Raw genomic sequence first — 57,671 nt, forward strand, 5'->3', positions numbered from 1 at the left:
GATTGGAAATATTGAAGTTGAAGTTTTCTTTTGCTTCATAAGAATAATCGTCATCGCTCACTAAATAAGGATAAGTTGGGGATGTTGTTTTCGATTTTAGGGAGATAGCTTCTTCTTGATTACCTGCAACCCTGCATTCACTACAAAGATTCATGTAGAGAAATGTTCCAATAATGACGACAGTAAGTATCCCCAATAAATAGGTGGTCTTTTTTGTCATTGGTAAATGATTTTTAGTGATTAGTACAGCAAAGTATTAAAAAAATGCTAAAAAAAATGGTTTAACTAAAAGAATCTGAGAGGATTAGGCTCTGAAAAAGGGTGAGATCATCAAATTTTAGAAAACAGAAGATGTACAAAAAAATACCAATCATACACTTTTTAAGACCAGTGATAATATAGCAGTTAAAACGTAATAGAAATATTCGGAACTTAGATAAATATTAGGTAAGAAACCCTATTTCTCCCGACAAAGTTCCGGCACTGAAATGGGGTTTAATTTAAGTTTGAGTTAGTTAAGTTGGTTTTAAAGACCGCCAATTCTAAGTTCATCGGGAATGGCGGCCTTTTCTTTTTTACAAGTCAAATTTTATACCTTGGGCTAAAGGCAATTCAGTAGTGTAGTTGATGGTATTGGTTTGTCTACGCATATAAACTTTCCAAGCGTCTGAACCACTTTCGCGACCACCGCCTGTTTCTTTTTCTCCTCCAAAAGCACCTCCAATTTCAGCACCTGATGTTCCAATATTTACATTGGCAATACCACAGTCACTACCCCAAGCAGATAGAAAACGCTCAGCCTCACGGAGGTTGTTGGTCATAATTGCTGAGGACAGCCCTTGGACCACACCATTTTGAATGGCAATGGCATTTTCTACGTCTCCTGAATATTTTAACAAGTACAGTACTGGGGCAAAAGTCTCATGCTGTACAATTTCGAAATCGTTCTGGGCTTCAGCGATGGCGGGTTTAACATAGCAACCACTTTCATAACCTTCACCAGCTAGAACACCTCCTTCTACAATGATTTTCCCTCCTTCGGCAACTACCTTTTCCAATGCTTTTTTATACATGGAGACAGCATCTGTATCAATTAAGGGACCAACATGATTGTTTTCATCTAAAGGGTTTCCAATTCGCAACTGTTTGTAAGCAGCTACTACGGCATCTTTGACTTTATCATAGATGGAATCATGAATAATTAGCCTTCTTGTTGAGGTGCAACGTTGTCCTGCTGTTCCTACTGCACCAAAAACAGCACCAATAACAGTCATTTTAATATCTGCATTTGGAGTTACAATAATGGCATTGTTACCACCCAGTTCCAACAAAGATTTTCCTAACCGTGCTGCCACTGCTTGGGCAACAATTTTTCCCATACGAATAGAACCAGTGGCAGAAACCAAAGGAATTCTATTGTCTTGGGTCATCATTTCACCTACCTTATAATCCCCGTTTATTAGACAGGAAATACCTTCTGGCAAACCATTTGCCTTAAATACTTCAGCAGCTATATTTTGACAGGCAATACCACACATAGGGGTTTTTTCAGATGGCTTCCAAACACATACGTCACCACAAATCCAAGCCAGAGCCGTGTTCCAAGCCCATACAGCAACTGGAAAATTAAAAGCGGAAATAATACCTACTACCCCTAAAGAATGATACTGTTCGTACATTCTGTGTCCAGGACGTTCTGAATGCATAGTCAATCCGTGCAATTGTCTTGAAAGACCGACCGCAAAATCACAGATATCTATCATTTCTTGGACCTCGCCTAATCCTTCTTGGTAAGACTTCCCCATTTCATAGGAAACCAGTTTCCCCAATGGTTCTTTAAGTTCGCGTAATTTTTCACCAAACTGTCTTACAATTTCTCCTCTTTGAGGTGCAGGCATCAATCGCCATTCTTTAAAGGAGGAAGTAGCAGTTTCCATCACTTTTTCATAATCTGATGGGGATGTAGTTTTTACCTTCCCGATAAGCGCTCCATCCACAGGAGAATAGGAAGAGATAATATCGCCCGAGCCAAAGTTTTTTGACCCAGTAGATGTACCTTCATTTATTTCAGTTAACCCAAGTTGTTTTAGGGCTTCATTTATTCCAAAAGCAGTTGCAATTTTTGACATTTATAACTTTTTAAGCGTGTATTGTTATATTTTTCAAAACTACGAATAATCCTGATGTGGTCAAGCGAAGATTTTTTAAAGGAAATGATGAAGTAATAGTAGTACAATTCCCAATAGTGCAGGAAGCGCTTGTATCGTAAAAATTTTCTTAGAAACCGAATAGGCTCCGTAGATTCCAGCAACTGCGACACAACCAAGAAAAAACAAAGCAACATAAACTTGCCATGATGAATCCTGTATGAGAAGAGACCACACAAGCCCGGCTGCTAAAAAACCATTATAGAGCCCTTGATTTGCAGCCATTGATTTGGTGGGCTCAAACAAATCTTGAGGAAAATTGCGAAATACTTTTCTTGCTTTGGTAGTCCATGCGAACATTTCTAACCATAAAAAGTAAAAATGTAAAACGGCTACAATTGTGATAATAAATTTTGCGGTCAGGAGCATAATCAGTCTTTTGCTATAAATCGTTCGTCAACGGGCATAATGGTTCCACAATTATTGCAGGTACGCAAGTCTTCGGAACTATAAAAATGCTTAAAATGACTTAAAAAATCTTTTTCAATATCATGTAATGTAAAATAAGCTTCGTACAACTTGTTGTTGCAGTTATCACAAAACCACAGTAAGCCATCATCCACATTCATGTCCGCTCTTTTCCGTTCTACAACTAAACCAATAGAGCCTTCATGTCGAACAGGGGAGTGAGGTACTTTAGCAGGGTGCAAATACATGTCACCAGGACCCAGTGTCAAGGTTTTTTTTTGTCCTTCTTCTTGAATATGAACTTCTATATTTCCTTCCAGTTGATAAAAAAGCTCTTCGGTCTCGTTATAGTGATAATCTTTACGAGCATTGGGTCCAGCAACAATCATTACAATATAATCGCCTGCATCTTTATATAAATTTCTGTTCCCCACCGGGGGTTTTAGAGAGTCCCGATTTTCTTCTATCCACTTGTTCAGATTAAAAGGTGCCTGAATAGCCATTGCCAAAGATTTTACGAAAGGTATAAAAAACCTTTATTGGAACATAGGGTTTAACAAAAAAGACCCGAGCTATGCTCAGGTCTTTACCATATACAATATCTAAAACTTAATAAAATACATTATCAATCCACTTTCATGAATATCTGGGTAAAATAAGGTCTACCATCTTTATCCAATGTAACGCTCAATGTAGTATGGGTATATTCTCCCTCAATAGCTTCTTTATGAGAGGAACTTTCTAGCCAACCATTAAAAACCAATTGGGCCGTTGTATAGTATCTTGCAACATTTTCCCCTACATCTACAGCTCCTATTTCCAGTGCAATCTTTGAAGCTCTAGATTGAAAATTGTCATGACTCAGTTTGTTTTGAGTTATCATGTAATTATTATGGTCTTCCGCATGCGCATAAGATGCACTGCTGGTTTGTAGTTTACTTACTCCTATTGATGCTCTGTAATCGTTAATCAGGTCAAGAACCTCTGTTTCCATTTCCGATGGATTGATGGAAACTTTTTCGTTTTCAAGAAAAGCTTCTTCAAACTTTTCTTCCTCAGCAGAAGATGTTTTGCTGCACATACTAAGTATCACTACGGATACTACAACCAACAAAGTGTAATATAATTTTTTCATTTCCGGGGGCAATTGCTGAGATGTGTTCTACGCATCTCATGTGTTCTTAGGGCTAAACTAGAAGGGAGGAGCTCTGGAGCCATAAAATCTCCATGTGATTGCTAATTAATCCGATGACTTGTAGAATTTACCAGAATATGAGGGTTTTAGGCATATTCAACATTTCCATTTATCGGAAAAAAGATACCTTTTATATGATGAAGCTATATTAGGAAGTAAACATTGTTATCGTGAAAAGAGTGTAAGAATCAATTTTCAGTTTCATTTGATTCCATTTCTTTATCCTGTAATACAAAAGAGAAAACAAAAGCACCAATTTCTTTTACAGGTTCGTAAAAGATAGATTCCTTTTTTGTGTCTTCATTTACAAAGTTTAAAGAAGAAGTAAGTCGTTCAAAGAAGACCAGCAGTGCACCAATGATTATGGCAACTTTTAAGGCTCCAAAAACACCTCCAGCAATTTTGTTCAAAAGGCCAAGCATGGCAAAGTCAGCTATCTTGGTCAAGAACTTCCCTGCAAAATGAACCAGTAGGACAATTGCAAAAAAGGTAATTAGAAATGCCGTAATTTTTAAGTATCGTTCATTCCAATTCATGTTTTCCGCAAGGTAGTCCCCAGCGATGTAAGAAAAATGTATGGCTCCATAAATGCCAGCGATTAAAGCTACTAGAGATGCTATTTCAACAAAAAGTCCATTTTTAAGGCCTTTGTAAAGACCCCAAACCAAAAGTATCCCTATAACAATATCCAAAAAGCTCATAAATGGTTTTTAACAAATATAGGATATTGATTTGTACCTTTGAAGTTCCTAAAAGAGCAGATGTCAAGAGACGAAAAACTTAAAGAAAGATGGGAGTTGCTGGTGGAAAAATTGTCCAATCAATTTGCGGATGGAGACCCTTTGGAAATTGATGGTATGATTTATTTGGTAGGGGTCCAGGAACTGGGAAATTTTCACAGAAGCTTTAAAAAAGATGAAAAAGTCAATTTAATGCATATTGCTATTTGTAGGTTATTAGAACCATATGGTTACTATGATTTTGATTTTTTTGACGATGATGGTTGGCCACATTATAAGATTAAGGAAGAGTTGCCACCATTAAAGGCTGGAGAACAATCGGTTTTAATGAAAGAAGCTTTGGTAAATTACTTTATTGAAAAACAATACATAAATTAAAATGGAACTTCAAAAACCATATTACGCAGTAATTTTTACTAGTACTAGAACAGAGGGTGATAATGGATATGGACAGATGGCGGTTGAAATGGAAAAGCTGGCAAGGCAGCAACCTGGTTTTTTGGATGTTGAAAGCGCAAGGGACGGGCTTGGAATTACGGTTAGTTACTGGGAAAGCTTGGAAGCCATTGCCAATTGGAAAGCAAATATGGACCATAGTGTTGCGCAGAGAAAAGGAATTAAGGAGTGGTACTCCTGGTACAAGGTTAGAATTTGTTTGGTAGAACGCGAGTATGATTTTGATCGTAAAAACAAAAAGTAGCACAGTGTAGCATGCATTTTTGCATCTTTGTACAACATTAAAAACAACATGTTACTAAGGTTTTTGGTACAGGCTCAAGCTTGATTTTTTAGAACAGGAAAATGAGTATGCCAAGCAGATTTAATGTAAACTTAATTATGTCATTGATGTAAACGTTTACATTTTTATGTAATTTTGATGTTTGCCCTTAATTAATTGCTAAACATATGAAAGAGAATATTCAATTTTCAAACTTAGACAGGAAAGACACTATTCAAAAAGTTTCAGAAGAAACGTTTGATTTGGTTGTTATTGGGGGTGGAATCACCGGAGGAGGAATTGCTTTGGATGCAGCCTCTAGGGGAATGAAGGTCGTATTGTTAGAAAAGGGAGATTTTGCTTCAGGCACAAGTAGCAAATCAACCAAATTAATTCATGGAGGTCTTAGATATCTAAAACAGTTTGATTTTTGGTTAGTTAAAGAAGTAGGTTCAGAAAGAGCTATAGTGCATAAGTTAGCACCGCATCTAGTACTTCCAGAAAAAATGTTGTTACCGTTAATTGAAGGCGGTTCTTATGGCAAATGGTTGACTTCCATCGGGCTAAAAGTATATGATATTCTTGCCCAGGTTACGGGAGATGATAAAAGACAGATGTTGGAGAAAAAAGAAGCGTTGAAACTTGAACCTCTTTTGCCTAAAAAAATATTGAATGGAGCTGGATATTATGCAGAATACAGAACTGATGATGCTAGATTAACCATTGAAAATATAAAAACCAGTTTGCAATATGGAGCCGAGGCATTAAACTATGCCAAGGTCATAGATTTTATTTATGAAGAAGAAAAAGTTGCTGGGGTCAAAGTAAAAGACGAGGCTTCTGGGGATGAGTTCAGCATAAAATCAAAATATGTAATTAGTGCTGCTGGCCCTTGGGTTGATGAATTGCGCAGCATGAACAATTCTAAAAAAGGAAAACGCCTTCACTTGACCAAAGGAGTGCATTTAGTATTCCCAAGAGAAAAACTTCCAGTTAAACAATCTGTATATTTTGATGTTCCTGATGGGCGAATGATGTTTGCCATACCAAGAGGAAAAATTACCTATGTTGGAACTACGGACACCAATTTCAATCTAGATAAGGATAATATTAAGACCGACTTGGCAGATGCGATTTATTTAATTTCAGCGGTCAATAATATGTTCCCGAATATTAATTTGGAGATGGATGATATCATTTCTTCATGGGCTGGGCTGCGACCATTGATTCATGAAGAAGGAAAATCAGCATCAGAGCTTTCTAGAAAAGATGAAATCTTTACTTCAGATACAGGGTTGTTCAGTATAGCTGGGGGCAAGTTGACAGGATATCGTAAAATGGCGGAACGTGTTGTCAACAGAATTGCCAAGGAAATGGAGGAAAAATACGAAACTAATATTCCGGAATGTACCACTGATAAAATTCCACTTTGTGGTAGCGAGTTCAAAAAGTACAAGCACGTTAAAAAGTATATTGAAGAAGTTTTTGACCGTATTAAAGAAGACGGTTTTACGGAGTATGATGCGTGGTATTTGGTTACCAATTATGGTAAGCAAACGGATACTATTTTAGATAACTATGCAGCGCTTAGAAACAAAGATGTTTATGTTAGAATGATTCGTGCCGAAGTGCAATTTGCAATAGCTCATGAAATGGTTTTGAACCCGTTGGACTTCTTCATTAGGAGAACGGGGAGGTTATATTTTGATATTGACAGTATCCGAAACTATATGGAGCCCATCCAAGAAGAATTTAAAAAGGCATTTGGTTACACCACCGATCAACTTCAATCTTTTAAAGAGAAAATGGAGGAAGAACTGGAATCGCACTCCAATTTTTCATTGGAGCGCGTTTAATATTATAACCCCACCATTTCTTGTGCCCAACCAATGATTATGTTGATGGTGCCCTCATCCCATTTACCTTCTTTACCTTCAAAAGAGTTTTTTGGGTTTTCGTGTATGGTATTCCAATGGTCCAAACCTGGATACTCATGTAACAAATGATCTTGATGTCCATTTCTTTCCAAGACTTCAATAATCATTTTGTTGTCAAAAGAAGACATGATCCAATCATGAGTTCCCCTTAAAATCCTAACGGGGACTTTTACCTTCTCCCATTGTCCCGCTAAATCAATGTCTTGTAACTGTTGATAATATTGAACAGGCCTCCCATACATGTGGGCGGCGGAGTGGTAGTTATATTCTGCAAGTGCCGGATATTCGTTGACCACTTCTTGATACGTTTTCTTTTGAATCAACATTCCATAATAAAGAGGAATATAGTATTTGTTCATTTTTTCAACGATTTGAGATTCTGTATTGCCATTAAATTGAAGGATACGTCGTTCAATTTCCAACATATGCTCATACCATGTTTTAAAGAATGTGCCATCTGAGATTACTCCTGCCAATTCAAATTCATTGGCGAGCAATGGCGCCAAAGCACTTCCCATACTGGAACCATAAACAACAATTTTTGATGTATCCACATAAGGTTTAGCTTTCAAACTTTTAATGGCGGCTCTATAACCTTCCAAGTCGGTAATAAAGTCGGACTGGCCGCAATCTCCTTCGCTATCTCCAACACCGGGCTTCTCTATCCGCATAACCACCATACCTGATTTTTCAACTAGATCTTTAATGGTTTGTACCCAATTTCCTTTTCTACCGGGATATGTTTCAATACTAGAACAGCTTAATCCACCAATTAAAACTATTGCAGGCTGTTTGCCATTCTTTCTAGGCTTTGTAATAATTGTTCGTTGCGTAATTCCGTAGGTACTTGTTATCTCCTCATAAAAGGTGTCTAATCCACCATGTTTTTCTTTTTCAACAGGATTAAACTGAACCATAGCTATTACTGTATCTGCATTTCTTAACGCCTTTACCTTTGTAGGTTTATCAGCTCTAAGGCCATAAGAAACATCACTCCACACCTCCTCATCTTTTATTAAAACATCACCTACTTCTATAATAATATCATTAGGTAAAAAACCTGCTTTTGCAAGAGGACTGTTGCTATTGACCTCAACAATCTTAGCGCCAGGAAGACCGGCTTTTGGACTACTAATCTTTGCTTCCCAAGAACTTCTTCTACTAAGTGATTGGGATTTTAAACTTGGTATTGAAATAAGAACTATAAGACTAAAGAGCAACAATCTGTTTTTAAATTTCATCAACTTGGATTTAAGTTTTCTTTAAAATTAGATTGCCTATTTTTAGCTTAGGGACAATTTATACATATGCACCTGTTTTTTATGTCAACAATGGCCATACAATGATTTAATATTCATGCAATCCACAAATAGCTTTTACCTCTTTAATTCAAGAATAGCAACTCATGTTGTTTTTTGGGTTTTGTATTATCTTTTATTTGGATTAATATGGGTTGGGGAGAAAGGTTACCTGGCTTCCTTTTATTTAGAGTTTGTCTTGCTACCAATTCGGATTCTAGCGGTCTACATCACTATTTATTTTTTACTGCCCCGTTTTTTACTCAAAAGAAAATTTAAAGAATTTTTGATTGGATACGGAGTGACAATGTTGCTGGGAGGAATAATGCAACGGGTTTTCATTCACTTGTTTTACGAAGAACTGTTGTTGAATGATTCAAGTACTGGTCTGTTTAATATTATGATGTTGGTAAGGGCAATCATTTTGATCAATACAACGGCCCTGTTGGTACTTGGAATCAAGTTGTTTCAACTTTGGTCTATTGAGCATGATAAAAACAGAGGTCTAGAAAGTGAAATCTTAGAAATAAGATCTAACCGCAAAACACATCGAGTTCCCTTAAAGAACATTCTTTTTGTAGAAGGTTTAGGGAACTATGTTACTTATCATCTGGAAGATAAATCAAAAATTACAAGCTATGGTAGTATAAAAGGTACGCTCCAGCAGTTACCAGATAACTTTAGACGTGTGCACAAATCCTATATAGTGAACAAAGAGTATATAAAATCCTATGACGCCATGAGCATTGATATTCAAGACAACTCTATTCCCAGGGGAAAAAGCATTTCAGATGAGGTACTGTTAAATTGAAGCTAATCCAATTTTTCTGTCAATTTCCTGAAAACCTTTTTCGGATTTTTCTCTTGATATAGAATCTGATATACCGCATTTATGATTGGTGCTTTAGACTTCTTTTCACGCTTTTCATTCAATAAATAAGCACTTTTGGTCGCGTAATAACCTTCGGCAACCATATTCATTTCCATCATGGCACTTTTTACGGTATAGCCCTTGCCCACCATATTCCCAAACATACGGTTACGGCTAAAAGTGGAGTAGCCGGTTACCAGTAAATCTCCCAAATAAGCAGAATTATTTATGTTACGCTTCATCTTATACACTCCATCTATAAAGCTTTTCATTTCGCGAATGGCATTGCTCATCAATACACTTTGAAAATTATCACCATATCCCAAACCATGTGCAATACCTGCGGCAATGGCATAGATGTTTTTTAGCATGGCGGCGTATTCGGTGCCAATAATATCATCTGAAATTTTTGTTCTTATATAGTGACTTTTCAATTCTTCGGCCACCAATTCTGCCTTGGACGCATCGGCACAAGCAATGGTAAGGTAAGATAGGCGTTCCAAAGCTACTTCTTCGGCATGGCAAGGTCCCGTAATGACTCCAATATTTTTAAATGGAATTTGATATTGCTCATGAAAATGTTCGCCTACAATCAATCCGCTCTCAGGAACAATTCCCTTAATGGCAGAGAAAATTATTTTGTTGGTTAGCGGGATAGTCAATTTTTTAAGCTCACTTTCCAAAAATGCAGAAGGAATAGCAAAAATGAGAACATCGGAAGACTCAACAATAGTATTAATGGCATTGCTTAGTTGAAGCTTTGAAACGTCAAACTGAACAGAACTGAGATAGTTTGGATTGTTGCCCTCGTTTTTTAAGTGCTCAATGGCAGATTCACTACGCATGTACCAAGCAACGTTGTCCAAGTTTTCAGAAAGCATCTTTACAATTGCTGTTCCCCAACTGCCACCACCCAATACACCAAATCTAAGTTTGTTACCCATTAATAAAATTTAGAAGGCAAATCTAAACAATCTAATATTTAGAATATTAAACATTGATTATCAGCATTATATGGTTTTTGGCATGGTGCTTGGTTTATAAGTGTTGAACCATAAAACCAAAATTATGAAGATTGGAAAACTACTATTCGGAATTTTATTTATAGCACTTTTAGCCAGCTCTTGTTACACAGAAGTTGTATTTGAGGATGACTTCATTGAAGAATCACCTTTTAATACTGCTTTGATATTGGAGTCGTTCGATTTATGGTATGCAGATATTAATGCAACTCGAGGTAATGGAGAGGTGCCTTTTTTACAGCGTGCGTTTACCATTTCTTTTGAACGTGGAATTCTGTATGCCAACAACAACATTGTAGGAATAGGTAAAACAGGAAATGGATTAGGTATTGATGTTGGATCTTATGGAACATTAAATGGGGTTGTAGAAGTAGATCATGATATAGATGGTCTTTGGTTGCTAGATGTTTATGCGGTGAACAATAATACATTGGAACTTTATGATTCCCGTTCTGACACCTCCTATATTTTAAAGGGATATCAACAATCTAATTTTGATTATGACTTGGTCTTCTATGACAATATCAATTATTTTTTACAAGAGTACGAGGCTTGGGAAAAGACTTTTACCAGCGAAATAGGTGCAATAAATGAGTTTGATGATGAAAACTATCTTCAGTTTTTATCAGGAAATAATGGAGCATTTTTTAGATCTTCCGTAGATGGTATAGGAACACCCATTGTTAATTTGGTGTGGGATTATGAAGGGGATTATGAAGTGTTTGATGTAGCCAATGATGCCACACTTAAAACTTTAACACTGGATTATGACTTCTTGGGCAATGATTATTTTGAGCTATACGTTATTGATGATAGTACTATTGAATTGTATCATGTATCCAGTGGAACAGTATACGAATTTACGGGAAGAGGGTACAAACAATATTTGAAGTCGAGCAGTAACACTGGTAAAAAACGTTTAAAAGTTAAAAATTCCATAATGAACGTTACTCGACAAAGAAAAATGTAAGGAACAATAGTAGTGTTCGACTACGTATACAAGTTTTTTGGTTGGTTATTTAGTTAAGAATCGCCTCAAGCATCCAGCTTGGGGCGGTTCTTTTTTTAGTTGGATAGTATACAGAACACTTAATCGAATTAATACCAAGTTCCATCTACTTTTAGCTCTTTATAAGGTCTTTTCAGAGCGGTTTATCTCATAGATATTTTGTAATTTACTGGTTATGAACACCAAAGAGCAAAAATTGGAAATGGCCAATAAGGCACATGAAGAGATTCCAGGCAATCCGTCCACAGCAACCAGTAGCAGTCAAAAATTAAATGATAGATCCAATGGAAAGAAGCTCAGAGTGCTTTCAGAAGAGGATTGGGAGTTTTGGAGACATAACGGATACATCGTCATTAAAAATGCGGTTCCAATAGAACAGGCCAAAGCAACTGCAGATTTTTTATGGGAGTTTGATGAAAAAGACCCAAATGATTCTGGTACTTGGTACGTTCCACCAAGAGCAGAAATGAAAATGAAGGAACTGACAGGAACAGGAATGGTAGAAGTCTACAATCACCAACATTTATGGAGCAACAGACAGATGCCAAAAGTATATGACGCTTTTGTAGATGTTTGGGGGACAGAGAAATTATGGGTAACCATAGATAGGGCAAATTTGAATTTTCCATTGCAACCAGGTGTGGAGAAAAAAGGATTTATTCACTGGGATTATGATCCAGAGACCAAACCTCAAAATGTTCAAGGTGTGCTAGCTTTGGCAGACCAAACGGATGAAAACATGGGAGGTTTTCAATGTATACCATGGCTCTATCGCAACTATGATACTTGGAAGCTGACCCAACCCGAAGATAGAGATCGTTTTCAACCCAATTTGGATGGTTTGGAAGATAAAATTGTAAAGGTTAAAATGGAAGCAGGGGATTTACTGATTTTTAACAGCACCGAGCCTCATGGCATTAGACCCAATAAATCTGGCAACAAAGTTCGTATTGCGCAATATATATCGATGATGCCAGCTGAGGAAGACAATGAGGAGCTAAGACAATGGCGAATTAATTCATGGAAACACAAAATCGCCCCAGAAGGATATGCATTTCCAGGGGATCCAAGGAATTGGGAAAGAGACAAATACGAAACTGCAAAATTAAGCTCCCTTGGAGAGAAACTATTGGGACTAAAGAACTGGTAAGATTATCAAATCCTTAAAAATAGGCTCGCTTATGGCCTACTAGGGGAATAGTGGTACTTTTGCCCGCTTAAATCATAAGATGAAAAAATATCTTAACCTTTTCGATTTTTCCCAGAAAGTAAATTATAGAACTGAAATTTTATCGGGTTTAACCGTAGCATTGGCATTGGTTCCAGAGGCTATAGCCTTTGCGTTGATTCCAGGTTTTTCACCATTGACTGGACTATATGCTGCCTTTGTATTGACATTGGTTACTTCAATTTTAGGAGGTCGTCCAGGAATGATTTCAGGCGCTACAGGTGCGGTAGCCGTTATTTTTGTTGGATTGATCTTAGAACTAAAACGAACTTTTCCGGGTATTGAACCCACAACGATATTAAACTATGTTTTTGCAACGGTCATCATTGCAGGAGTAATTCAAATTTTGGCAGGTGTGCTTCGCCTAGGAAAGTTTATCCGTCTTGTTCCACATCCTGTAATGTTCGGATTTGTAAACGGACTGGCAATCATCATTTTCATGGCACAGTTCCCCAATTTTTATCAAAAAGGAACTGAAGAACTGTTGTCTGGGGCTTCTTTGTACACCATGTTGGGATTAACTCTTTTGACCATGCTCATTATTTGGGGCTTTCCAAAATTGACAAAAGCTATTCCTTCATCTCTTTTGGCCATTGTGGTGGTTTCAGCACTAGTTATTGGTTTTGGTATTGATACCCTTACTGTTGCTGATACCATGAAAGAAGGAACAAGTATTAAAGGTGGTTTTCCTCCCATATCCATCCCTAAAATTCCTTTTACTTTGGACACCTTTTTAATTATTGTTCCCTATGCAGGAATTGTAGCTGGAGTAGGGCTGATTGAAAGTCTGTTGACACTTAACATCATTGATGAAATAACCGAAACACGTGGTAGCGGAAATAAAGAATGTGTGGCCCAAGGGACTGCAAACATTTTATCAGGATTCTTATCAGGGATGGGTGGTTGTGCAATGATTGGGCAGAGTTTAATTAATACATCATCAGGAGCAAGAGCAAGACTCTCGGGCATTACAGCAGCAGTTATGTTGTTGGTGTTCATCATGTTTGGCAGTAGCTTAATTGAGCAATTACCAATGGCTGCATTGGTAGGCTTGATGTTTATGGTTGCAATAGGAACTTTTGAATGGGCCAGTTTTAAAACGTTTAGAAAAATGCCGAATTCTGATGTGATTGTAATGGTTTTTGTAACCCTGATTACCGCCATTACCCATAACCTAGCCGTTGCTGTTTTATTGGGTGTTATAATCTCTGCACTTGCGTATTCATGGGAAAATGCCAAACGGATACGCGCAAGAAAACATATTGATGAAAACGGCGTAAAACACTATGAAATTTATGGCCCTCTTTTCTTTGGATCCACTACTTTGTTTGCTGAAAAGTTTGATATTCAAGATGATCCAAGTGAGGTCATTATTGATTTTAAAGAAAGTCGTGTCGCCGATATGTCTGGTATTGAAGCCTTGAACAAGATTACCGAGCGATATGCTAAAGCGGGTAAAAAAGTGCATTTAAGGCATTTAAGCAAAGACTGTATCCTCCTACTGAAAAACGCTCAAGATATTATTGAAGTTAACGTTCTTGAAGATCCAACATACAAAGTTGTCGCGGATAAAATTTAATCTTAAAAGAAGACGGGTAGTATATTGTATAAGTTTACTCTCTAAGCTTACCGTTAAAAACGCTTACTTTGGGATTGATAGGATTGCCAGAAGCCCTTCGCATCATTGTGATTTGACCAGCATGATAGATACAATCCGATAACATCCCGTTGATCATGTTCCAATACGGAAATGGAGTCTGTTTTTCTCCACGCTGAAAAATAACTTTAAAACTTTCAAAATCAGCTGCGTTTTTACCAGCCATGGCTTGGCTCGCCGCCTGAAGGTTTTTTAAAGTTCCTCCACGTAAATCCTCATAAGTAAGTGCAGAAAGGTCCATAGGTCTAACATTGGGTTTGGACTCTGGGGCATTCATGATCATTTCAGACATACCATAAATATGCTGGAGTGTTTCAAAAATTGTTCTGCCCTCCTCAGAAGTTTTATAGTCCAAGTCTTTTTTCTCCAATCCCTCAGTTGCCCAATAATAACGAAAACCAAGACCATCAATCATTCTGGCGACCACATTTCCGGGGCCATAATCTTCAGGATACTCAGGAATTTCGTGATAAGGAAGTTCTTTTTGTTGTGCTTGCATATGTAACGACAAGATAAGAATAGGAAGTAATAAATATTTTTTCATAAACTAAAATTATTCAATGCACCCCTTATAAAAAGTATTAAAAGGGTAAACTACTACGTTAAAAAGTTTTTTTTGAAGAGCGATGTCTTGATGCAATATTTTTTTAGCAGCCTCCAAACTATCTGCTTTCAAAATTAGCATTCCAGTATCGCTATACCTGGAACCTAATATGATTTTCTTTTCTTTTCTCAGTTTTGATAAAAACTCGGAATGTTCTTTAAAATAAGTTTGTTCGCCTGGTTGCTTCTCTGTGTCCCAACTTTCACCCACATTATAAAGGGCAATAAAATGAGCCTCAACATGTTCGTCTTCTTGTGAAAACATAAGAAAAGGAATGCATGTAACAATTAGGAATATCAATAAGGATTTCATTTTCATCATTGTCTTAGAAGAAAAGTAAAGATAACTATTATTGATTTCGTAGACTCCAAATTTCGTACAGAGGGTCACCCTTACTACTAAACCCCGAATGATGCCAATCCCCATCTTTCACTTCAAAATCAAATTGAAGACTTGCCCCAACACGGGCGTTATCCCGTGAGAAAAATTCAATGTTCTCTGTATACTTGCCATCAATGGTAGTATAGGTACCACCACCTGTTGCCATAAATTGTTTGGTTTCGGTATTATAAGCTATCCACTGAAATTTGGTTCCCGAAAGGATTTTCATGGTTTTTCGTGGTTGATCCACATTACGGGTTTGAAATTCTCCATTACGTTTACGACCTGACATTAGCCAAGCTCCTGCCAAACCACCAGGGCTATTGTCATCAATTCGAGTCCAAACTGTATCCATCCCTTTTATTTTCAATATCTGTTCAGAAAGTTCAATCTCAAAAGAGACCTGGGAACCAACACGGCTCGGAGTTTCAGAATCGAATTCCACAGTTTCGGTAACGGTATTGCCATTTATAGACCAAGCACCTCCGTTGGTACTTATAAAAGCTCCGGAATCCATATTAAACCATGTGGATACTTGGTGTCCTTCAGAAAAGATAACTACGTTTTTAAGCTGTTGGCCATCCGCGGTAGACTTTGTATTTTCCCAGGCACCCAGTAAGGTTTGTGCTTTTACGGATAAACAAAGAATGCAAGTCAATATTGTCAAAATATATTTTTTCATCTGTTTTGTTTTTAATTGAAGTCTTCTGAATAGACTTTTTCTCCTTCCAAATTGTTTAAGCGCACAAAATCGACAGCGCCTTTTCCTGTAAATGTAAATATCAGCCCCATAATTTTGCCTCTTTCTCCTTTAAAATCTGTATCCAAAGCAAGTTCATCATTTAAATAGTACTTGAGGCGTTGGTTAGAACTGACCAACCGTATAGTTTGCCATTCGGACATATTTGTACCTAAGGCAGAAAAATCGTTTTCCATTCCTGATAATATTGTATCACCCACCTTTACATTTAAGTTACTAACACAACCCTTATCCGTTATGCCCAACCAAGAAGCATCCTTTTCATCTATGATTTTCACTTCCATATATGGGCAAACAATCCCCTGTATATCATCAAACCTGACTTTTGTCTCTAAAACAAAGCTATCTGACCTTAAACCAGAGAACTCTCTGATATTAAAATATGATACAATGAGATTTTTATTGGGGTCTATATGGGATTGCTTAAAGGCTTCGTTTTTTACCCTCATACTTCCTTCATCAACTAATTTTGATTGATTGGGATAAAAGGGAATGTTGTCCAATCTATTGGATTTAGCAGTGGCAAACCAACCATCTGTTTGAATATTGACCCGAATTTTTCTTATAATCGTATCATTAGCAATAAGATGAGCCCAATGAAAACCGGGATAATAATAGATCTCGGAAAAATTCTTTTTGGCAGGGTCAATTGCTTTTTTATGGGTTGGATTCCAAGAACGTTGGATGAAGAAACTATCAGCTTCTACTCCCTGTAGGTCGTAGGAAAAAATGACAGAATTGGGGACATTATGGGTCACTGTTTTATTGGCGGAAAACTTTACACTATCTGGGATTTGTATCGGCTTATTATCGGTGGAAATAATTTGAAACGCTATAATTGTTACAACCAACCCAAAAGCTAAAAAAAGCAAAAGTTTTATAGCCAGGGATGAGGTTTTTTTAGGGGTTTTATTCCTTGGTCCAAAAACTTTGTTTTGTTCTTGTAGAAAAGAGTTCCAATCATCATAGTCAATTAGCGAAGCCAGTGCATTTAGGGTACTTGGGTGTGGCATTTGATTAAACTCATTCTTCCATAGCCGTTTCATTGTAGAAAGGCTGATTCTTGTGCCAGAACGTTCCTCCATCAACTCCATTAAATATTCCAAATCCCGCTGTCGGAGTCTTTTTCCAGAGGAGAATTGCTCTGGAAAAAACCGCTGCTCAATTTTTTTGATGCAATCTGAAATTGAATTTCTCTCTATAGCTTGCATAAAGAGGTTTTTGAAATGGACGAAAAATAAGCCATAAATAAACGGTTTTTGATTGCGTAACTAATGTAAAGAAGGCTCAATATTGTATAAAAATAAACCTTTCAATTTTTAGCTATGACATGTCTGAATTCCATTCAAATTAAAATTTACTTGACTATAGCCTTACTAATCTCTGGTAAATTCCTGTTTGCCCAAAGTATTCCGTTGACTCCTCAAAATTGGCAAGTTGTGGATAATGAAAATAACCAAGAATTAGATTTACAAGTGACCGAATACAAAGGCAAGTCGGCAATTCATTTGGGAAGGCATGAAATTGTGAGGCTAAAGACCAATACATATGAAAACTTTGTACTTGAAATGGATATTGCCGGAAAAGCAATGCCAGGTATTGGTTTTAGAGCTAAAGATTTATGGGATTACGAATTTTTGTACTTCCGTGTTTTTTCAGGAGGTAAAGATGATGCGATTCAGTATATCCCAGTCTTTCATGGATCACATCCTTGGCAATTGTACAATGAGCCTACTTATGAAACATCTGCAGAATTTAAATCACAACAGTGGTTCCATATTAAAGTTGAAGTGTTTGGAGAAAACATGCGTGTTTTTGTTGGAGAAAAAGAACAACCCAATATGCAAGTTGAACTACTACAGAAAGAGTGTGATAGTGGCGATATTTTTTTGAAGACCAGTTTTGCGGAAGCTTATTTCAGCAATCTAAAAATACAGCCGCTTGAAAAACCTTTTACAATCGAGCAGCCGAGAACTGAATTTGGATATATTACTGAATGGGAAATTTCAGAACAACTTCAAGGCAACATCCGTTCTCAAAGACAATATTTTAAATGGATTGAAAATGCTGAAAAAAACCATAAATGGCAAAGTATTGAAGCTGATAAAACTGGGATTATAAACATGGCTCAATACTATGAGCATCCAAAAGAATCAGCTTTTGCGAAAACAACTATTCATTCTGATGTTCCCAAAACAGTGACCCTTGCATATGATTATACCCAGGTATTGCTTATTTCCCTAAATAATAAGATTATTTTCTACGGTCGCGAGTTAGATATGGATAATTTTATGAGGGTAACAGATAGAGAACAAACTATAGAGCTATCATTGAATAAAGGAGAAAACAAACTGGTTTTTTGGATTCGCTCTGATGACGAATGGCAAAATGAGGTAGGTAACCCTCCATATTTGGGCCGAAAACAAGCAATGAATTGGGGATTTATGGCAAGACTGTTACAGGAATAGTAATATATTAAATTAGATTAAAAGAAAGCTCTAACATTCCTTCTTCCTCCAAGGCATTCCATTTTGATATCAGTTCCTCAAAACTGTTATTGATTTTCTCCAAACGCTCTTGGGTTAGGATTTCGGGAAATGCCAGACCATCTTCCTTTAACATCCCTTTTAATTGATCAATAAAATCAGAACCTATGTTTTTTTGAAAATGATCAATCAACAATAAATTTGCAATATGCTCAGTTTGCAATGACTCCACAGGCAGGTTTTTGGAAATCAATGCCTGCGGGCGTTGTTCCACGGGTAGTGAAAAATCTTGGATATTATATCCCTTTGCAAGTAATCCGTAAAACGCATTGGTAAAGCCCAACTCAGTTTCTATCGCAAAATGTGCAAGGTCATGTAACTCAAAATCCACTTGTAATTTGTCCCAGGTTCTGGTTCCATCTGACCTAATACAAGTAAGTGTGCTTTGCTTATCCCTATATTTTTTAAATTGAATAATCATGATTTGATAAAATTATAGGCATAAAAAAGTGCTGTCATTACCAATTAAAAGGAATAACAGCACTTTTCTATGTTATCTCTGTAGTTAAAGTGTGCGCAGATACTCAGCAAGATCCCTTGCTTCAGCCTCGGTAAGGTTTTGATTGAGCATAATTGCATTGTTGTATTCCTTTAACAGTGCTTTTGCAATAGGGTCTTCTCGTAACATCTCATCAGGATTCAATATCATATTCATGACCCATTCTGGACTTCTACGTTCATAAACTCCCTCCATTGCCGGACCTATCATACGCTGGTCTACCATATGGCATGCCACGCATATGGCGTTGAATTTAGCCTCGCCACGAGCAGCCATTTCTGTATCTATATCATCTGGAAACTCAAGATTTTTAATCGGCCCCACTCCTTTGTTGTCCAAATCTACGGGCACACTTTCATTAGCTTGTGCTTTTTTGTCCTCAGATTTGGTACGGCTTACTTCAAAACCATCCTTTTTTTCTTCTTTTTTTCCGCCGCAGCTTGCTATAAAGGCACCTAATGCCAATAAAAGGAGTATTTTTTTCATCTTATTAATTTCAGTTGTAATTTGTTGTATTTGCAGCTACTAAGATAGTTAATTAGGGTATAACATTTTTCTCATTTTTGTTAATCCCTGCCTTGGATTAAGTATGGATCCAATTTTAGTTTGGTGTAAAAAACTCCAAAGCCCTTTTTTCAGTATATGTGATATTGTTTTTACCCCAAAACCCAACATGGCCACCGTATTTAGGAACTTCTAGGGAGAGGTTCGGATTTTTTTCTGCTTCTGAATAAGGATAGCATTCAGCGCCTAAAAAAGAATCATCTTTAGCATTGATAATTAAACTTGGAACCGTAATATTTGATAAAGCTTGAAGCGAACTACATTTTCTGTAGTAATCCATAGCATCTTTAAAACCATGTGCTCTACTGGTGTAAATGTCATCAAAATCCATAAGTGTTTTAACGGCCTTTATATCAGAATCTGGAATAAGTTCAGGAAACAAATATTGCTTCTGTTTAAGTTTGGATAAAAGGTGTTTTTTAAATCGTTTGGCATACAATATATTCTTCGGAGTCAACAATTGTTCACAGGACTTATACAAATTACAGGGGACAGAAACGGCAACGGCGGCTTTAATTTCCTTTGGAACAAGGTTTCCTTCTCCTAAATATTTGAGCAGTAAATTTCCGCCCAAACTGAAACCTTTTAGATAGATTTCTGAATAATTTCTGGTTCTTATAATATGATTTAAAACTTCATTTAGATCTTCGGTTGCGCCAGAGTGATAAGACTTGTATAATATATTGGGCTCACCACTACACCCGCGATAGTTGATTGCACAAGCATCAAATCCATTTTTATTAAAGAGTTTAGCGCTGCCGGTAATATAAGGTCGTTGCGCATCTCCCTCTAGACCATGAAGTAAAATAACTAGTTTTTGGGCAGGCACCTGTGAAAAACTCCAGTCCAGATCTAAAAAATCCCCATCTGAGAGTTTGATTCTTTCTCTCTTTTGAACAACCCCAGACACTTTTCTAATTAACCCAGCATAAATGGTAGCAAAATGTCCATTTCTAAAAAAGAAAGGAGGTTTGTAAGAGGAAGAAATTAGAGGCATTAGTATAAGATATTGTGCTGTGGTTTTATTTTTTCAGGTAAGCTTTGCTCATCAAGCATATCCCTTAAATCAATTTCTATGGTCCTGCACAAAGCCGTCATGGGGACATCGTTAATACGACCCTCAAATGGGTCTTCACTATTGCTTCCAACCTTATCCATGGTAATAAACATCCATGAGATTAAAACTGAAAAGAAAATCATTAAGACGATATACCACCAGTTATGGCCAACTTGCAATTCTAACAATTGGGTTTCAAAAACATTAAGAAGTCCAAAAGGAAGTAGTAAGATAAAAATCCAAGTGAATAAAGTGCTGAAATGCGCATATTGTCTTGGGAAAGGTGTGTTTTTTATACGTTCACATTTTCCTTGAAGATTGTACATCTCCTCTAAATTACTATGAAAGACTTGCTTATCAAATTCTGTTATTTTTCCTTCTTGCAATAATTTTTTCAAGTGCAAACCTTGTTTTTTTATGAGATGGGTTGCAACATTCTTTCTGTTTTCTAAACCGTCTACCTCTTCGGGTGACAAAAACATGTCCATTCCATTGCAAACAGGATTCCGCTCGCCATGCCTATCAAATAAGCGTTCAACCGCCCTGTTTTCCTTAATAGAAAAACTTGTTGGTTGCCTCAATTGAATTCGCAGTGCATTAATCCATGCGATATGTCTATAAATCAATGCGATTTGCGCATTTCTATCATCTTCAACAAAACTCAATACATTATTGCCCCATGTCCGTGAATAATTAACAATGCCTCCCCATATTTTTCGTCCTTCCCAAAAACGATCATAGCTTTGGCTGTTTTTAAAACCAATATAAAAAGCAACTGCAATACCGATAACCGACAGCGGTTGAAAAGGAATATCTATATGTTTCCAATCTAGGGAATGGTATAGAAAAAAAATAATCCCGGCATAGAGGGTAAAAAAGATGAGGTTTTTCCAGGCATATCTTAAAATGATACCCCAACTAATATTTCTTTTAATGTACATGGTAGTTGATTAAGTACTAAAAATACTTAAATCTTTCATATTTGTCTTTAGCTTAAAATTTGAAAGTAAAGTTTGTCGTATTTTTAAGATATGGGGCTACGTGTAAAAAAATGCGAACATCTATTGGCTATTTCTAAAGTAAAAAAAGCCACTGAATACAAATGTGAAGAATGTGTAAAAACAGGTGATACATGGGTGCATTTGCGCACCTGCCAAGAATGCGGAACAACTTTGTGTTGTGACAGCTCACCAAACAAACATGCAAGCAAACATGCCAGTTCTCATAACCACCCTGTAATCAGCTCTGCCGAACCCAACGAAAATTGGATGTGGTGTTACGTTCATGAATCAATCGCTAAATATTAAAAAATGAAAGATCCCCGTTTTCCAGAACTTACCCAAAGACAAATAACGATTCTAAAGGCCTATGGAGAAGTCGAGAATCACCCATCAGAGACAAAGATATTCACCCTTGGAGATTTACAGTATGATTTTTTTGTGGTTTTAGATGGTCAGGTTTCTATTGAAGACCCTTATAATGATAACGCGGTTATCGTAACACATCAAAAGAATGAATTTACTGGGGATAGTGGGATGCTTTCTAACCGTGGAGCACAATTTCATGCTATTACCAAAGAAGACACGAGTGTACTTCGGATTGCTCCAAAAAAGCTGAAAGAAGCTATAGCAAGACATAGTGATATTAGCGATGTATTGTTAAATGCATTTTTGCTTCGCCAAGAAACCGTGCTTACCGAGTTTACCGGTGGAATAAAGCTTGTAGGTTCCGGAAACTCAAAAGAAACGTATGCTATCAGAGATTTTATGGATAAAAATCATATCTGGTATAACTTTTTGGATGTTGATGTATCAGAATCTGCCCTTGAACTTTTAGAGAACTTTAATCTTTCTAAAGAAGATTTACCTTTTCTGATTAATAGCGAGGCTAAGGTGTGTCCAAATCCCTCACTGGAACAATTGGCGCGTTACTCGGGAGTCTTGATGGATTTTGAGGATAAGGTTTTTGACCTTTTGGTAATAGGTGCTGGACCGGCAGGGTTGGCAGGAAGTGTTTATGCCGCTTCAGAAGGGTTAAGTGTGGTCACAATTGATAGTAAAGCGCCAGGTGGGCAAGCAGGTAAGAGCTCAAAAATTGAAAATTATTTGGGGTTTCCTACAGGGATTTCTGGGAATGATTTGGCCAATAGGGCCTATGTACAGGCTCAGAAATTTGGATGCAATATTTCCATTCCTCATAAAGCAGAAAAGATAGAGCATACAGGTAGTCATTTTATTCTTCATGCAACCAATGATAAAACCATAAAGACCAAAGCCATTATGGCGGCAACGGGAGCAAATTACCGCAGTTTGCCAATTGATAATATTGAAAAATATGAAGGCAGCGGCGTATATTATTCTGCGACTGGAATGAACGCGTCAGCCTGTAAAAATGAATTGGTTGGGGTAGTTGGAGGAGGAAATTCTGCTGGTCAGGCCGCACTGTTTTTAGCAAACCATGCCAGGGAAGTACATGTAGTATTACGAGGGGATAATCTAGGTGCAAAAATGAGTGATTATTTGGTGCAACGAATCGAGGCTGCAGAAAATATATTTGTACATCTAGATACCCAGGTAACCGAGTTAACAGGTCAATATCATCTAGAGTCTTTGGTATTGGAAAATAAAGCAGGTGAAAAAACATCAAAGAACATTACTAACCTTTTCACTTTTATTGGTGCCAGACCTTGTACAGAATGGTTACAAGGATTGGTTGCCACTGATGAAAAAGGATTTATATGCACGGGTCCTGGAATAAAACAGGAAGAATTACACAAGTGTTCTATTTATACTGGCAGAGAACCTCAATCTTTGGAAACCAGTATTCCTGGATTTTTCGCTGTGGGCGATGTAAGAAAAGGTTCTGTAAAACGCGTTGCATCCGCAGTAGGCGAAGGGTCAATGTGCGTGAGCCAAGTTCATCAATTTTTGGCAGATTTAAAGAATACAACAGCTATAGAAGCTTAGTTTTTACTATTCCTTAGGATACGTTTCCAATAGTTTTGCTTGCTCCTCAATAGCTTCTTTAAATTCTGATTTTAAAGTTTCTACAAGTTCAGAAACAGGCATTACATTTTCAATGGTGGTTACCCCTTGGCCGGCAGACCAAATGGTTTTCCAAGCTTTAGCTTCGGTATCCAATTCTTTGCCAAAATCAATTTTACGGTCCTTTTTAAGATCCTCTTGTGTAATTCCTGCGGCTTGAAGACTTGGCGCTAAAAAGTTGGCATGCACCCCAGAAATAGCAGCAGTATAAACAACATCGCTTGCTCCTGCATCAATAATCATTTTTCGGTAATCATCTGGAGCTTTGCTTTCTTCCGAGTTTATAAAACGCGTTCCCATATAAGCTAAATCGGCACCCATTTGCATGGCGGAAGCTATATCCCTTCCAGTGCTTATACAACCCGATAATAGTATGATTTTCTTGAAGATTTTTTTTACTTCGGCAATTAAACTCATGGGATTGATGCTTCCAGCATGTCCTCCTGCTCCCGCAGCAACAAGAATAAGTCCATCAACACCAGCTTCTGAAGCCTTTTCAGCATGTCTTTTTTTAATGATATCATGAAAAACCAAACCACCATAACTATGAATCGCATCTACAACTTGGCTTACAGCTCCCAATGAAGTAATGACCAGCGGAACTTGATGTTTTACACAAAGCATGACATCAGCTTGTAATCTGGGGTTTGTAGGATGCACAATAAGATTGACTCCAAATGGAGCTGGCTTTTTACCAGTTTCTTCCTCAAACTGTTGTAACTCAGATTTTATTTGGATGAGCCATTCTTCAAAACCTTCACTAGTACGTTGATTAAGAGCGGGAAAAGTACCCACAATTCCATTTTTACAGCATTCTATAACTAGCTTGGGGCCAGAAATAAGAAACATTGGAGCCGCAACGGCAGGTAACGAAAGGTCTTTGATGAATTCAGCTTTTTGGCTCATGGGTTTTGTGTTAAAGTATCTTTAAAAATAAGATTATTTATAGTCTCTGATTGGAATCAGTTTTCAAAACTATGGTAATTTTACAATTATTATGCATGCATAACAAAAATAACTGACTATGTTTTTTAAAGAATTTGAAATACGCTGGAGCGACCTAGACGCGAATAGGCACTTGGCCAACTCGGCATACATCAATTTTATGAGCCATACTAGAATGGCATATCTTGGACAACTTGGATTTAATCAAAAATCCATGGCGCAACATAGTATTGGTCCAGTAGTGTTTTTTGAACACATGTACTACTTTAAGGAAGTCTTTCCAGGAAAACCGGTAAAAGTTTCACTTGGTTTTAAGGGGATGAGTGAGGATGGAATGTTCTTTGAATTTCAACATGATTTTTACGATGCCAATGGGAAAAACTTTGCCAGTTGTGAAATGATGGGTGCATGGATGGATTTAAAAGAACGTAGTTTGACAGCTTTACCTCAAGTTTTTTTGGATGCTTTTAATAAAATGGATAAAGCGGATGATTTTAAGACGTTAACCAAAGCAGATACCCGCAAGTTTTTCAAGGTTCCTAAGGATTTGGTTTAGGTTTTTTACTAGCTAGATAAACGCCTAATAGAACTAGAACTGTTGCCATTATTTTAACCAGGGTAAGTTGGTCCTTGCCCGAAAACAGCGCAAATAAAATTCCAAATAAGGGCTGGACATAGACAAAAGCCCCTACTGTTGAAGCTTTTAATTCTGTAAGTGCAAATACATTAAAAAGGTAGGTCATAAATGTGGTGCCAATAATCACAAAGGCAATTGAACCATAAGCCCAAAGGGGAATGGTAGACCATTCTATTTCCAAGAATTCTGGCAGAGTTATTGGGAAATTAATGATTACAGCGATAGTGAATAACCACTTCATCAAAGTAAATGGATGGTATTTTTCAATTAATTTTTTAATAACAATTAAGTAGGCTCCATAGGACGTTGCATTTATAATAAAAAGAAAGTTCCCAAAGGGAATATTAGGCGCATCTTGTCTTATCTCTGTCCCAAAAAGGATTAAAGCAATAGCTCCAATAAAACCTAAAAGTATACCGAGACCCTTGTTCAAGGTAATTTTTTCACTCAGAAAAAAAGCGGATAAGATTACGACAATAATAGGAGTAATGGTTACTAAAACTGCGCTATTTATAGGTGTTGAAAGTTGTAGACCTTTGAAAAAAGCCAACATGTTGATGACCATTCCAAGAATAGCACAGACTAAAATTCGCCCCCAATCCTTTTTCTCAATTTTCTCTTTTGGCCCAAAAAAGGAGATACACCAGAACAAGATGGCCGCACCAACAACTCGTAGCATTATGAACCCAAAAGGCCCCACATAATTAGGCATAACCCCCTTGGCTATCGTATGATTAATGCCATAAATTGTTGTAGCGCCTATGGCCGCTATAATAGCTAGCGTTCTTTTACTCATTAATGTAATGCTTCTTTAGCAGCATGTACTACTTTTTTTGAATTCCCAATAAAGATTTGTCCGTCAACAATAACCACAGGTCTTTTTAGGAAAGTATAATGCTCTAGAATCAGGCTTTTATAATCATCTTCATTGAGTTGCTTTTCATGCAATCCTTTTTGACGATACAACATGGCTCTTTTACTAAATAAAGACTCATAACTCCCAGACATGTTCTTCATTTCTTCAAGTTGTTCGGCAGTCATGGGTTCCGTTTTTATTTCCTGCAATGAGACACCATCCAGAGGTTCTAATTCTTTTATAATACGTTGACAGGTAGAACAACTACACAAATGATATATTTTTTTCATACTAAAAAGTCTAAGGGCTTAAAGAATTCAAAATTCGTTTATTTCGCTTTAAGAAAGTGCAAAATCAACAGCTTTTTGAGCATGTATTTTTGTAGTGTCAAATGTAGGAGTGGCTACCTCATTGTCTGGAATCAGCATAGGTAGTTCCGTACAGCCCAAAATTATACCTTCAGCACCCTGAGCTTCCAGTTTTTTGATTATGTCCAAACAAATTTCTTTGGATTCAGACTTAAAAACACCTTTAACAAGCTCATCATAAATGATGGAGTGAAGAATGTCCATGTCTTCATTATTTGGAACCAAAATTTCCAAGTCATATTCCTCTCTAAGTATTTTGGTGTAAAAATCTTTCTCCATAGTGAACTTGGTCCCCAATAAAGCTACTTTCTTTATCCCCGTTTTCACGATTGCTTCACCCGTTGCATTGGCAATATGTAAAAAAGGCACACTTATAGCACCGGTAATGGCGTCACTTACCAGATGTATGGTATTGGTACAAAGTATTATCAAGTCTGATCCAGCTTTCTCCAATGTTTCTGAATGTAAGGCCATAATGTTTCCAATTTGGTCCCAGTTACCAGAGAAAGAGTAACGTTCAATTTCATCAAAGTCCACTGATGAGAGCAAACTTTTAGCAGAGTGTGATCCACCCAATTTTTCACGGACCATCTCATTTATATGTTGGTAATATATTTTAGAGGACTCCCAACTCATTCCTCCTATTAGACCTATAGTTTTCATTGTTTTGTTTTTTGATGATTTTACTTTGTTTTGGACATGCCTTCCGCTCCTTCTATTACAAAGGAAGTTAGGAAACTTACTATTATCTGTGCAAAAGGGGTATGAGACTTTTTTGCTCCTGCTACTTCGGTTAAACAGGTACAATCCAAATAATTTTCCATATTATTCAAATTCAAATTTCGCTAATTATCGATTTGTTAATTAAAAAAACTATAAATCAGTTTTAAGGGTTTCAATATAGGCTTTGATTATTTGCTCATTTCTTCTATAATAGGTCCATTTTCCATGCCTTGTTGGAATTACCAAATCAGCATTTTGCATGGAGTTCAAATAGGTTGAAATTGTGGATTGTGACAAGCCAGTTTTATCTTGTATAAATCCCACACAGACCCCATCGTCAAAATGGTCAATGTCTTGATGTGGGGGGAAATTTAATTCAGGTTTTTTTAGCCACTTTAGAATATTAACCCTAGTTTTATTTGATAATACTTTGCTTATCGCTACAATATCCATACAACAAATTTACTATAAATATTTACATATCTAAATAAATAGATATGTTTTAACAAAACTTTGATTTCTTCTCGCACACGAAATGGAAAAACTACTGGATATCACACTGAAAAACCGAAAAATTCTTCAAAATCACCTAAAGAATACACCTAAAGAAGACTTGTTTAAAATTCCAAAAGGGTTCAATAATAATATTTGGTGGAATATTGCCCATGTGGTTGTAACTCCACAACTACTGATTTATAATTTAAGTGGGCTGGACTTCACGGTTGAAGAAGAACTGATCAATAAATATCGTAAAGGAACTTTTCCTGATGGTGAGCCTTCTGGTGAAGAAATAGAAAAGATTTCGGAATACCTTTTTAGTACCCTTGAAAAAATTAAAGAGGACTATGAGGAGGGTAAGTTTAAAAACTATAAGGAGTACATGACCACGCCAAAAGTTGCTTTATGTAATGTAGAAGATGCCCTTTCTTTTAATGTGTTTCATGAGGGCCTGCATCTGGGAGCAATTCTTGCATTGAAAAGGGCCTTGGCTTTGGAACGCTAAGGTTTTACAATACGCTTCAGATATTTATTTACCTCTTGGTAGGGTAAAGCAAGGATTTTTGGCCCATCCGCATAAGAAGCTACCTCGTATTGGTTATAGATTAACTGAATACCATCTTCGGTATATCCAATGTTTTCTGCCAAATGAAAAATATCACGTTCAAACATAAATCCAGTTATGTTTATATTATCAATTTGTGGGATATCTTCCTGAATTCTGAATTTGGTCTCAGCAAATTTTTGAAAACCTTCCATATCCTCAAAAAGCTCCCAATTTTCAAGTTCAATGCCTTTTCTTTTGTCAAAATTCAAGAAAGTTATGGAGCCATAACCATGTGCCCCACCTGTAAACGTGTATGCATTAAAGATCAATGTCAGGATATTTTCATCTTCATAAACAATTTCACTATTAACTTCAGCTTCCCAACCTACGGTCTCATCAGGAAATTTGGTTTTTAATTCTTTAAAACTATTCGTGAAAGAAGCAATGGCATCATCTATTTTGTCAATCTCCCGTTCTTCATCAAAAGAGAGTAAGGTAATGAGTTCCTCCTCCAAAGCGCTGTTAATTGCTCTGGCAATAGCCGTTTCATCTAAAGCTCTTGGGATATTGATTTCAATTTTTGGACATTCTTTGCAACTATTGCCAGTGAGTTGAAGTGGCTCAAAAGTAAGGTTGCCTTCATTTTTGCAACAAATGGTGAGCAGCAGAATTAGGAGTAGGCTTATAGATTTTTTCATAAAGTGAGGTTTTAGGGTCTCCAAAAATAACACATCATTGATTACTCCAAAAGATAACAATACATTTGTATGCAGATTAAGACAAAATGAGCAAAAAAGACTTAAAATTCAACAGTAAAACTATTCATGGTGGCCAGCATCCAGACAAAGCTTATGGTGCGGTAATGCCTCCAATCTATCAAACTTCAACCTACGCCCAGACCACGCCGGGGGGGCATCAAGGATTTGAATATTCACGAAGTGCCAACCCTACCAGAACCGCCTTGGAAAATGCTTTGGCAAGTATTGAAAACGGTACTTATGGGCTTGCATTTGCAAGTGGACTTTCAGCAATAGATGCAGTAATAAAATTATTGAACCCTGGGGACGAGGTAGTTTCCACCAATGATTTATATGGAGGAAGTTACCGTTTGTTCAAACAAATTTTTGAAAAATATGGTATCACATTCCATTTTATAGGAATGCAAAGTATTGATACCATTGAAGAACATATAAACGATAACACCAAATTGATTTGGATTGAAACACCGACCAATCCAATGATGAATGTGATTGATATTAAAGCGGTATCCGGTCTAGCAAAAAAGCATGATCTGTTATTGGCAGTGGATAATACATTTGCGACACCCTACCTGCAGCGCCCAATAGATTTAGGAGCAGATATTGTAATGCACTCCGCCACCAAGTATTTGGGGGGACACAGTGACGTTGTCGTTGGAGCTTTGATTGTAAAGGATAAAGAGCTGGCTGACAAACTTTATTTTATTCAAAATGCCAGTGGTGCAGTTTGTGGACCAATGGATAGCTTTTTAACACTTAGAGGCATAAAGACACTTCATGTTCGCATGCAAAGGCATTGTGAAAACGGAAAAGCAATTGCTGAATATTTAGTAAACCACCCAAAAATTGAAAAAGTATACTGGCCAGGGTTTGAAACACATCCCAATCATGATGTTGCCAAAAGCCAGATGGATGACTTTGGAGGAATGATTTCTTTTGTTCCTGTTGGCAGCAATTATGCGGAAGCTATTAAAATTGTTGAAAAATTGGAGATTTTCACACTGGCTGAATCACTGGGCGGTGTAGAGAGTTTGGCTGGACACCCTGCTAGTATGACCCATGCAAGTATTCCAAAAGAAGAACGCGAAAAGAGCGGTGTTGTAGACTCCTTAATTAGGCTAAGTGTTGGAATCGAAGATGCAGATGATTTAATAGCAGACTTGGAACAAGCCATAGGATAAGTATTTTTTGCAAAATTTTTAAAAAAAGCCTATTTGAATTATGTAAATAGTATAATTTTGCCGTCAAATTCCTAATTCATTAAAAACAACGCATAGTAATCCGTTTTATGGAAGCAAAAATTAAAGCATTTATGGATGAGGTGAAGACCAGAAATGGCCACGAACCAGAATTCATCCAAGCGGTACAGGAGGTAGCAGAGACTGTTATCCCGTATATTGTAAAGCATGATATCTATCATGGAAAAAATATCCTTTTAAGAATGGTGGAGCCAGAGCGATTGATTTCTTTTCGTGTGGCTTGGGTAGATGATGACGGGGAGATTCATGTAAACCGAGGATATCGGGTTCAGATGAATTCTGCCATAGGACCTTACAAAGGGGGACTTAGGTTTCACCGAACAGTAAATGCCAGTGTTCTAAAATTTTTGGCATTTGAACAAGTTTTTAAAAATAGCTTGACAACCTTGCCTATGGGTGGAGGTAAAGGAGGTTCAGATTTTGATCCTAAAGGGAAATCTGATGATGAAGTAATGCGTTTTTGCCATGCTTTCATGTTAGAGCTGAACAGACATATTGGTCCAAACACAGATGTTCCAGCAGGGGATATAGGTGTTGGTTCTCGTGAGATCGGATTCCTTTTTGGAATGTATAAAAGGATACGAAACGAGTTTACCGGTGTATTAACGGGTAAAGGTCGTTCTTGGGGAGGGTCATTGATCCGTCCGGAAGCTACAGGATACGGGACCGTTTATTTTGCGGATAGCATGTTAAAAATAAAAGGAGAATCCTTTAAAGGTAAAAAGGTTGTGATTTCTGGTTCTGGAAACGTGGCACAATATGCTGCGGAAAAGGTTCTGCAACTAGGTGGAAAGGTATTGACATTATCAGATTCGGGTGGCTACATATACGACAAGGATGGTATAGATGCTGAAAAACTGACTTTTATAATGGATTTGAAAAACAACCGAAGAGGAAGAATTTCAGAGTATGCTGATAAATATTCATCTGCTGAATTCCATAAAGGAAAAACACCTTGGGAAGTTTCTTGTGATGTGGCACTGCCTTGTGCAACACAGAATGAGTTGAATGGAGATGATGCAGAAACATTAATTAAAAATGGCTGTATTGCAGTTGCGGAAGGCGCTAACATGCCTTCTACACCAGAAGCCATTCATGCTTTTCACGAAGCAAAAATATTATTTGCACCAGGCAAAGCCTCTAATGCTGGAGGTGTTGCCACTTCTGGTTTGGAGATGTCGCAAAACTCACTCCGTATTAGTTGGACACGTGAAGAAGTAGATGACAGACTAAAAGGGATTATGGAAGATATTCATGATTCTTGTATTGAATACGGAAAAGAGGCCGACGGATATTGCAACTACGTAAAAGGAGCCAATATTGCTGGTTTTGTAAAAGTAGCCGACGCTATGTTAGCTCAGGGAGTTATTTAGGTAACTAACTCAGAATTAGAATATAAGTGGGCGGTTGAATTACAATCGTCCACTTTTTTATTTTCAACCGAAAACAAACAATCAAGCTCACTTAGAGTCCACTAGTAACCAACAAAAAATGCAAGTAAACACTAAGGCAATAATTCTTTCTTCCTTAAAATATGGAGATACTAGCCTTATCGTTAAAGCATTTACAGAATCTGATGGGTTAAAATCGTACTTGTTAAAGGGTGTTTTGACTTCCAAAAAAGGGAAATTAAAAGCAGCATATTTTCTTCCGTTAATGCAATTAGAACTTGTGGCCACTCACAGAAACAAGGGGAGTCTAGAGAGTATTAGAGAAGTAAAGGTGAGTGTTCCCTACAAGAGTTTGCATACAGATATTATAAAAAATAGTATGGTACTTTTTTTGGCTGAAATGTTGAGCAATAGCATTCAGGAACAAGAACAGAATAAAGGGCTCTTCAACTATTTGGAATATGCTTTATATTGGTTGGATACACATAGTTCCATTTCCAATTTCCACCTCTTGTTTTTACTCAATCTCACAAAATATTTAGGGTTTTACCCAGATACCTCATTTCAAAATGGAAATTATTTCGATTTGGTAGAAGGAAGTTTTTGCGCAACCCCTAGTCTTAACCCAATTATACAAGGTGAAAATTTAACGAGCTTCAAACGTGTCTTGGGCATAAATTTTGATGCACTTCAGACAATACAAATGAACAAACCCCAAAGGCAAGAGCTTTTAAAAATGGTTATTATGTATTTTGAATTACATTTGCAGGGATTCAGAAAGCCCAAGTCCTTAGCGGTTTTAAATGCAGTTTTCGAGTAATATGCGTAGCACAGGTTTCGCCCTCCTTTTTCTATTTATTTCCTTTACTGTTTTCAGCCAAGAGATTACGGTTTTGGATGCGGATACGGGAAATCCTGTCGCCAACATCGCGATTTACAACAGAGATAAATCGAAAACAGCGGTCTCAGATTTTAATGGAAAAAGTGATTTAAGCATTTTCTCAAGAAATGAACGAATTACTTTTAGGCACATTAGTTACGAGGAATACAACACAACTAAAGCTCAGATAAGCAAAAAGGGAAATCGGGTTTACTTAAGTTTAAAGTTAGAGGAATTACAAGAAGTGGTCATGTCTGTTTCTAAATGGGAGCAGCAAAAAAAAGATATTCCTCAAAAAATAGAATCCATTGATGCGCGAACTATTTCATTTACCAACCCGCAAACTTCTGCAGATGTATTGCAGAATAGTGGAAAGGTCTTTGTGCAGAAGAGTCAATTAGGGGGAGGCAGCCCTATGATCAGGGGTTTTGCAACCAATAGGCTATTGTTGTCTGTAGATGGCGTGCGTATGAACAATGCCATTTTTAGAGGAGGAAATGTTCAAAATGTAATTTCCGTAGACCCTTTCACGATTAAGAACACAGAGGTCATTTTTGGACCGGGCTCTGTTATTTATGGCAGCGATGCCATTGGAGGCGTAATGAATTTTTTTACCAAGAAACCTAGATTGTCTTTCACTGATAGTCTTACTTTTTCTGGGAATGTAAATTATAGGTTTGCTTCTGCAAATAATGAAAACACTGCTCATGTAGATTTTAATCTAGGGCAACAAAAATGGGCATCTTATACGAGTTTTACATATAATAAGTTCGATGATTTGGTTATGGGAGGGCATGGCCCAGATGAATACTTGCGGAACAGTTTTGTGGTCAGAGAAAATGGAACGGATGTTTTAGTGGAGAATGACGACCCTAGAAAGCAGGTCACATCAGGATATGACCAAATCAATTTCCTTCAGAAGTTTACCTACAAACCCAACAATACTTGGAACTATGATTTAGGGCTATACTATTCCGAAACTTCGGACTATTCAAGATATGATAGATTGATTCGCCCAAATAGTGCTGGAGATGGGCTTCGTTCTGCCGAATGGTTTTATGGCCCACAAAAATGGTTCATGGGAAACTTTCAATTGACCAAAAAAGGAAAGAACAAGTTTTATGATGGGGTTAAGTTGACCACGGCCTATCAGTATTTTGAAGAAAGTAGAAACGACAGGGATTTCCAAGAAGTTGACCGTTTTACCACAAAAGAAAAAGTTGATGCAATATCAATGAACCTTGATTTTGAGAATAAAAAAATAGGGGATTTACGATTGTACTATGGAGCAGAGTACATTTTTAACAAAGTCCATTCGGAAGGAAGTCAGGAAAACATTGAAACAAGTGTGGTTTCTGAAGCGGCTTCTCGCTATCCAGACGGTTCCACTTGGCAAACATTTGCGGGTTATATTAATGGAGAGTATAAACTAAAGCCAAATTTCACATTGCTGTCCGGAGCACGTTATAGTCAGGTCTGGGTAGATGCACAATTTGACACAACGTTTTTTCCTTTCCCTTTTGAGGAAGCTGACTTAATAACAGGTGCCTTTACTGGGAGTGTTGGATTTAGTTGGTTCCCAAAAGCAGATTTACAAATTACTTTAAATGGCTCTACAGGGTTTAGAGCTCCCAACATTGACGATATTGGAAAAGTGTTTGATTCCGAGCCTGGCTCCGTAGTTGTGCCAAATCCAGATTTAGAACCAGAATACGCCTATAATGCGGAAATGGGAGTAAGAAAGAACTTTAAAGATAAATTGGTTTTAAAAGGAGCAGCATTTTATAGTTACTTGGTAGATGCTTTGGTAAGAAGAGATTTTGAGTTTAATGGAGAAACAGAAATTTTATACAACGGCGAATTAAGTAATGTGCAAGCAATCCAAAATGCAGCAAAAGCTTATGTATATGGTTTTGAATTTGGGCTTGAAGCCTTTTTAAATGAAAACTGGTCGCTCACCTCAAATTTAACCTTCACCGAAGGAATAGAGGAGGACGATAGTGGAACAGACTCACCCGCTAGACATGTTGCACCGACTTTTGGTGATTTTCACTTGGTCTGGCAAAATCAAAAATTAAAGGCAGATGTGTTTCTAAATTACAATGGCGAAATCAGCTATGATGATTTAGCTTTATCGGAAAGAAGCAAAGAATTTATATATGCTATTGATGAAAACGGAAACCCTTTTTCACCCTCTTGGTATACATTGAACTTTAGGTCACAATATCAAATTTCCAACGCTTTGAAAACAACTGTGAGTCTGGAAAATATAACTAACCAACGCTATAGGACCTATTCTTCAGGGATTGTTGCTCCTGGCGCTAATCTTATTCTAGGATTGGGCTATACTTTTTAAAACAAAAAAGGCTTGGAATAGTCCAAGCCCTTTTATGATAAGCTAAAAGGATATTAATGATCTAATTTTTCCTTTGTATCCTCAGCTACTTTTTTAAGATCATCTGCAGTTTCTTTGGCGGCATCTTTTACGTCCTCTCCCATTTCCTTGGCTTTGTCCATAGTTTCTTCACCTGCCTTTTTAATGCTGTCCAAGGCTTTTTCGCCGGACTCTTTCATTTCATCACCCGCTTCTTTTACAGCGTCTACAGCATCGTTTGCTGTATCTTTTAAGTTATCACCTGCCTCTTCAAGAGACTCGGCAGCTTCTTCTGTGGCCTCCTTGGCCTTGTCTGCAGCCTCTTTACATGATATCATTGTTGACATCGATAAAGACAGTGCAACGATTGCAATCAATACTTTTTTCATTATAAATATGGTTTAGTGTTAATTCGGTTAAGGTATGGATTTTGACGGGAATGGGGTATTATGGGATATCATATTTAGGTTAAGCACATTAAGGAAATTTAAATACCCCATTTGGAAGGCAATAATTCCATCTAAATTTTTAATTTTGCAAACTTGGAATTCTAGAAGAAGGAGCGATAAATATGAAGTTTGCGGAATATAAAGGATTGGATTTGCCTAAAGTGTCAGAAGAGCTTTTGGACTTTTGGAAAGACAACCAAATTTTTGAAAAAAGTGTTTCCACGAGAGAGGGGAAAGAAAGCTACGTGTTTTATGAGGGACCACCTTCTGCAAACGGGATGCCTGGAATTCATCACGTGATGGCACGCACCATTAAAGATATCTTTCCTAGATATAAAACGATGAAGGGATATCAGGTAAAGCGTAAAGCTGGATGGGATACCCACGGATTGCCCATTGAGATTGGTGTTGAGAAGGAACTGGGAATTACCAAAGAAGATATTGGCAAAAAGATTTCGGTTGAAGAATATAATGCAGCCTGCAAAAAAGCGGTCATGCGTTATACGGATGTCTGGAACGAAATGACTGAAAAAATTGGTTATTGGGTAGATATGGATGATCCATATATCACCTACAAATCAAAATATATGGAGTCTGTTTGGTGGTTGCTAAAACAGATTTATGATAAGGGCCTTATATACAAAGGATATACTATTCAACCCTATTCTCCAAAGGCAGGAACGGGATTGAGTTCTCATGAGCTGAATCAACCGGGCACGTATCAAGATGTTACGGACACAACCGTTACAGCTCAGTTTAAAGCTAAAAAGGATTCGCTTCCAGACGCTTTAAAGAATATAGATGGTGACATTTACTTTCTTGCGTGGACGACGACTCCTTGGACCTTACCGTCTAACACGGCATTGACCGTAGGGGCAAAGATTGAATATATTTTGGTAAAAACATATAACCAATACACGTTTGAACCCACTCAAGTAATATTGGCAAAAGCATTAGTGGGCAAACAGTTTTCGGGCAAGTTTTTTGCAGCGGAAAATGAAGAGGAGTTTACCACATTTAAAGAAGGCGATAAAAAAATTCCTTATCAAATAGGACAAAGCTTTACAGGGAAAGATTTAGTTGGAATTAGATATGAGCAATTAATAGATTATGCTCAACCCTATCAAAATCCAGAAAATGCCTATAGGGTCATAGCCGGCGATTTTGTCACCACAGAAGATGGTACAGGAATAGTACATACAGCACCCACCTTTGGTGCGGATGATGCTATGGTGGCAAAACAAGCAAAACCCGAAGTTCCACCAATGTTGGTGCTGGACGAAAACAACAATCCAGTTCCCTTGGTTGATTTACAAGGAAGGTTTAGACCAGAACTTAAGGAGTTTGCTGGCAAGTATGTGAAGAACGAATATTATGCAGATGATGAAGTTCCAGAAAAATCTGTGGATGTTGAAATTGCCATCAAACTAAAAGAAGAGAACAAAGCCTTTAAGGTAGAAAAGTACGTGCACAGTTACCCTAACTGCTGGCGTACGGACAAGCCTGTTTTATACTATCCACTGGATTCGTGGTTCATTAAGGTTACGGATGTTAAAGACCGTATGTTTGAGCTTAACCAGACCATTAACTGGAAACCGAAGGCTACAGGAGAGGGCCGTTTTGGAAACTGGTTGGCCAATGCCAACGATTGGAACCTTTCCCGTTCCCGTTATTGGGGAATTCCACTTCCTATCTGGCGCACCGAGGATGGAAAGGAAGAAATGATGATTGGGTCCGTGGAAGAATTAAAAGTGGAAATGACCAAGGCCGTTGAAGCCGGTATTCTGGAAAAAGACCTTTTTGAAGATTTTGTTGTAGGAGACAATAGTGAATCCAACTATGATAAAATCGATTTACATAAAAATATTGTAGATCAGATTACCTTGGTTTCCCCATCGGGAAAACCTATGAAAAGGGAGTCTGATTTGATCGATGTTTGGTTTGATAGTGGTTCTATGCCTTATGCACAATGGCACTACCCTTTTGAAAATAAGAACTTAATTGATGATGGTGTGGCTTTTCCTGCAAACTTCATTGCAGAAGGTGTAGATCAGACAAGAGGTTGGTTTTATACCCTGCATGCCATTGCCACTATGGTTTTTGATACCGTATCCTATAAAAATGTGGTTTCAAACGGTCTGGTATTGGACAAGGAAGGAAAGAAAATGTCCAAACGGTTGGGGAATGCCGTCGATCCATTTAAAGTGCTGCCAGAACATGGCGCAGATGCCACACGATGGTATATGATTTCCAACGCTAACCCGTGGGATAATTTAAAGTTTGATTTGGATGGTATTGTTGAAGTGAAACGCAAATTTTTCGGCACACTTTATAATACCTATTCTTTCATGGCATTATATGCCAATATTGATGAATTTGATTATTCAGAAGCAGACACTGCGTTAAATGAGCGGCCAGAAATAGACCAATGGATTTTATCTGAACTGCATTCACTTATTCAAAAAGTGGATGAAGCTTATGGAGATTATGAGGCTACCAAGGCAGCACGAATGATTTCCGATTATGTTCAGGAAAATTTGAGCAATTGGTATGTAAGATTAAGCAGAAGGCGGTTTTGGAAGGGAGATTATCAACAAGATAAAATCTCAGCTTATCAAACCCTGTATACATGTCTGTCCACAGTTGCTAAACTATCTGCTCCTATAGCGCCCTTCTTTATGGATCGGTTGTATATAGATTTAAATGCCACTACCCAAAAAGATGGTTTTGAAAGTGTTCATTTGGCAGAGTTTCCTGTTTCTGATGAGCGTATGATCAACAAGAAACTGGAGCGTAAAATGCAATTGGCACAAAAAGTTTCATCCTTGGTATTATCAATTCGTCAAAAGGAAAAAATTAAAGTACGTCAGCCACTTCAAAAAATAATGATTCCTATTTTAGATGATCAACAGAAAGAAGATATTGAAGCGGTTTCAGATTTGATAAAATCTGAAGTAAACGTAAAAGAAATTGAATTGCTTGATGATGCCTCTGGAATTTTAGTGAAACAAATCAAACCTAATTTTAAGGTTTTAGGCCCAAGATTTGGGAGAGATATGAAGGCCATAGCCTTCGCTGTTAATCTATTGGGACAAGAGGATATCCAAAAAATTGAACAAGAAGGCGAATTAATGCTTGCATTGGAAAATAAAAGTATTATTTTACAGTTATCTGATGTGGACATCAGCTCACAAGATATTGAGGGTTGGTTGGTGGCAAGCTCTGGTTCTTTAACGGTTGCTCTGGATGTGACCATAGATGAGAACTTAAGAAAAGAGGGCATTGCGCGGGAGTTGGTCAATCGTATTCAAAACCTTAGAAAAGAATCTGGATTTGAGGTGACCGATAGAATAGATATTAAAATATTGAAAGACGGTTTTGTGGAAAATGCGGTTTCCAGTAATGAAGATTATATTAAAACCGAAACCTTGACTGCAGAACTGAATTTTGAAGAAAAATTAGATGAAGGTATAGCTATTGCCTTTGATGAAGTAAATACAAAATTGTTTATCCAAAAACATTAGAACATGGCACAAGATTTAAAAGTAAGATACTCGGATAAAGATCTAAAAGAATTTAGAACGTTAATTGAAGAAAAAATAGATAAGGCCAATAAGCATTTGGAGTTGCTTAAAAGCTCATATATGAACGATGGCAATAACGGTACGGATGACACCTCACCAACATTCAAAGCTTTTGAGGAGGGCTCCGCTACTATGAGCAAAGAGGCCAATACGCAATTGGCAATCCGCCAGGAAAAGTTCATTAGAGATTTAAAGAACGCTTTGTTAAGAATAGAGAACAAGACCTATGGGATTTGCCGTGTAACGGGAAAACTTATTAATAAGGAACGACTAAAATTGGTTCCGCACGCTACGCTGAGCATTGAGGCAAAAAACATGCAGAAATAATAAAAACGCCGCAAGGCGTTTTTTGTTTATGAGAACTTTGTTCTTTGTTTTCAGCTTTTTTTCTTTATTGAACCTGCATGGTCAAAAATTGGTGCAGAAGGCGTTTGTAAATTCCAGAACAGCGTCCATTCAAATAAATTCCCAATACTGTTACCAAATTTACCTTGGCACGGCCAAGACAGATGAAGTTAGCGTTGAGGCTGATATTGAAGGTGAATATTCCAAAGATTTATTGATTACAATAGAAGAAAAAGGAACAACAGTTTTGATAAGCGCCGGGTTTCAGCCAAATTTTATCAATCCAAACGACAAACTTAGCGCTCACAAAGTTATTTCCATTAAACTCAATATAATCCTTCCAGAAAATAAAAACGTTTTCGTTTACGGCACTAATAGCAATGTATCTGTAGAAGGCAAGTTTGAAAATTTACAAGTGAAATTATCTGATGGAAGATGTGTTCTTGACAATGTGATTGAAAAGGTAGAGGTAACCACTCAAAAAGGGGATATTTTGCTTATAACCGCCAGCGGAAATATAATTGCTGAAAGCGCTTATGGAAAAGTTGAAAAAGAGCCTATTCCAAAAGGCTATAACCAATACATTTTGAAGAGCGTTGAAGGGAACATCAATCTAAGGAAAATGAAATAATATCCATACTTTTGCGCAACCTGTTTTAAAGACATGAATTTAAAGAAGTCCCTCATAATCATCATATTAATACTGGTAGTTGACCAGATAAGTAAAATCTACGTTAAGACTAATTTTGTCCTAGGAGAATCCTCTGCGGTATTTGACTGGTTCAAAATACTTTTTATAGAAAATGAGGGTGCAGCTTGGGGTACCAAGCTTAGTGATCTTCTTCCTATATCAGAATCTGCAGGAAAACTGGTTTTGACCATTTTTAGACTTTTTGCCATTTTTGGTATTGGTTATTGGCTGCGGGACATTATAAAAAAGGAATCCCCGAAAACCTTGATTTTGGCGGTTTCCCTAATTTTTGCAGGGGCCTTGGGTAATATTATAGATTCGGTTTTTTATGGGATGATTTTTGACAACAGTAGCAATCAGGTCGCTACTTTGTTTTCTAGTGAACCTTATGGAAAACTTTTTTACGGTAAGGTTGTGGACATGTTATATTTTCCATTAATAGATACAACTTGGCCAGAATGGGTTCCATCTGTTGGAGGTAAAAGTTTTCGATTTTTTGAGCCTGTTTTTAATATAGCGGATACGGCTATAAGCACTGGAGTTGGTATATTGATTGTATTCAACAAAAAAGCTTTCCCGAAACAGGAAAAACAAGCAGAGGATTAAAATTTGTAAACCTTTTTTGGAGTAACACAGTAATCCAGTTTAACATCGTTTTCATGGATATTGCTTATGCTATCTTCAGCTTCAAAAAATGATAATCCAATTTTTATGGTTTCTGGCCTACACTTAAGCAAAAAGGTGTCATAATAACCTTTGCCATAACCAACACGGTTTCCTTTTGCATCAAAAGCCAACAGTGGCACAAAAATTACATCTATTTGGTTTTCTGGAATTTTAATTCCATCTACAGGCTCTGGAATATGCCATTTATTTTTCTTGAAAACTGTATTATCTGTCAGCAAGTAGTTTTCCATTGAGTTTTCTCCACTAACCTTCGGGATAGCTATATTCTTATCTTTTCCTTGAAGAAGTGTAATCAAGGGAAGCGTATCAATCTCTTTATTTTCCTCGATGCTTAGAAAAATATGGAAACAAAAAAAATCCCAAATAGGGATTTGAAGTACATGATTTGCCAAGATGATACTATAATCTGAAATGACAGAGGTGTTCATTTCCTCTCTCAAATTTTTATATTTTATTCTCAGTTCATGTTTCAACATCTAGTGTTGAAAATTTAGGGGTGGAGCTTTGGGGAAACCTATTTTTTTATTCTCTGGTTGAAACAGAAAAAAAGATTTTGAAAAAAAGCATCAAAATCAAATACATTCCCAAAACAATAACATAGTTCTCCATAGAATTGTATTTATATATGGTTAAATGTAAGTAAAAGAATTGAAAATTCACCATGAAATACCTCTTTTACCGATGAAATGCATCTTTTTTAATAACGTTTTAACATATGTGGGTTTTCATTAAGATTCTATTTTGATTTTAACTATCTGAAGATAAGAGTGATAGATGTTTTTTTATTTAAAAATCGTTAAGGATCAAATCAAAAAAAAATTAAACAACGACGATTTATAACAATTTGCGGGGTTAATTTTGAGCGAAAGAGGTGTTTTTCTTACAAGTTATAGAAGGAAAGATTAAAACCATCAATTTTAACACATAGATAGCGGTCTATCAAAAAAAGTTAAGTGAAATAAGGGATAGGTGAATTTTAACAAAAAAGCACTATTATTAAAACTTACTTTTGTTTAGGAGTCAATTTTCGGAAATTTTATGCCCAACCCATCATCTATAAGTGTTCAAATAAGCGTTCTGCCAAGCGACCCAGGGGTGTATCAGTTTTATGATGCCGATGATAAGATTCTTTATGTTGGAAAGGCTAAAAACCTTAAGAAACGAGTAGCCTCATATTTCAATAAAAAACAAGAATACGGCAAGACCCGAGTTTTGGTCAAAAAGATTCATTCTGTTAAACATATTGTGGTTGCCACAGAATCTGATGCGCTCCTTTTGGAGAACAATCTCATTAAAAAACTCTTGCCCAGATATAACGTTTTGCTAAAGGATGATAAGTCCTATCCGTGGATATGCATTAAAAATGAGCGTTTTCCAAGAGTTTTTCCCACGCGTAAGTTAATAAAGGATGGTTCGGAGTATTATGGACCGTACACTAGCATGAAGACGGTGAGAACATTATTGGACCTGGTCAAGAGTTTATATCCCTTAAGAACGTGTAATTATGACCTTTCTGAAGAAAAGATCCGATCTGGAAAGTATAAGGTATGTCTAGAATATCATTTAGGCAATTGCTTGGGGCCATGTGAAGGGTTACAAGAAGAGGAAGAATATCGTAGACAGATAGAAGACATTAGAGAGATTATAAAAGGAAATTTTAAAAGTTCATTGCAATTCTTCAAATCACAGATGAAAGAATTTGCAAATAATATGGAGTTCGAAAAAGCTCAAAGAATAAAGGATAAGATAGAAATATTGGAAAACTATCAGGTCAAATCCACGGTGGTCAATCCAAAAATTAATAATGTAGACGTATTTACTATCATTTCTGATGAAACCCATGCTTATGTCAATTTTTTACAACTGTCTCATGGTTCTATTATAAGATCACATACTTTAGAAATAAAAAAGAAGTTGGAAGAGACTGATGAGGAATTGTTGCAATTGGCCATCACTGAAATCAGGCAACGGTTTAAATCCCAATCGAAGGAGGTTTATTTGCAATTTCCTGTATTAGTTGAAGAAAGCCTTAAAGTTACCTTGCCAAAACTAGGAGATAAACGAAGAATCCTTGAACTCTCTGAACGTAATGCACGTTTTTTTAGACAGGATAAGTTCAAACAAATTAAAATAACAGACCCAGATAGACATACCAAAAGAATCATGGCTCAGATGAAGGCAGATTTGAGGCTATCTGAAGAACCTACACATATAGAGTGTTTTGATAACTCTAACATTCAAGGGAGTAATCCTGTGGCGGCTTGCGTGGTCTTTAAAAATGGAAAGCCTTCAAAAAAAGACTATCGGCATTTTAATATTAAGACTGTTGAGGGTCCCGATGATTTTGCAAGTATGGAAGAGGTCGTTTTTAGAAGATATAAGAGACTTCTTGCTGAAGCTGAACCCTTGCCACAACTTATAGTAATTGATGGCGGGAAAGGCCAGCTTTCATCATCTCTTAAAAGTCTGGATGTTTTAGGGCTACGCGGAAAAATTGCCATAATAGGTATTGCCAAAAGACTGGAAGAAATTTATTTTCCAGAAGACCCCATTCCTCTTTATTTGGATAAAAAATCAGAGACTTTGAAAATAATTCAGCAACTTAGGAACGAGGCCCATAGATTTGGCATTACGCATCATAGAAATAAAAGAAGGAAGGGAGCGATTAATTCAGAATTGGAAAATATTGAAGGTATTGGTGAAAAGACTGCAGAACAACTATTGAAAAATTTCAAATCGGTAAAACGAATTAGAGAGGCAACCATTGAGAGTCTTGCAGAAACCATTGGAATGGCAAAGGCAAAAAAAATCTATAAATCCTTCCATTAGCAAAAAGTATATGAAAAACATAATAGCTGCAATAGGGGTTGTATTTTTTGGGGTTTTTGGGATAGCCCAAACAACGTCCACGGAGGAACAACCTAAGATTGGTCTAGTACTTAGTGGTGGCGGAGCTAAAGGTTTGGCACATATTGGAGCGTTAAAGGTAATCGAAGAAGCTGGCATTAAAATAGATTATGTTGGCGGCACAAGTATGGGCGCCATTGTTGGGGCACTTTATGCCTCAGGGTATTCTGCCAAAGAATTGGATTCTATTTTTAAGGTAACGGATTTCTCTAAGTTGATTCAAGATAATGTCCCTAGGGGAGCAAAGACTTTTTATGAAAAAGATGATTCTGAGCGCTATGCCTTGGGTCTTCCTTTCACAAATTTTAATGTGTCCTTTCCAGAAGCAATTTCAGGAGGGCAGAACATCTACAATGAGTTGGTAAGGCTTCTTTTTCATGTAAAGGATATTCATGATTTTAAAAGATTGCCCATTCCTTTTTTGTGTATTGCCACCAATGTAGAAACTGGAGAAGAGGTATTGTTGGATGACGGTTATCTTCCTGAAGCAATTATGGCCAGTGGAACCTTTCCCACATTGTTTGAGCCATCAGAAATTGAAGGAGAAATTTTGATAGATGGAGGAGTAGTGAACAATTATCCCTTAAATGAGGTGCGAGAAATGGGAGCCGACCTAATTATAGGTGTAGATGTTCAACATGGTTTGGCCACAAGAGAGTCCTTATCGTCAGCTACAGAAATCCTTCTTCAAATCAATAACTACAGGACCGTTAATGATATGAAGGATAAGATTGAAAAAACGGAAATCTATATAAGGCCGGATATAGATGATTTTTCTGTTATTGATTTTGACCGTTCTAAGGAAATTGTCGAAAGCGGGGAGATAGCAGCATACGCTAAAATCAAAGAACTGAATGAGATTTCCAAAAAACAAAGTTTTGTTAGCGGTAAGAAAAAAAAGATAAAGGTAAAAGATAGCCTAACGGTAAATAGATTAATAATCAAGGGAAATGATCGCTATACTAGGGGCTATATTAAGGGTAAACTCCGATTTAATCTTGCGGAGAAAATTTCATTTAATAAACTAAAACAGGGTATTAATAATTTATCTGCTTCTGGGAATTTTAAAACGATCAGATATGAATTGATATCTAATGGTTTGGGTACAGATTTAGTTTTAAAACTAAAAGAGGACCCCACAAAAATGTTCATTAAGATGTCTGCCCATTATGATGATTTGTACAAAAGTGCCGCATTGATCAACCTTACCAAAAAGAATTTTTTACTTAAGGATGATGTTGCCTCCTTTGATTTCATTCTTGGAGATCATATCAGGTATAACATGGAGTACTATCTGGATAAAGGGTTTTATTGGAGTTTTGGGGTCAATTCTAAGTTCACGGATTTTGACAATGAAATAGACTTTGGGTTGATTCGCTCAAATTTCGACGTGATTGATGACCCAAATATTCGACAAATAAATCTGGATATTACAGATTTAACAAACCAGGTCTACCTACAAACAGTTTTGAGGGAAGAATTTGCGGTGACACTGGGTGCTGAGCACAAATTGTTGCGTTACAGTACACGTACCCTTAATCAATTTGTAGATGAAAATGAAGATGCTTTCGCGCCAACATCGGATGAAAGAACATATTTTGAAAACTCAAATTATTTTAGCGCATATGGTAAAATTACTTTAGACACCTATGATGACAAATATTTTCCTACAAAAGGGGTGTTTTTTGATAGCGATTTTCATTTGTATCTATTCTCTTCAGATTTTAATGAAAATTTCAAGGAATTTTCAATAGCAAAAGCAAGACTTGGCACCGCATTTCCTTTGTTTCAAAACCTAACCCTTAATTTGGAGACAGAAGGAGGTTTTAAATTGGGAACCTCAGGGGTTACTTCTTTTGATTTTGTTCTTGGTGGTTTTGGAAACGACTTTGTAAATAATTTTGTTCCTTTTTTTGGGTATGACTTTTTAAGTCTGCCAGGAAACAGTTTTGTAAAGGCATATAGTAGGTTGGATTATCAATTCGCCCCTAAGAACCATTTACTGTTTTCAGCCAATTTTGCTAATGTTGACGATGATTTGTTTCGTACAGGAGAATGGTTTACAGAACCCACTTTTTCTGGTTATGGAATAGGGTATGGCTATGAATCGTTTTTAGGTCCCATTCAGGTTTATTATTCTTGGACGCCAGAGATAGGCAATAGTAACTTCTTTTTTAGTGTAGGGTATTGGTTCTAAACAAATGCATTTGGAAATCTCTTTTGTAAGATAAGTTTGTCAATCATTCATTTGGCAACAAATTGGAAAATCCTTCATAAGCCTTATTTTTTCTTAACAATAAGCTAAATATGCATCCCTGTTTCAAAAATTTGAAAGAAGGATAGTTAAAGTCCGTTAAAAACTTATTTTCCTACAAAACCTTGATGTATCTTTACACAACATAAGGGGTGGTTCCCTTATAACTTTAAGTATTGGTTTTTCATAATTTAAAGTTTGGTTGGTTATTTAGGAAAAGCCCAGTTTAAAGACTGGGCTTTTTTTATATATAATATTTTGGAACAAGTTTTGTTTATGTAATTGTAAACTAATCTGCTTGAAAAGGGATTTTAGTAATTTTATACTAATACACAAGACTATGAAAAAGGTTTTTATCATTTTTTCCCTCTTGCTTATAATGCCCATAACCGCGCAAAAACACCCTCCTGCGTTTAAGTCTGGGGAGTGGTTAAAATTTCGCATCCACTATGGATTTCTTAACGCCAGTTATGCAACCTTGAACCTAAGTACGGATACCATTGATAATATTCCGGTATACCATGTGGTGGGTAGAGGGAAGACCACGGGATTTGCCAGTATATTTTTTAAAGTGGATGATACCTATGAGAGTTATTTTGGCAGAACTGATGGAAAACCGTACAGGTTTATCAGAAAAATAAATGAAGGGGGATATACCAAGGATATTGAAATTGATTTTTACCACAATGAGGATCGGGCAATTTTAAAGGATAACAAGAACGGTAAGGAGTTTGATATTCCAGTACATGACAAAGTCCAAGATTTATTGTCAGCCTCTTATTATTTAAGAAATCGCTATGGACTCGAAGAATTTGAAGTTGGCCAATCCATAGATATGGATATGTTGTTTGATGATGATGGCGTTTATAAGTTTAAACTAAAATTTTTAGGAAAAGAAGTGATACGGACCAAGTTTGGGAAAGTAGAATGTCTTAAATTTAGACCCGTGGTTCAATCGGGTCGTGTTTTCAAGGAAAACGAAAGCCTTACGCTTTGGGTTTCCAATGATTTGAACAAAATTCCTGTAAGGATAAAAGCAGATCTTGCCGTTGGATCGTTAAAAGCAGATTTAGATGGCTATAATGGCCTTAGAAACCAGTTTAAAATAATAATGAGATAGTATTGAATGAAGAATGATGAGCGAATTGAGTCCCAAATCAATAAGCTTGAAGAAAAGTTTAAAAACTCTGGACAAGACTTAAGTTCTTACCTTGACGGACTCCTTTACCAACGTTACCTTACGTATTGGGACTATATTCATTTAGACACTTTACTTAGTATTCAAGTTCCAAGAACGCATTTTCCGGATGAAGAAATCTTCATCATGTACCACCAGATAACGGAGCTCTACTTCAAGCTGATTTTACATGAGCAAAAGCAAATAGTTGAAGATAAGTCCCAGGATCTAAAGTTTTTTATAGAAAAAGTCAATAGGATAAACAGTTACTTCAAAGCACTTATTTCATCTTTTAGCATTATGATCAAAGGAATGGAACGAGAGCAATTTTTGCGCTATCGCATGGCACTTCTTCCTGCAAGTGGATTTCAGTCTGCTCAATATCGTATGCTTGAGATTTATGCTACGCCCCTAGAAAATTTGGTTCATCATACGGAGCGTGAATCTTTTTCAGCAAAGGACAGTATAGAAGAACTTTTTGATCATATTTATTGGAAAAAAGGTGCGACTGATGCAGTTACTGGGGAAAAAACACTTACTCTTAAACAATTTGAGTTCCGCTATACTCCAAGATTGCTAAGAATATCTAATGAAGTTAAGACTAGTAGTATCTATCATAAGTACCTCCAACTTCCTGAAGAATCTAAAAAGAATGAAGAACTGATCAACTCATTAAAAGATTTGGATGTAAACGCTAATGTAAACTGGCCGTTGGTTCACATGGGTTCCGCCTACAGGTATTTAGCAAAAGAAAACAAAGAAGTTGATGCCACTGGAGGCACAAATTGGAAGAACTATTTACCTCCAAGCTTTCAGAAAATAATATTTTTCCCAACTTTGCACTCAGAAGATGAGAAAGATACATGGGGAAAACAATGGGTGGACCATATATTTAATCCGTCAAATAACGAAGTTTAGTAATGCAGAAATTTTTTGGGGCAATATTGACACTGCTAATCCTAGTGTCTTGTAAAGAAGAAAAAGTCTTGGTTCAGGAATTGGAACAAGAAGATCCTATTGAGAAACCAATAGTAAAACAATTTGGTTTCAATTTTGAAGAGTTTAAGGTGGTTCAAGATACCATCAGATATGGGGATAGTTTTGGTGAACTCATGCTAAAAAACAAGGTGGACTACCCTAAAATTGCAACAGTTTCCCAAAATTTTAAAGACACGTTTGACGTAAGAAAAATCATGGTTGGCAAACCATACCTAATCTTAAAATCAAGAGATACATCAGAAATAGCCGAAGTGTTTATTTATCAAAACGATAGAATCAATTATACCGTAGTTGATTTACGGGATAGTGTATCGGCCTACAAAAGCAGGAAGGAAGTAAAATATGTTGAACGTGAAGCTTCTGGGATAATAGAGACATCCTTATCCGAGGCAATTTTGGATCAAGGAATAGATTACAATGTTACATTAAACCTTTCCGAAATTTATGCGTGGACCATAGATTTCTTTAGATTGGAAAAAGGAGATAAGTTTAAGGTCATATACAAAGAAAGATATATCAATGATTCTATCTATGCTGGTGCGGAGCCAATTGAAGCTGCACTTTTTGAACATAAAGGCAAACCTATATATGCTTTTTCTTATGTTGCAGATTCACTAAAGCAAATCACCGATTATTTTGATGATGAAGCCAACAACCTTAGAAGTACATTTTTAAGAGCTCCAATAAAATTTGGGTATAGATTGTCATCCAGATACAATCTAAAACGTAGAATCGCATATTATGGCAATAGAGTAAGGCCACATAAGGGAACAGATTATGCTTCGCCTGTAGGAACCCCAATTATTGCTACAGCAGATGGAACAGTAACAGAGTCCACGAGAAGGGGAGGTAACGGGAAATATGTAAAGATCAGGCATAACGGAACCTATAGCACGCAATATTTGCATATGAAAAAGCAAAAGGTAAAAAGAGGCGAATTTGTTAGACAAGGAGACGTAATTGGCTGGGTTGGAATGACAGGAAATACAGGTGGGCCACATGTTTGCTATCGATTTTGGAAAAATGGAAGACAGGTTGACCCATTACGTGAAAAATTACCAGCAGCGGAGCCTATCGCAGACTCTTTAAGGGTAGCCTATATAGATTACATAACACCCCAAAAATGGCAATTGGATTGTATAGAGTATGTCTTGCCCACTCCCGAACCAGAAGAAAAGCTAGTAACACTTAACCCATAAAATGGCATTACCCAAAATCAACCCTACTACTACAAAAGCTTGGAGAAAACTTACAGATCATTACAATGAAATAAAGAGTGAACATTTAAGAGAAATGTTTGCTTCGGATACAGCACGTGGAAAAAAATTCACATTGCTTTGGAATGATTTTCTAGTTGATTATTCAAAAAATAGAATTACTGAAGAAACGGTATCACTGCTGTTAGAGTTAGCAGATGAAGTAGGATTAAAAGAAGCTATCTCAGCGTATTTTGGAGGTGAATTGATTAACCAAACAGAAGGAAGGGCTGTACTGCATATCGCTTTAAGAGCAAAAAAGGAAGACGAGATTTATGTCGATGGGAAGAACATTGTCACAGAAGTTTATGAAGTAAAAGAAAAGATAAAGGCCTTTTCAGATTCTGTAATTTCCGGAGATAGAAAAGGATATTCCAATAAGACCTTTACAGATGTTGTTAACATTGGAATTGGAGGGTCAGATTTAGGACCGGCAATGATCACAGAATCACTAAGATTCTATAAGAACCATTTAAAAACGCACTTTGTAAGCAATGTAGATGGTGACCATGTACATGAAATCCTAAAAGAACTAAATCCAGAAACAACTTTATTTGTTGTTGTTTCCAAAACCTTTACCACGCAAGAAACGTTAAGTAATGCCCTTACCATTAAAAAGTGGTTTTTAAATTATGGCTCAGAAAAGGATATAGCAAAACATTTTGCGGCTGTTTCTACCAATACCCAAAAAATTAAGGAGTTTGGCATTGCAGATGAGAATGTATTCCCTATGTGGGATTGGGTTGGAGGACGTTTTTCATTATGGAGCGCTGTAGGACTTTCAATTTCATTATCTGTAGGGTATAAGAATTTTGATGAGCTTTTATCCGGAGCAAATGAAATGGATGTTCATTTTAAGGAAACTCCATTTTCAGAAAACATTCCTGTTGTTTTGGCGCTACTCAGTGTTTGGTACAATAACTTTTTTGGTGCGGAAACCGAAGCTATAATTCCTTATACCCAATACCTAAATCGTTTTTCTGCGTATTTGCAGCAAGGAATTATGGAGAGTAATGGTAAAAGCATGGATAGGGCTGGGAATAGAACCAACTATGAAACAGGAACCATTATTTGGGGAGAGCCTGGAACAAATTCACAACACGCCTTTTTTCAATTGATTCATCAGGGCACTAAACTTATCCCAACAGATTTTATAGGATATAAAGAATCGCTACATGGAGAGGTCGATCATCATAATAAGTTAATGGCCAATTTCTTTGCTCAGACTGAAGCTTTAATGAACGGAAAAACTGCTAGTGAAGTAAAACACGAGCTAGAAGCACAAAATCTATCCGAAGAAGAAATAAAATCGTTGTTACCTTTCAAAATATTTGAGGGGAATAAACCCACCAATACGATTTTAATCCAAAAACTAGATCCAAAAAGCCTTGGAGCTTTGGTTGCATTGTACGAGCATAAAATCTTTGTTCAAGGGATTATTTGGAACATTTTCAGCTATGATCAATGGGGTGTTGAACTAGGTAAGCAGCTTGCCAAAAATATACTTAACGACATTGAAAGTTCAGAAATTGGCAAACATGATAGCTCAACTTTGAGCCTTTTGCATTTTTTTAAGAAATGATTTAAGATTCATAAAACTATATTCAACATCAACTTACTGTTAACCAATTGTTTGTGCTAGATTAAGAATGATTCGACATATTTTTTTTAACATTAAATTAACATAACAAACGTTAAAAAAAAAGACTTTTGCAGTGCTATTCAAATAATAAACACTGTTAAAATGAAAAAATTCTATTTATTGATTGTGGCCCTATTTGTGTCCACAATTATGTTTTCTCAAGGAACAATTACGGGTAAAGTTGTAGACGGCGAATTAGGCGGTCCGCTTCCAGGTGCTAGTGTCGTGCTTCAAGGCACTGAAAATGGAGCATCAACAGATTTTGATGGAAATTTTACTCTAGAAGTTTCTGAGAGCTCTGGTACTTTGGTTGTTTCCTACATTGGATTCATTTCCAAAAATGTATCATTTAGCACTACTGGAAGTATAGGTACAATATCCTTGGCTCCAGATGCGGAAGAACTTGAAGGTGTTATTGTAACCGGAATCTTGGATATTGCCAAGGATAGGCAGACACCTGTAGCAGTTTCAACCATTAGAGCTGCGGAGATTCAAGAAAAACTAGGGTCTCAAGAATTACCAGAAGTATTAAGGTCTACACCATCCATTTACACTACTAAAACAGGTGGTGGATATGGAGATGGAAGAATTAATGTAAGAGGTTTTGACTCTCAGAATACGGCGATTATGATCAACGGAATTCCTATTAATGATATGGAAAATGGCAGAGTATTCTGGAGTAACTGGGCTGGACTTGGTGATGTTACTACTGCAATGCAAGTACAAAGAGGACTTGGTTCTTCTAAATTGGCTATTAGCTCTGTTGGCGGAACAATAAACATCGTTACTAAAAGTACTGAGCAAGAAGAAGGTGGTAGTGTTAACTATGGTGGAGGTAATGACGGTTATATGAAAATGACTGCTTCATATAACACGGGCAAAAGCGAGAATGGATTTGCTGCTTCTATATTATTCGGAAGAACAGACGGGGACGGATACATTCAAGGAACCAAATTTGAAGCTTACAATTATTTTATAGGATTGGGATACGAACCTAATGCTAAAAATAGCTTTCAATTTGTATTAACAGGATCACCTCAGGTTCATAACCAAAGAACGTCTAGTTTCTTTAACGTGGCAACAATAGCAGACCATGTACAATATGGAGCTAGATATAACTTTAATGGGGGTACATTAAATGGAGAAGAGTTTGGATGGAGAAGAAATTTCTACCACAAACCAATTGCTTCTCTTAACTGGGAACATAAATTCAATGATAAAACTACACTTTCTACATCTGCTTACGCTTCTTATGGTAGAGGTGGCGGAACAGGAGATATAGGCTCTGGCGCTAACTTTGGTTTTGCCAGTTCTAGCAGATATAGAATACCAGAGACAGGGCAAGTAGATTACGATTTAATTTCTAGACTTAATTCTGGGGAACAAGTTACATTCTATGATGGGAATGATTATCAAATAGCACCAACAAATGGGGAGCAGATTGTTACCAGCCGTGGCGATGGAATTATAAGAAGAGCTTCTATGAACTCCCATAACTGGCTTGGTCTTATTGCAAATCTTCATACAGATATAAATGATAAGTGGAGCTGGGATGCTGGAATTGATGTAAGATCTTATAAGGGAATTCACTATAGAAGAGTAGATAATCTTTTAGGTGCCGATGGTTATTTTGATGATGATGACATCAACAATCCCGACCACACTGTTAGACAAGATGGTGTTATAACATCTGATTTTGGTTCTATTGTGAACATCTTTAAAGATATTGATGCAGAAGAAAAGATTGATTACTATAATGATGGTATAGTAAGATGGTTAGGTGCTTTTGGGCAACTAGAATATACTGATGGAGTAGTTTCTGCATTCGTACAAGGTGGAGTTTCCCAACAAGGTTTTAAAAGAATTGATTATTTTAATTATTTGGACTCTGATCCATTGCAAGAAACCGATTTTGAAAATCTATTGGGCGGAAACATTAAAGGTGGAGCTAACTTTAACTTGAATGAGGCACATAACGTTTTCTTTAATGCTGGGTACTATTCCAAGCAACCCTTGTTTGATGCGGTTTATCTTAATTTTGATAACGTATTAAACCCAGATTTGACCAATGAAAAAATACTGGGACTAGAGGCAGGATATGGTATAAACCTTGGCGATTTTAGAGCTAAAATCAATATATATAGAACTTCTTGGAAGGATAGATTTGAAACCTTGGATATTGAGACAGATCTTGGTGATGAGGGTACGGCAAACATCAATGGCGTAGAGCAAATTCACTCTGGGTTTGAATTGGAAGCAGATTATAGAGCGTCTGATATAGTACAGTTTAGGGGAATGTTGTCTTTGGGTAATTGGGAATATGGCGGTAACGCTAGTGGCGCTGCCTTGGATGATGATAGAAATGTAATTGATCCAGATGTTACTTTGTATTTGGATGATGTAAAAGTAGGAGATGCCGCTCAGTTCACTACCAATTTGGAAATGATTATTAGACCGGTTAAAAACTTAAAATTGAGTACTAACTTGTATTCTGCTTCACGATTGTTTGCGCAGATCAATGCTGAGGATTTTGATTCAGCTGATAACCAAGGTTCATTAAGATTGCCAAGCTATAGTTTGGTGGATTTTGGAGCATACTATAAGTTTAGCTTTGGTCAGAAAAAGGACTTTATAAGCATCGCTGCTAATGTAAATAACCTTTTTGATACAGAATACATTGCAGAATCTTTGACCAATAACTTTGCAGACGGGAACACGAATACTTTTAGAGGATTAGATACTAGTAACAAAGTATTCTTTGGATTTGGAAGAACTTGGAATATAAGCATGAGATACAATTTCTAGGTCCTCAACACATAATAAGATTGAAAACCCTGCCAGATGGCAGGGTTTTTTAGTTCCAAAATCCTTACTTTTAAACTTCAAACTAGTCATATGGAAATTCTACAAAACGTACACTCATATCTTGCCTATGTGGTATTGGCGATATTAATTCTTGCTGTTTTTAATGCCTTAAAGGGATGGTTGGGTAAGAAAGAGTTTACCATGGAAAAAGACCTAAGGGTAAGTCTTTTTGCCTTGATCTTGAGCCATATTCAATTGTTGATAGGGCTATTGCTATATTTTATATCGGATAATGGCTTAAAAGCGATACAGACGTTGGGTATGGGCGGTTTAAATGCTGCTGCACGCCTTTTGGCTTTAGAACATCCTTTAATGAATATAATCGCTATAGTTCTGATTACCATTGGCTGGTCTAGGCATAAGAAAAAGACAGAAGATGCTGCTAAGTTTAAAAGTATCGCCGTCTTTTACGGCTTGGGACTACTATTTATTTTAAGCCGTATTCCTTGGGGGCAGTGGTTTAATTAAAAGCCCCTTTCTTTCAGTAAAAATAAGTAGACAGGAAAGTGGTCACTATATCCTCCTAGGTAATTAGTGCCGGAATATGTTCTAAGGGGATACCCTTTAAATTTCCCTTTGATTGTCTTCATATATGGTGGTGAATAGATTCCAGATTTCCAAAAGGAATGTTCTTGCTTGCTTTCGTTTATTAAATTTGAAGTCATGAAAAATTGGTCAAAAAGATTCCATTTATCCCTATAGGCCAATGACCCATAACCTTTTTTAAAGAGCTTTTCCATAGGATTAAAAAGGCTTAAACTATCCAATTGATTTTCTTTACCAGTAGTACTCAGTATTTTTTTTAAGCTATCATCCCTTGGGTCATCATTAAAATCTCCCATACTAATGATTTTAGCATTCCAATTTAATCCTTGTATGGAATCAATAATACGTTTGTTCAATAGGGCAGCTTTAATTCTATTGGGCTTGCTTTTGGTAGCTCCACCCCTTCTGGAGGGCCAATGGTTTACAATAAAATAAAACTCTTCATTATCCAGTATCCCTCCAACTACAAGTTGGTCCCTAGTATAAATTCTTTGTGACATATCATCAAATAAAAGCAGTCTATGACTTTTAAAAGAAGTTGGTAAATAGGCAGTTTTTTTAAAGAGTAAGGCTACATCAATACCACGTCTATCTGGAGAATCAAAATGGACAATTCCATAATCTTTGTCCAATAAGTTGGGATGATGAATTAAATCTTCAACAACACTTCTTTTCTCAACTTCGCACAAACCAATAATATCGGGAGATGTTTTCGAAGTCCCCTCACCTATTTTTGAAAGGACCTTTGAGATGTTTTCAATTTTCTTTTGGTATTTGTCTTGAGTCCAGTTATAGCTGCCATTTGGAGTACGGTCGTCATCAAAAGTCAAAGAATCGTTTGTAGTGTCAAAAAGGTTTTCAACATTATAAAATGCTATGGTTCTTACCGTATAGTTTTTTTGGGAATGAGCGGTAAATGAAATACAGGTTAGGACGATTAGGGAAAATAAAAGTTGCATGTAGGTTTTGATTTTAAATCGAAAATAGTTAAGATTGTTTGTTTTTCGGACAAAAAAGAAGGACAATAACCCCAACCCTTATTAAATTAACCTACGATAGCTAGCCTATGAGAACTGCTATGTTCTTGCTGGTATTCTGCTGTGCAGCACAACTGTATAGTCAAAGTACTATTATTTCTGGAAGTCTAAAGGAAAAGGGCACAAAAGCCCCTATCCAGAATGCCATTGTTGCCATAGATGGCTTCTCCAAAGAATCTTTTACCGGGGTAAATGGTCATTTTACATTTGAGACTTCGCTAGTTGGGGAGCACATTTTAAAAATCATTGTTCCAGATTTTATTTCCAAGAGTTTTGCAATTTCTTTAGATGGACAGAACATAGATTTAGGAGAAGTTTTCCTTGAAAAAGATATAGTTCGAGAAAATACGGACAACCTCATTGTCTTGTCGGATGGTGAACTTGCTGATGACGAAGAAACTATTTCGGGTTCGTCGGGAATCTTACAATCCAGTAAAGACATATTTCTTAAAAGGGCAGCATTTGATTTTGGTCAAGCATTCTTTAAGGTAAGAGGCTACGATTCAAGCAATGGTCAAGTTTTACTTAATGGTATTCCCATGAACAAGTTTTATGATGGAAGACCACAATGGAATAACTGGGGCGGACTCAATGATGTCATTCGAAATCAGGAATTCACCAATGCATTGTCTGTTAACACATATACTTTTGGAGGGATACTAGGTAATACCAACATTAATACTAGACCCTCTGGATTAAGACCGGGAATAAGGTTATCAGGCTCTATGTCAAATCGTACATACAGAAGTCGTTTAATGGCTACCTATAATTCAGGATTAAAAAATAATGGATTGGCCTACACATTTTCTTCGTCAAGAAGATGGTCTAATACTGGTTATGTTGATGGCACTTTGTATGATGCCTATTCTTTTTTTGGCTCTTTGGAGTGTAAAATAAATGATAAAAATACTTTGGCCTTAACCTCACTTTTGGCTAGAAACAGGCGTGGGCGCTCTGCGGCCATAACGGAAGAAGTTTTTGATTTGGTAGGGAATCAATACAATCCCTATTGGGGAAATCAAGGTGGGAAAATCCGAAATTCAAGGGAACGCAATATTTTTGAACCTCTGTTTATGTTGAATCACTTTCTGCAGTCTAAAAAATTAACTTGGACATCAGGAATTGCTTATCAGTTTGGAAAAAATGCCCGAGGCAGACTAGGCTATTATAATGCCCCAAATCCTGACCCTACCTACTATAGATATTTACCAAGTTTTTATATTAATAGCCCTATAGGAGCAGATTTCAACAATGCTTCTTTGGCGAAAGAAGGGTTTTTAAAGAACCCACAAGTTCAATGGAGTCGTTTATATACTGCTAATTTATCTAGTGAAGGCAAAGCAGCTTATTTGCTTTATGATGATGTAGTTAAGAATAAGGAAATTACATTTTCAAGTGTCATGGATTACAATTTAAATGAACACGTTCAATTAGGTATTGGCGGTAATTTTAAAAAATTGTCTTCTGAAAATTTTGCTGAGATTCAAGATTTGTTGGGAGCAAGTTTTCATGAAGACATTGATTCTTTTTCTAACACATTGAATGATGTTAACGGAAGTTCATCAAAAACTGACGGAGAAAAATTCAATTACCATTATAAAATAGATGCTACTCACTTAGTTGGTTTTGGTCAAATGAGCCTAAACTTTAAACGCTGGAAGAGTTTTGTTTCTGGCTCTTTTTCAAGTTTTGGTGCTCGACGGAATGGATTGTTTCAAAATGAACGTTTTTTTGAAAACTCCTTGAGCAATAGCGAGAAAGTTTCATTTTCCAGTTTCGCGCTTAAATCTGGAGTAACGTATTTTTATTCTGGAAGGCATTGGCTGACCGTCAACGGTGCTGTCGTAAATAAGCCTCCAACACTTCAAAACATATTTATCAATCCAAGGGAAAATAACGACATAGTTCCAGAAATTCAAACCGAAAAAATTACAACAATAGATTTAAGTTATTTCATTCGGTTACCTGATTTAACAGGAAGAGTAAGTGCATTCTATACACGATTTCAGAATACTACGGACATCAATTTCTTTTTTGTTAATTCTGGTGTGGGGTCGGATTTTGTCCAGGAAGTAATCACAGCTTTGGATAAACTGCATAAAGGAATAGAGCTAGGGCTAGAATATCAGGTTTCGGCCAATGTAAAATTATCCGCGGCCGGAAACGTCGGAGAATATATTTATGCAAGTGATCCTTCAGTTCATATAAATTTTGATACAGCAGGTGCCGAAGAAGATTTAATTGACCCAGA

At 36.8% G+C, this 57,671-nt stretch carries 55 protein-coding genes (2 of these 55 running past the window's edge); 29 read left to right on the forward strand and 26 right to left on the reverse strand.

Going from position 1 to position 57,671, the window contains the following annotated elements:
- The 6 genes from SJY44_RS03840 to SJY44_RS03865 all read right to left on the reverse strand — a co-directional run.
- Positions 1–220, reverse strand: partial view of an OmpA family protein gene (locus tag SJY44_RS03840; protein ID WP_396591345.1) — the 5' portion only. Its footprint begins 323 nt before the window's first position; only the first 220 of its 543 coding nucleotides appear in the window; the start codon lies at positions 218–220; the stop codon falls past the left edge of the window.
- A gap of 355 nt (positions 221–575) precedes the next feature.
- Positions 576–2,129 (reverse strand): aldehyde dehydrogenase family protein, encoded by a 1,554-nt coding sequence (locus SJY44_RS03845; protein WP_396591346.1) that lies wholly within the window; start codon positions 2,127–2,129, stop codon positions 576–578.
- Between the two features lie 75 nt (positions 2,130–2,204).
- Complete coding sequence (locus SJY44_RS03850) at positions 2,205–2,576, reverse strand: DUF1304 domain-containing protein (protein WP_396591347.1); 372 nt, start codon at positions 2,574–2,576, stop codon at positions 2,205–2,207.
- A gap of 2 nt (positions 2,577–2,578) precedes the next feature.
- On the reverse strand, positions 2,579–3,118 hold the full coding sequence (locus SJY44_RS03855; RefSeq protein WP_298923860.1) for a 3-hydroxyanthranilate 3,4-dioxygenase: 540 nt from the start codon (positions 3,116–3,118) through the stop codon (positions 2,579–2,581).
- A 122-nt stretch (positions 3,119–3,240) separates the two neighbouring features.
- On the reverse strand, positions 3,241–3,750 hold the full coding sequence (locus SJY44_RS03860) for a CAP domain-containing protein (RefSeq protein WP_396591348.1): 510 nt from the start codon (positions 3,748–3,750) through the stop codon (positions 3,241–3,243).
- 248 nt (positions 3,751–3,998) lie between these two features.
- Positions 3,999–4,511 (reverse strand): CvpA family protein, encoded by a 513-nt coding sequence (locus SJY44_RS03865; protein ID WP_298923864.1) that lies wholly within the window; start codon positions 4,509–4,511, stop codon positions 3,999–4,001.
- 60 nt (positions 4,512–4,571) lie between these two features.
- Between SJY44_RS03865 and SJY44_RS03870 the strand changes: the two genes are divergently transcribed.
- The 3 genes from SJY44_RS03870 (at position 4,572) to SJY44_RS03880 (ending at position 7,124) form a co-directional block, all read left to right on the forward strand.
- Positions 4,572–4,928, forward strand: a complete 357-nt coding sequence (locus tag SJY44_RS03870) for a hypothetical protein (RefSeq protein WP_298923866.1) — start codon at positions 4,572–4,574, stop codon at positions 4,926–4,928.
- 1 nt (position 4,929) lies between these two features.
- Positions 4,930–5,250 carry an antibiotic biosynthesis monooxygenase gene (locus tag SJY44_RS03875; RefSeq protein WP_298923868.1) on the forward strand — a complete coding sequence of 107 codons (321 nt, stop codon included), beginning with the start codon at positions 4,930–4,932 and terminating at the stop codon, positions 5,248–5,250.
- A gap of 206 nt (positions 5,251–5,456) precedes the next feature.
- Positions 5,457–7,124, forward strand: a complete 1,668-nt coding sequence (locus tag SJY44_RS03880) for a glycerol-3-phosphate dehydrogenase/oxidase (RefSeq protein ID WP_299168363.1) — start codon at positions 5,457–5,459, stop codon at positions 7,122–7,124.
- Positions 7,125–7,126: 2 nt separating this feature from the next.
- Here the strand turns inward: SJY44_RS03880 and SJY44_RS03885 are convergent, their stop codons facing one another.
- Entirely contained in the window at positions 7,127–8,446 is a 1,320-nt protein-coding gene (locus SJY44_RS03885) for a serine aminopeptidase domain-containing protein (protein ID WP_396591349.1), read from the reverse strand.
- Positions 8,447–8,561: 115 nt separating this feature from the next.
- On the opposite strand from SJY44_RS03885, the gene SJY44_RS03890 reads away from it, so the two are divergent.
- Positions 8,562–9,314 carry a LytTR family DNA-binding domain-containing protein gene (locus SJY44_RS03890; protein WP_298923874.1) on the forward strand — a complete coding sequence of 251 codons (753 nt, stop codon included), beginning with the start codon at positions 8,562–8,564 and terminating at the stop codon, positions 9,312–9,314.
- A 2-nt stretch (positions 9,315–9,316) separates the two neighbouring features.
- Here the strand turns inward: SJY44_RS03890 and SJY44_RS03895 are convergent, their stop codons facing one another.
- Positions 9,317–10,318: an NAD(P)H-dependent glycerol-3-phosphate dehydrogenase gene (locus SJY44_RS03895; protein ID WP_299168356.1), complete on the reverse strand. Its 1,002-nt coding sequence runs from the start codon at positions 10,316–10,318 to the stop codon at positions 9,317–9,319.
- A 124-nt stretch (positions 10,319–10,442) separates the two neighbouring features.
- On the opposite strand from SJY44_RS03895, the gene SJY44_RS03900 reads away from it, so the two are divergent.
- From SJY44_RS03900 to SJY44_RS03910, 3 genes are all read left to right on the forward strand, one after another.
- On the forward strand, positions 10,443–11,366 hold the full coding sequence (locus SJY44_RS03900) for a nicotinic acid mononucleotide adenyltransferase (RefSeq protein ID WP_396591350.1): 924 nt from the start codon (positions 10,443–10,445) through the stop codon (positions 11,364–11,366).
- A gap of 214 nt (positions 11,367–11,580) precedes the next feature.
- On the forward strand, positions 11,581–12,555 hold the full coding sequence (locus tag SJY44_RS03905; RefSeq protein ID WP_299168351.1) for a phytanoyl-CoA dioxygenase family protein: 975 nt from the start codon (positions 11,581–11,583) through the stop codon (positions 12,553–12,555).
- A 79-nt stretch (positions 12,556–12,634) separates the two neighbouring features.
- Positions 12,635–14,212, forward strand: coding sequence for a SulP family inorganic anion transporter (locus tag SJY44_RS03910; protein WP_396591351.1), 1,578 nt, complete (start codon positions 12,635–12,637; stop codon positions 14,210–14,212).
- Positions 14,213–14,246: 34 nt separating this feature from the next.
- Here SJY44_RS03910 and SJY44_RS03915 read toward each other — a convergent pair whose 3' ends face one another.
- From SJY44_RS03915 to SJY44_RS03930, 4 genes are read right to left on the reverse strand one after another with little or no spacing between them, the layout of a single operon-like run.
- Positions 14,247–14,834, reverse strand: coding sequence for a DinB family protein (locus tag SJY44_RS03915; RefSeq protein WP_396591352.1), 588 nt, complete (start codon positions 14,832–14,834; stop codon positions 14,247–14,249).
- Between the two features lie 9 nt (positions 14,835–14,843).
- Entirely contained in the window at positions 14,844–15,206 is a 363-nt protein-coding gene (locus SJY44_RS03920) for a YciI family protein (protein WP_396591353.1), read from the reverse strand.
- A gap of 37 nt (positions 15,207–15,243) precedes the next feature.
- A complete protein-coding gene (locus tag SJY44_RS03925; protein ID WP_396591354.1) occupies positions 15,244–15,957 on the reverse strand; it encodes a membrane or secreted protein in 714 nt (237 codons plus the stop codon).
- Positions 15,958–15,968: 11 nt separating this feature from the next.
- Positions 15,969–17,246, reverse strand: a complete 1,278-nt coding sequence (locus tag SJY44_RS03930) for a hypothetical protein (protein ID WP_396591355.1) — start codon at positions 17,244–17,246, stop codon at positions 15,969–15,971.
- A 114-nt stretch (positions 17,247–17,360) separates the two neighbouring features.
- Between SJY44_RS03930 and SJY44_RS03935 the strand changes: the two genes are divergently transcribed.
- Complete coding sequence (locus tag SJY44_RS03935) at positions 17,361–18,503, forward strand: hypothetical protein (protein ID WP_396591356.1); 1,143 nt, start codon at positions 17,361–17,363, stop codon at positions 18,501–18,503.
- A gap of 7 nt (positions 18,504–18,510) precedes the next feature.
- Here the strand turns inward: SJY44_RS03935 and SJY44_RS03940 are convergent, their stop codons facing one another.
- From SJY44_RS03940 to SJY44_RS03955, 4 genes are all read right to left on the reverse strand, one after another.
- On the reverse strand, positions 18,511–19,002 hold the full coding sequence (locus tag SJY44_RS03940; RefSeq protein WP_396591357.1) for a hypothetical protein: 492 nt from the start codon (positions 19,000–19,002) through the stop codon (positions 18,511–18,513).
- An 84-nt stretch (positions 19,003–19,086) separates the two neighbouring features.
- Positions 19,087–19,566, reverse strand: coding sequence for a c-type cytochrome (locus tag SJY44_RS03945; RefSeq protein WP_396591358.1), 480 nt, complete (start codon positions 19,564–19,566; stop codon positions 19,087–19,089).
- Between the two features lie 115 nt (positions 19,567–19,681).
- Positions 19,682–20,641, reverse strand: coding sequence for a YheT family hydrolase (locus SJY44_RS03950; RefSeq protein ID WP_396591359.1), 960 nt, complete (start codon positions 20,639–20,641; stop codon positions 19,682–19,684).
- Positions 20,641–21,642 (reverse strand): bestrophin family protein, encoded by a 1,002-nt coding sequence (locus tag SJY44_RS03955; protein WP_396591360.1) that lies wholly within the window; start codon positions 21,640–21,642, stop codon positions 20,641–20,643. The genes SJY44_RS03950 and SJY44_RS03955 overlap by 1 nt, the downstream gene beginning before the upstream one ends.
- 90 nt (positions 21,643–21,732) lie before the next feature.
- Here SJY44_RS03955 and SJY44_RS03960 point away from each other — a divergent pair, with 90 nt between their 5' ends.
- Both SJY44_RS03960 and SJY44_RS03965 read left to right on the forward strand, forming a co-directional pair.
- The gene (locus SJY44_RS03960; RefSeq protein ID WP_298923901.1) at positions 21,733–22,008 is read left to right on the forward strand and encodes a UBP-type zinc finger domain-containing protein; all 276 of its coding nucleotides are present in this window, start codon (positions 21,733–21,735) and stop codon (positions 22,006–22,008) included.
- A 3-nt stretch (positions 22,009–22,011) separates the two neighbouring features.
- Positions 22,012–23,667, forward strand: a complete 1,656-nt coding sequence (locus SJY44_RS03965; RefSeq protein WP_298923902.1) for a cyclic nucleotide-binding domain-containing thioredoxin-disulfide reductase — start codon at positions 22,012–22,014, stop codon at positions 23,665–23,667.
- Between the two features lie 6 nt (positions 23,668–23,673).
- Here the strand turns inward: SJY44_RS03965 and SJY44_RS03970 are convergent, their stop codons facing one another.
- Positions 23,674–24,651, reverse strand: coding sequence for an NAD(P)H-dependent flavin oxidoreductase (locus SJY44_RS03970; protein WP_396591361.1), 978 nt, complete (start codon positions 24,649–24,651; stop codon positions 23,674–23,676).
- 118 nt (positions 24,652–24,769) lie between these two features.
- Between SJY44_RS03970 and SJY44_RS03975 the strand changes: the two genes are divergently transcribed.
- Positions 24,770–25,246 (forward strand): acyl-CoA thioesterase, encoded by a 477-nt coding sequence (locus SJY44_RS03975; RefSeq protein WP_396591362.1) that lies wholly within the window; start codon positions 24,770–24,772, stop codon positions 25,244–25,246.
- Here the strand turns inward: SJY44_RS03975 and SJY44_RS03980 are convergent.
- The 5 genes from SJY44_RS03980 to SJY44_RS04000 are packed head-to-tail and all read right to left on the reverse strand — an operon-like array spanning position 25,230 to position 27,727.
- Positions 25,230–26,123, reverse strand: a complete 894-nt coding sequence (locus SJY44_RS03980; RefSeq protein ID WP_396591363.1) for a DMT family transporter — start codon at positions 26,121–26,123, stop codon at positions 25,230–25,232. The genes SJY44_RS03975 and SJY44_RS03980 overlap by 17 nt on opposite strands.
- Entirely contained in the window at positions 26,123–26,473 is a 351-nt protein-coding gene (locus SJY44_RS03985) for an arsenate reductase family protein (RefSeq protein ID WP_396591364.1), read from the reverse strand. Before SJY44_RS03985 ends, SJY44_RS03980 begins: the two co-directional genes overlap by 1 nt.
- A 48-nt stretch (positions 26,474–26,521) precedes the next feature.
- The gene (locus SJY44_RS03990; protein WP_396591365.1) at positions 26,522–27,214 is read right to left on the reverse strand and encodes an aspartate/glutamate racemase family protein; all 693 of its coding nucleotides are present in this window, start codon (positions 27,212–27,214) and stop codon (positions 26,522–26,524) included.
- 20 nt (positions 27,215–27,234) lie between these two features.
- The gene (locus SJY44_RS03995; RefSeq protein WP_396591366.1) at positions 27,235–27,375 is read right to left on the reverse strand and encodes a hypothetical protein; all 141 of its coding nucleotides are present in this window, start codon (positions 27,373–27,375) and stop codon (positions 27,235–27,237) included.
- 49 nt (positions 27,376–27,424) lie between these two features.
- A complete protein-coding gene (locus SJY44_RS04000; RefSeq protein WP_298923909.1) occupies positions 27,425–27,727 on the reverse strand; it encodes a helix-turn-helix transcriptional regulator in 303 nt (100 codons plus the stop codon).
- A gap of 82 nt (positions 27,728–27,809) precedes the next feature.
- Here SJY44_RS04000 and SJY44_RS04005 point away from each other — a divergent pair, with 82 nt between their 5' ends.
- Entirely contained in the window at positions 27,810–28,277 is a 468-nt protein-coding gene (locus SJY44_RS04005) for a DinB family protein (RefSeq protein ID WP_396591367.1), read from the forward strand.
- Here the strand turns inward: SJY44_RS04005 and SJY44_RS04010 are convergent.
- Positions 28,274–29,017: a DUF3298 and DUF4163 domain-containing protein gene (locus SJY44_RS04010; protein WP_396591368.1), complete on the reverse strand. Its 744-nt coding sequence runs from the start codon at positions 29,015–29,017 to the stop codon at positions 28,274–28,276. The genes SJY44_RS04005 and SJY44_RS04010 overlap by 4 nt on opposite strands.
- 86 nt (positions 29,018–29,103) lie before the next feature.
- Here SJY44_RS04010 and SJY44_RS04015 point away from each other — a divergent pair, with 86 nt between their 5' ends.
- From SJY44_RS04015 to SJY44_RS04030, 4 genes are all read left to right on the forward strand, one after another.
- Entirely contained in the window at positions 29,104–30,258 is a 1,155-nt protein-coding gene (locus SJY44_RS04015; RefSeq protein WP_396591369.1) for a cystathionine gamma-synthase, read from the forward strand.
- Positions 30,259–30,365: 107 nt separating this feature from the next.
- A complete protein-coding gene (gene gdhA / locus SJY44_RS04020) occupies positions 30,366–31,709 on the forward strand; it encodes an NADP-specific glutamate dehydrogenase (protein WP_396591370.1) in 1,344 nt (447 codons plus the stop codon).
- A gap of 118 nt (positions 31,710–31,827) precedes the next feature.
- Positions 31,828–32,547: a DNA repair protein RecO gene (gene recO / locus SJY44_RS04025; RefSeq protein ID WP_396591371.1), complete on the forward strand. Its 720-nt coding sequence runs from the start codon at positions 31,828–31,830 to the stop codon at positions 32,545–32,547.
- Positions 32,531–34,963, forward strand: coding sequence for a TonB-dependent receptor domain-containing protein (locus SJY44_RS04030; RefSeq protein WP_396591372.1), 2,433 nt, complete (start codon positions 32,531–32,533; stop codon positions 34,961–34,963). The genes recO and SJY44_RS04030 overlap by 17 nt, the downstream gene beginning before the upstream one ends.
- A 53-nt stretch (positions 34,964–35,016) precedes the next feature.
- Here the strand turns inward: SJY44_RS04030 and SJY44_RS04035 are convergent, their stop codons facing one another.
- Positions 35,017–35,370 carry a YtxH domain-containing protein gene (locus SJY44_RS04035; protein WP_298923923.1) on the reverse strand — a complete coding sequence of 118 codons (354 nt, stop codon included), beginning with the start codon at positions 35,368–35,370 and terminating at the stop codon, positions 35,017–35,019.
- Between the two features lie 182 nt (positions 35,371–35,552).
- Here SJY44_RS04035 and ileS point away from each other — a divergent pair, with 182 nt between their 5' ends.
- From ileS to SJY44_RS04055, 4 genes are read left to right on the forward strand one after another with little or no spacing between them, the layout of a single operon-like run.
- The gene (ileS, locus tag SJY44_RS04040) at positions 35,553–38,954 is read left to right on the forward strand and encodes an isoleucine--tRNA ligase (protein ID WP_396591373.1); all 3,402 of its coding nucleotides are present in this window, start codon (positions 35,553–35,555) and stop codon (positions 38,952–38,954) included.
- A 3-nt stretch (positions 38,955–38,957) separates the two neighbouring features.
- The gene (locus tag SJY44_RS04045; RefSeq protein ID WP_109660595.1) at positions 38,958–39,341 is read left to right on the forward strand and encodes a TraR/DksA C4-type zinc finger protein; all 384 of its coding nucleotides are present in this window, start codon (positions 38,958–38,960) and stop codon (positions 39,339–39,341) included.
- A 28-nt stretch (positions 39,342–39,369) separates the two neighbouring features.
- Positions 39,370–39,990 (forward strand): hypothetical protein, encoded by a 621-nt coding sequence (locus tag SJY44_RS04050; RefSeq protein WP_396591374.1) that lies wholly within the window; start codon positions 39,370–39,372, stop codon positions 39,988–39,990.
- 33 nt (positions 39,991–40,023) lie between these two features.
- Positions 40,024–40,656 (forward strand): lipoprotein signal peptidase, encoded by a 633-nt coding sequence (locus tag SJY44_RS04055; RefSeq protein WP_298923933.1) that lies wholly within the window; start codon positions 40,024–40,026, stop codon positions 40,654–40,656.
- Here SJY44_RS04055 and SJY44_RS04060 read toward each other — a convergent pair.
- Positions 40,653–41,213 (reverse strand): 5-formyltetrahydrofolate cyclo-ligase, encoded by a 561-nt coding sequence (locus tag SJY44_RS04060; protein WP_396591375.1) that lies wholly within the window; start codon positions 41,211–41,213, stop codon positions 40,653–40,655. The genes SJY44_RS04055 and SJY44_RS04060 overlap by 4 nt on opposite strands.
- Positions 41,214–41,775: 562 nt before the next feature.
- Here SJY44_RS04060 and uvrC point away from each other — a divergent pair.
- From uvrC to SJY44_RS04100, 8 genes are all read left to right on the forward strand, one after another.
- Positions 41,776–43,566, forward strand: a complete 1,791-nt coding sequence (uvrC, locus tag SJY44_RS04065; RefSeq protein ID WP_396591376.1) for an excinuclease ABC subunit UvrC — start codon at positions 41,776–41,778, stop codon at positions 43,564–43,566.
- Positions 43,567–43,576: 10 nt separating this feature from the next.
- Positions 43,577–45,841, forward strand: coding sequence for a patatin-like phospholipase family protein (locus SJY44_RS04070; RefSeq protein WP_396591377.1), 2,265 nt, complete (start codon positions 43,577–43,579; stop codon positions 45,839–45,841).
- Between the two features lie 397 nt (positions 45,842–46,238).
- Positions 46,239–47,018 (forward strand): DUF3108 domain-containing protein, encoded by a 780-nt coding sequence (locus tag SJY44_RS04075; protein WP_298923966.1) that lies wholly within the window; start codon positions 46,239–46,241, stop codon positions 47,016–47,018.
- 6 nt (positions 47,019–47,024) lie between these two features.
- Positions 47,025–47,993, forward strand: a complete 969-nt coding sequence (locus SJY44_RS04080; RefSeq protein WP_298923968.1) for a tryptophan 2,3-dioxygenase family protein — start codon at positions 47,025–47,027, stop codon at positions 47,991–47,993.
- A gap of 2 nt (positions 47,994–47,995) precedes the next feature.
- Positions 47,996–49,273: a peptidoglycan DD-metalloendopeptidase family protein gene (locus SJY44_RS04085; RefSeq protein WP_298923970.1), complete on the forward strand. Its 1,278-nt coding sequence runs from the start codon at positions 47,996–47,998 to the stop codon at positions 49,271–49,273.
- Between the two features lies 1 nt (position 49,274).
- On the forward strand, positions 49,275–50,912 hold the full coding sequence (pgi, locus tag SJY44_RS04090) for a glucose-6-phosphate isomerase (protein ID WP_396591378.1): 1,638 nt from the start codon (positions 49,275–49,277) through the stop codon (positions 50,910–50,912).
- Between the two features lie 162 nt (positions 50,913–51,074).
- Positions 51,075–53,777 carry a TonB-dependent receptor gene (locus SJY44_RS04095; protein ID WP_396591379.1) on the forward strand — a complete coding sequence of 901 codons (2,703 nt, stop codon included), beginning with the start codon at positions 51,075–51,077 and terminating at the stop codon, positions 53,775–53,777.
- 90 nt (positions 53,778–53,867) lie between these two features.
- Entirely contained in the window at positions 53,868–54,305 is a 438-nt protein-coding gene (locus tag SJY44_RS04100) for a hypothetical protein (RefSeq protein ID WP_298923976.1), read from the forward strand.
- Here SJY44_RS04100 and SJY44_RS04105 read toward each other — a convergent pair.
- A complete protein-coding gene (locus SJY44_RS04105) occupies positions 54,302–55,342 on the reverse strand; it encodes an endonuclease/exonuclease/phosphatase family protein (RefSeq protein WP_396591380.1) in 1,041 nt (346 codons plus the stop codon). The genes SJY44_RS04100 and SJY44_RS04105 overlap by 4 nt on opposite strands.
- Positions 55,343–55,449: 107 nt before the next feature.
- Between SJY44_RS04105 and SJY44_RS04110 the strand changes: the two genes are divergently transcribed.
- Positions 55,450–57,671 carry the 5' portion of a TonB-dependent receptor gene (locus SJY44_RS04110; protein ID WP_396591381.1) on the forward strand. Its footprint extends 511 nt past the window's final position, so the window shows 2,222 of its 2,733 coding nt (coding positions 1–2,222); its start codon is at positions 55,450–55,452; the stop codon falls past the right edge of the window.

It is taken from the genome of Allomuricauda sp. R78024 (assembly GCF_044596045.1).
GTDB lineage: Bacteria > Bacteroidota > Bacteroidia > Flavobacteriales > Flavobacteriaceae > Flagellimonas.

Excerpts from the sequence above, each read along its gene's own strand:
- SJY44_RS03845 (WP_396591346.1), bottom strand. The coding sequence starts at position 2,129 with ATGTCAAAAATTGCAACTGCTTTTGGAATAAATGAAGCCCTAAAACAA.
- SJY44_RS03850 (WP_396591347.1), bottom strand. The coding sequence starts at position 2,576 with ATGCTCCTGACCGCAAAATTTATTATCACAATTGTAGCCGTTTTACAT.
- SJY44_RS03855 (WP_298923860.1), bottom strand. The coding sequence starts at position 3,118 with ATGGCTATTCAGGCACCTTTTAATCTGAACAAGTGGATAGAAGAAAAT.
- SJY44_RS03860 (WP_396591348.1), bottom strand. The coding sequence starts at position 3,750 with ATGAAAAAATTATATTACACTTTGTTGGTTGTAGTATCCGTAGTGATA.
- SJY44_RS03865 (WP_298923864.1), bottom strand. The coding sequence starts at position 4,511 with ATGAGCTTTTTGGATATTGTTATAGGGATACTTTTGGTTTGGGGTCTT.
- SJY44_RS03870 (WP_298923866.1), top strand. The coding sequence starts at position 4,572 with ATGTCAAGAGACGAAAAACTTAAAGAAAGATGGGAGTTGCTGGTGGAA.
- SJY44_RS03875 (WP_298923868.1), top strand. The coding sequence starts at position 4,930 with ATGGAACTTCAAAAACCATATTACGCAGTAATTTTTACTAGTACTAGA.
- SJY44_RS03880 (WP_299168363.1), top strand. The coding sequence starts at position 5,457 with ATGAAAGAGAATATTCAATTTTCAAACTTAGACAGGAAAGACACTATT.
- SJY44_RS03885 (WP_396591349.1), bottom strand. The coding sequence starts at position 8,446 with ATGAAATTTAAAAACAGATTGTTGCTCTTTAGTCTTATAGTTCTTATT.
- SJY44_RS03890 (WP_298923874.1), top strand. The coding sequence starts at position 8,562 with ATGCAATCCACAAATAGCTTTTACCTCTTTAATTCAAGAATAGCAACT.
- SJY44_RS03895 (WP_299168356.1), bottom strand. The coding sequence starts at position 10,318 with ATGGGTAACAAACTTAGATTTGGTGTATTGGGTGGTGGCAGTTGGGGA.
- SJY44_RS03900 (WP_396591350.1), top strand. The coding sequence starts at position 10,443 with ATGAAGATTGGAAAACTACTATTCGGAATTTTATTTATAGCACTTTTA.
- SJY44_RS03905 (WP_299168351.1), top strand. The coding sequence starts at position 11,581 with ATGAACACCAAAGAGCAAAAATTGGAAATGGCCAATAAGGCACATGAA.
- SJY44_RS03910 (WP_396591351.1), top strand. The coding sequence starts at position 12,635 with ATGAAAAAATATCTTAACCTTTTCGATTTTTCCCAGAAAGTAAATTAT.
- SJY44_RS03915 (WP_396591352.1), bottom strand. The coding sequence starts at position 14,834 with ATGAAAAAATATTTATTACTTCCTATTCTTATCTTGTCGTTACATATG.
- SJY44_RS03920 (WP_396591353.1), bottom strand. The coding sequence starts at position 15,206 with ATGAAATCCTTATTGATATTCCTAATTGTTACATGCATTCCTTTTCTT.
- SJY44_RS03925 (WP_396591354.1), bottom strand. The coding sequence starts at position 15,957 with ATGAAAAAATATATTTTGACAATATTGACTTGCATTCTTTGTTTATCC.
- SJY44_RS03930 (WP_396591355.1), bottom strand. The coding sequence starts at position 17,246 with ATGCAAGCTATAGAGAGAAATTCAATTTCAGATTGCATCAAAAAAATT.
- SJY44_RS03935 (WP_396591356.1), top strand. The coding sequence starts at position 17,361 with ATGACATGTCTGAATTCCATTCAAATTAAAATTTACTTGACTATAGCC.
- SJY44_RS03940 (WP_396591357.1), bottom strand. The coding sequence starts at position 19,002 with ATGATTATTCAATTTAAAAAATATAGGGATAAGCAAAGCACACTTACT.
- SJY44_RS03945 (WP_396591358.1), bottom strand. The coding sequence starts at position 19,566 with ATGAAAAAAATACTCCTTTTATTGGCATTAGGTGCCTTTATAGCAAGC.
- SJY44_RS03950 (WP_396591359.1), bottom strand. The coding sequence starts at position 20,641 with ATGCCTCTAATTTCTTCCTCTTACAAACCTCCTTTCTTTTTTAGAAAT.
- SJY44_RS03955 (WP_396591360.1), bottom strand. The coding sequence starts at position 21,642 with ATGTACATTAAAAGAAATATTAGTTGGGGTATCATTTTAAGATATGCC.
- SJY44_RS03960 (WP_298923901.1), top strand. The coding sequence starts at position 21,733 with ATGGGGCTACGTGTAAAAAAATGCGAACATCTATTGGCTATTTCTAAA.
- SJY44_RS03965 (WP_298923902.1), top strand. The coding sequence starts at position 22,012 with ATGAAAGATCCCCGTTTTCCAGAACTTACCCAAAGACAAATAACGATT.
- SJY44_RS03970 (WP_396591361.1), bottom strand. The coding sequence starts at position 24,651 with ATGAGCCAAAAAGCTGAATTCATCAAAGACCTTTCGTTACCTGCCGTT.
- SJY44_RS03975 (WP_396591362.1), top strand. The coding sequence starts at position 24,770 with ATGTTTTTTAAAGAATTTGAAATACGCTGGAGCGACCTAGACGCGAAT.
- SJY44_RS03980 (WP_396591363.1), bottom strand. The coding sequence starts at position 26,123 with ATGAGTAAAAGAACGCTAGCTATTATAGCGGCCATAGGCGCTACAACA.
- SJY44_RS03985 (WP_396591364.1), bottom strand. The coding sequence starts at position 26,473 with ATGAAAAAAATATATCATTTGTGTAGTTGTTCTACCTGTCAACGTATT.
- SJY44_RS03990 (WP_396591365.1), bottom strand. The coding sequence starts at position 27,214 with ATGAAAACTATAGGTCTAATAGGAGGAATGAGTTGGGAGTCCTCTAAA.
- SJY44_RS03995 (WP_396591366.1), bottom strand. The coding sequence starts at position 27,375 with ATGGAAAATTATTTGGATTGTACCTGTTTAACCGAAGTAGCAGGAGCA.
- SJY44_RS04000 (WP_298923909.1), bottom strand. The coding sequence starts at position 27,727 with ATGGATATTGTAGCGATAAGCAAAGTATTATCAAATAAAACTAGGGTT.
- SJY44_RS04005 (WP_396591367.1), top strand. The coding sequence starts at position 27,810 with ATGGAAAAACTACTGGATATCACACTGAAAAACCGAAAAATTCTTCAA.
- SJY44_RS04010 (WP_396591368.1), bottom strand. The coding sequence starts at position 29,017 with ATGAAAAAATCTATAAGCCTACTCCTAATTCTGCTGCTCACCATTTGT.
- SJY44_RS04015 (WP_396591369.1), top strand. The coding sequence starts at position 29,104 with ATGAGCAAAAAAGACTTAAAATTCAACAGTAAAACTATTCATGGTGGC.
- gdhA (WP_396591370.1), top strand. The coding sequence starts at position 30,366 with ATGGAAGCAAAAATTAAAGCATTTATGGATGAGGTGAAGACCAGAAAT.
- recO (WP_396591371.1), top strand. The coding sequence starts at position 31,828 with ATGCAAGTAAACACTAAGGCAATAATTCTTTCTTCCTTAAAATATGGA.
- SJY44_RS04030 (WP_396591372.1), top strand. The coding sequence starts at position 32,531 with ATGCAGTTTTCGAGTAATATGCGTAGCACAGGTTTCGCCCTCCTTTTT.
- SJY44_RS04035 (WP_298923923.1), bottom strand. The coding sequence starts at position 35,370 with ATGAAAAAAGTATTGATTGCAATCGTTGCACTGTCTTTATCGATGTCA.
- ileS (WP_396591373.1), top strand. The coding sequence starts at position 35,553 with ATGAAGTTTGCGGAATATAAAGGATTGGATTTGCCTAAAGTGTCAGAA.
- SJY44_RS04045 (WP_109660595.1), top strand. The coding sequence starts at position 38,958 with ATGGCACAAGATTTAAAAGTAAGATACTCGGATAAAGATCTAAAAGAA.
- SJY44_RS04050 (WP_396591374.1), top strand. The coding sequence starts at position 39,370 with ATGAGAACTTTGTTCTTTGTTTTCAGCTTTTTTTCTTTATTGAACCTG.
- SJY44_RS04055 (WP_298923933.1), top strand. The coding sequence starts at position 40,024 with ATGAATTTAAAGAAGTCCCTCATAATCATCATATTAATACTGGTAGTT.
- SJY44_RS04060 (WP_396591375.1), bottom strand. The coding sequence starts at position 41,213 with ATGTTGAAACATGAACTGAGAATAAAATATAAAAATTTGAGAGAGGAA.
- uvrC (WP_396591376.1), top strand. The coding sequence starts at position 41,776 with ATGCCCAACCCATCATCTATAAGTGTTCAAATAAGCGTTCTGCCAAGC.
- SJY44_RS04070 (WP_396591377.1), top strand. The coding sequence starts at position 43,577 with ATGAAAAACATAATAGCTGCAATAGGGGTTGTATTTTTTGGGGTTTTT.
- SJY44_RS04075 (WP_298923966.1), top strand. The coding sequence starts at position 46,239 with ATGAAAAAGGTTTTTATCATTTTTTCCCTCTTGCTTATAATGCCCATA.
- SJY44_RS04080 (WP_298923968.1), top strand. The coding sequence starts at position 47,025 with ATGAAGAATGATGAGCGAATTGAGTCCCAAATCAATAAGCTTGAAGAA.
- SJY44_RS04085 (WP_298923970.1), top strand. The coding sequence starts at position 47,996 with ATGCAGAAATTTTTTGGGGCAATATTGACACTGCTAATCCTAGTGTCT.
- pgi (WP_396591378.1), top strand. The coding sequence starts at position 49,275 with ATGGCATTACCCAAAATCAACCCTACTACTACAAAAGCTTGGAGAAAA.
- SJY44_RS04095 (WP_396591379.1), top strand. The coding sequence starts at position 51,075 with ATGAAAAAATTCTATTTATTGATTGTGGCCCTATTTGTGTCCACAATT.
- SJY44_RS04100 (WP_298923976.1), top strand. The coding sequence starts at position 53,868 with ATGGAAATTCTACAAAACGTACACTCATATCTTGCCTATGTGGTATTG.
- SJY44_RS04105 (WP_396591380.1), bottom strand. The coding sequence starts at position 55,342 with ATGCAACTTTTATTTTCCCTAATCGTCCTAACCTGTATTTCATTTACC.